This window comes from Pseudomonas sp. BYT-1 (assembly GCF_023611805.1).
Lineage (GTDB): Bacteria > Pseudomonadota > Gammaproteobacteria > Pseudomonadales > Pseudomonadaceae > Aquipseudomonas > Aquipseudomonas guariconensis.
This window is the reverse complement of the sequence record NZ_CP072559.1, coordinates 3,204,119-3,255,151: the sequence shown is the minus strand read 5'-3', so window position 1 is coordinate 3,255,151 and position 51,033 is coordinate 3,204,119. Positions and strand designations below refer to the sequence as shown.

The window sequence follows — 51,033 nt, the reverse complement described above, 5'->3', positions numbered from 1 at the left end:
TGAAACCTGGGATGCGCATTCGCGGGTAAATCCGCTCCCACAGGTTTTGCGGTGCTCTCACGAACCCCGCCATACCTGTGGGAGCGGATTTACCCGCGAAGCAGGCGCCGCGCAGCAAGGTCGCGAATCAGTCGTTGGCCAGGCGCGGACGGCTCTGGCGCTCGGCCTTGTACTGCATCGCCACCGCCGGTGCCGGCTTGGCGCTGCCGGTCTCCAACCACTGGCGCATGCGACTGGCATCGGCGAAGTGGGTGTACTTGCCGAAGGCATCGAGGATCACCATGGCCACTGGGCGATTGTCCATCTTGGTCAGCAGTACCAGGCAGTGGCCGGCCTCGTTGGTGAAGCCGGTCTTGGTCAGCTTGATGTCCCAATTGCTCTTGTTCACCAAATGGTCGGTGTTACGGAAGCCCAGTGTGTAGTTGGGCTTGCGGAACGCCACGGTCTTTTCGCGGGTGGTGGAAAGCTCGCTGAGCATCGGGTACTTGCGCGAAGCCATCAGCAGCTTGGCCAGGTCACGGGCGGTGGAGACGTTCTGGGTCGAAAGGCCGGTGGGCTCGACATAGCGCGTGTGCGCCATGCCCAGGCTGCGCGCCTTGGCATTCATTGCCTTGATGAACGCGCTGTAGCCACCCGGATACGCGTTGGCCAGGCTGTTGGCGGCGCGGTTTTCCGAAGACATCAGGGTGATCAGCAGGGTCTCGCGACGGTTGAGCTGGCTACCGAGCCGCACACGGGAATAGACACCCTTCATCTCCGGGTTGTTGGCAATGGTCATGGTGAGCATCTCATCCATGGGCAGCTTGGCGTCCAGCACCACCATGGCGGTCATCAGCTTGGTGACCGAAGCGATGGGCACTACGCGGTCGGCATGGCTGGAATACAACTCCTGGTTGGTGTTCAGGTCGATCAGCAGGGCGCTGCCGGAGGCCAGGTGCAGCTTGGCGGGGTCGCGTTGTACCTGGGCCGGGGGTTGTGCAGCAGCGGTCGACGGAAGGGTCGCGGTTCCTGTGAGCAACAGCAGCAGGCTGAGGATGGACAGGGAAGTTTTCACGTTGAGGCTCACTAAAAGTTGGTATGTCGTTGGCTGTGCAAGGGTTTCCCCCAAAAAACCGATGCATTCTGGAGTATGGCCGAACGGCTGTCGAATGCCTTATATCCAAAGGGCGCAAGGTGAACGAAATTTAATCCTGTACCAATTCTGTACCAATTACCTTCGTTTCAAGTTTCTCCAGCTCAGCCCAATCGTTGGCCGAGTTCAGCCACTTGGCATAGGTGGAAAGCAGCACCTGCACGGAGTGGCCCAGCTGTCCGGCGATGAAAGCCGGGTTCATCCCTGACATGAGGCACATCGTTGCATAAGTGTGCCGGCAGTTGTACTGGGGACGGTGCCTGAGGCCCTTTGCCTCGACAGCCTTGTTGAAGTGTTTGCCCGCAGTTTCCGGCACGGTGATGTGAGGTGAAGGTCCCGACGGCTGGAAGATGAAAGGCGACTCAGTCGACACACGGCGTTTCTGCTTCGACCGGGAATCAGCGATTTCCCTGGCTTTGGCCAGTGCGCCGAGAGCCCGACTGTTCAACATCACGGTGCGGGTGTATTTGGTTTTGGTCCGCTCGACCACCGTCTTTTCGACCACGATCCGGCAAACGTGGGCTGTCTTCTTCTCGAAGTCGATCTCGTCCCAGCGCAGCGCCATGATCTCACCTGTGCGCATGCCGGTGTAGAAGGCAAACTCATAGAACGCAGCGAACACTTGGTTGCAGCGGGAGAAGTTTGCATACATCCATGCGATCAACCCTTCGGCCTCATCAACCGTGAAGGGGTCAACCTGCTTTTTGGCTTTCTGCGGCAGCTGGATTGATGCCGCTGGGTTCCTGTCCACCACCTCGTCAAACACCGCCGCGCGGAACATCGCTTTGACCCTGGCGATTGCGGCGCGTTTGACCGTCGAGCTTTTCCACTCGGTCTTCGCGACCACCTCTCTCAGTACCATCGGCGTTACGGCCTTGATCGGCATCGTCGCTAAGTGTGGCATCCAGTAGTTGTTCATCAATCCTTTGTAGTTGACCCGAGTGTCGTGCACTACTTCCAGGCTGTTCAGCCAGCTCTGCGCGTACTCGCCAAACATCAGCTCGTTGGCCGGCGCCGTGTAGCTGGAGGATGGGAACAGCTCGGCGTACCGTTTTTCGTCCAGTACGCCGTGCTTGGCCAGGCTGACTACTTGAGCGCGTAGATCGGCTGCCGCTTTGATCCCCTTGGCGGTTTGGGGATACGAGAGAGTTTCGGACCGACGCTCACCGTTCCAAGTAAAACGGATCCGGATTGATTTGCCGATGAGTTCGACTCCAGTGGGTAGCCCCAGCTTCCTTCCAGCCACGCTTCGTATCTCCTGATGCTGTAAAAAATCCGGCCGTCGATCTTCTTCCAGACCCCCTCGGGGATCACTCCGCGGCTTCGCTTGCCTTCCAAGGCCCGCTTGGTCGTCCCGACCAGCTCGGCCATTTTCTCCTCCGGCACCTTGTCAGATACATAGGCCACCGGCTGGCGCTCTTCGTCTTGCATGATGGTCTCCACGCCGCCGGTGGCGGCAGGTTGGTGGTCAGTCGCAGCTGCTCGAGCTGGAGCCGCTGTCGCTGGAGCTGCTGCTGTCGCTCGATGAGTAGCTGCTGCCGCTGTCGTAGCTGCTGTAGTCACGGCTGGCGCAGGAACTGCTCGAGCGGGTCTGCTCGTAGTTATCCGTCATGTTTATTGGGTGCATAGGGCTGACCGGGCTCATGGGATTGAGCGGGTCGAGCAGCGGATCCTGCCGACCGGATGCTGGGCTGTGGCCTCGGGCATACCCGGTTGGGCCGAGCGCGGCGCGTTGTGCCGGCTTCTTCTTGCGCTTGAACAGGCGGGCCAAGAAATTGAGCATGAGTCTCTCCATGCCCGCGCATGTCGGCGGGCTTGAGTAGTTGGGGGAGGGGTTATTTGCTGTACTGGTTGCGGATACGACGGGCGACGGCTCGCAGTTCGCCGTCCATCTCGAACATCTCGTTGTTGTCCCGGCGCGAGACGACCCCGGACCTGGTGACGTTGCGGCCTCCCAGAATCCAGGCAGCCAGTAGGATCAGCGCCGATTCCAACTGACGCCGTAGCCAGCCCGTATGCGGGATCATGGCATCAGCTCCTTCGGCACCTGGACGGTATCGCCGAGCTTTGCGGAAACGATGGCGCGGCAGGCGGCGACCAGGGCGGTGTCACCCGGCTGGCAAAACTCGCCTTTGTCAGTGATTACCCAAGCTGCCCAAACATCGTCGGTGCTCTGCGGGCAATGGAGGCTGACCATGTTTTTCTCGATCAGCAGCCCTCCCAGCGCCCAGTCTTCGTGCGGGTTGTAGAGAACATCCCACTGCAGTGCCTGGCCGCGCTTCTTCCAGAAAACACGCCACGGCACGTTGTACTGAGGTCCTACCAGGAAGACCTCAAGCCCTTCAGCCTGGGCAACGGCCCAGTCGAGCGCGTGGCCGGTGAGGTCTGCCGTCTTCACTTCGATCAGGTCGGTCATGGCGCCTCCCGCGTTGCCATTGAGCGGTCAATGCGCTCGATTTCAGCGAGGATCAGGGCGCCGGCGCGAACAAGGTTTTCTCGTCGGCTGCGAGGCTTCCACCAGCTGAGCGCCCACGGCCAGGCCGGCGGGCAAGTTGGCTGCCACTTTTTCATGGCCTGCTTTTCGTCGTCCCAGATATCCAGCCATGGGGGCGCGAGCGCGTAGCAGGTGGCGGCATCGACCAGCTCAAGGCTGCCACACTGGTCGTCATGCTCCGCCGTCCAGCCCTCCGCTTCGACCTGGCGCTTGCGCTCAGCCAAGACAGCAAGCCCCGCAACGGTCGTGCCGTCCTGGCACTTGTACTCCACGGACCTGGCCAGGCGCTCAAATGCATGTTCGTTTACGCCGAACGCCAAAGCTTCCTGGTACGCTCTACTTGCGAGGTCGAGCAGTTCGCTTTCTTCGACCAGCAGGTGCTGGCGCATCTTTTTGGCTTCTGTCACAGCTGATACCTCTCGTCGATCCAGCGCCCAGGCGCCATAGCGGGTGTAGGTTCGGGTTGGGTTTCGTGCGGGGAGAGCTGGCGCTGGTTGCCGGCCTGCAGCTGGCTGTCGGGGATGCAGCTGATGCCGACCCCATTGAGCAGGTAGCAGGTGACGCCGCGCTGGCTGTCGTGCTGCACGTCGATGACGTTCTCGGTTGCGCTGGCGCCGGTGGCCAGCAGCAGGAGGCAGAGGGCGAGGCGGGTCATTCGCTCACCTCATCAGCATCTGGTGCCCGGGCGACACCGATCTCGATCAGTATTTCGCTGATCACCCCTCGCCCTTGCTCTTCCAGGAAGACGAAGTGTCTGTCGTCGCCCATGTTGTAGTTATCGAAGACGCCCAGCGCAGCAGACCACTGTGCATCGCTGAGCTCTACTTCGTACGGACCAGTCTCGAATACATACCCGCTGCGCAGCTGGTCGATCCGCTCATCCCGCTCCGTCAGATCGGCCTGCAACTGATCGCACATCCTGCGCAAGTTGCGGATCTCTTCGACCATCGCCGTCACCACTGCCGGCCGGGCGGCACGGTAATGCGCCTCGGCGTGGACGTGCGGCTCACCGATCCCGTAGAACTGCACGCCCAAGGCCACTCCGTCGTAGTTCAGGTAGTCGGCCGTCAGCTCGACGGAGCCTTCTCCGCCGCAGTTCGGGCATTCAATCCAGCCGTCTTCACTGCTTGCTACCTGGGCGTTAACGAAGTCCTGTGGGGTAGCAGCCTTGGCCGCCGCCTCGATCGCGTCGAGGTCCAACTCAATTTTTTCGGACACGGGGATTCCTTGGCCGCCATATCGCGGCAGTGAATAGAGGGGAGAGGGGTTAGAAATCGAGAGAGTATTCAGCCAAGTAGGCTTCTTGCGGGGTCTGTCCGCGCGCCCAGTTGTCTTTCTTCCACAGCTCGGGCATGCCGGGCGTGTGGCCGTGCTTTGCGGCCAAAGCTACGAGTTCGGCCCACCACTGTTCAAAGCTCATGGCCTGCGCTCCGAGTCGGCGAGGGCTTGCCAGTCTGCTCCGGCAATGAATCCTTCAAGTGCGGCTTGCTGGCCATCCATGCGGCCTATCGCTTCGCCCTTCTTGTAGAACGCCCAGTCGTGGAATGCCTTCGTCGTCGCCCGCTCATCACGCTCAACCGGCGCGCTCGGCGCTGCGCTGGCGGATAGGGCTTTGATCCTGGCAGCAAGATTTGCGGGTAGATCGAAATCAACGCCGGACCAATGCCGCTTCGCGATCTCAGCCAGCAGCGCATCCCGCTCGGCCAGCTGTGCGCGCAGTCTCCCAACCTCTGCGCCTATCTCGTCACGCTCATCGTTGAGATCGCGAATGACCTGCGAAAGCTGATCAACCTCGCCAGGGTCGGTTGGCGCTGGGCAGATGTAGAGCGGAAGCGACTGGCCGGGATACTTCTCGGCAAGCTGTTCGCACGCCTTCGTGTCGAGCTGCACGTCCACGTCGCCAACCTCGCGCCCATCGAAGTACTCGTCGATCAGGAGCGTGCCTACCGGCTCTCCCTGGGGCTGCTCGGCTGGCTGGCCATAGCTCAGCACACACAAGTGATCTGGCAGCCCGTAGTTCTTTTGCACATGGGTGATAGTCCGGCGTAGAACCGTGCCGGTGTAGTCGCGGGCATCGTCGATCTCGCGGAGCAGAACCGTGTCGCCGACGGCGAACTCACGATCTGAGCAATCCCGGATCTCGCCGGTCTTGAGGCCGCTGAGCAGGTCAGCCAGCGGGGTCTGTCGGATTTTCAGTTCGTGCTCGCGAGGCACGCTGACCCTCTCGGTGTTGCTGGATCGGTTTTCTGTGGGCATGGGGATACCTCAATCGAGACGTTCAAGTTGTTGTTGGATGCGCCGGCCGATCCAGCGGACGACGAACACGGCCTTGCTGTTGCCTATCGCTTTGTAGCGCGGACCGTCCGGGCATTCGTCTGCGGGTTTGCCGCGATAGGGGATGCGGGTGTGGTCGCCGGGAAAGCCCTGGAGCCATTCGCATTCACGCGGGGTGAGGCGTCGGACACTGCCTGGCTGGCTCACCACGTTCGGCCCTTTTGCCGAGTCTGTACTGTCAACCTGCTTCCCGTAGCTACTGGTCAGCGTTTGTGCAACTTCCCTGCAGCTCACGATGGGCTGGCCACGGCCGGTTCCGTCCTCGCTGGCGTCGAATCCTTCGGCCTTCAGCGTGTGGGTGATCTCGCCAGTGATGCACACTGCGACCTGTACGCCGGCGTTGGGGTGGCTGGCACCGTGGCCCATTGCCCGGAGCGTAGGCGCGATGTCGCCGACGTCGGCGCCGTGGTCCTTGCAGCTGAAGGCGATGCAGGGTTGACCTTGACCAGGCTTGCCGCCGCCGGCAGATAGAGCTCCCACTACCTGGCCGTCGCCGCCTTCAAGCCTCACTTCTGCTCTGCTGTTCTCGGCAAATGCCAGAACAGCGTTTTCTTGTCCGCTATTTCTACCCAGCGTATGAGCCATGCCTTGTAGGACACATGGATCCTGCGTCCCGTGCACCACCAGCATGCCGCTCTCGGCGTCCTGCTGGGTGGCGCTGCCTGCTGCCTTGCCGTTTGCCTGTAGGGTGCCGGTCACGTATGCGTCGGAGTCGAGGCGGTGGCTGGCGTTTGGCTGCGCCCGGAGCGATGGGGCTATACAGTAGGTCTCGCTTTCGATGTCGAGGCGAGTGTCTTTTGCAGTCAGCGTGGCGGCCTGGCTGACATCGCCCTGCAGGCTATGGCCACCGTAGGCAGGAACGCCGGCCAGCACCTCAACCGCTGGCCCTTGGTCGCCTTCGCAGCTCGGGCAGCCGTACTGACCAAGATCTAAACCGAAGACGTATCCGCACCCGCACTGGAGCGCAGGGCCGAATGGAGCTCGTCCGGCAAGGTCTTGCCCCTCGCCTCGGCGCGGCGCAGTATCCCGGCGCACGCCTTCCCGCTCAAAAAGTACTTCGAGGGGATCGAACCCTGCTCGAGCACTTGCGACAACGAACACACGGCGGCGTCGTTGGGCCAGGCCGAAATATTGGGCATCCAGAACCCGCCATGCGGCTGTTCGCGTGGGTCCATACACACAACCAGCGTCCTTCCATTTGCCCCCTGGCGGCTGGAGTTCTTCGGATTCGCCCACCAGGGCGCCGAGGAAGCAGCCAAACGCGTTGCCTTTGTCGGAGAGGACGCCGGGGACGTTTTCCCAGAGGCAGACGGCCTCGGGCTGACCGCGCATGGTTCGAACATGGTCAATTGCATCGAACAGCTCCACGTATTTGATGGTGAGGGCGCCGCGGGGATCGGCCAGGCCTTCCCGCATGCCGGCCACGCTGAATGCCTGGCATGGAGTGCCGCCGACCAGGACATCGGGCGCCCGGATCTTGCCGGACAGCACCATGGCTGCCAGGCGGGTCATGTCGCCGTGATTCGGCGTAGTAGGGTAGTGGTGAGCCAGCACCGCGCACGGGAATGGCTCGATCTCGGCGTACCACGCGGCACGCCAGCCCAGCGGGTGCCAGGCCACGGTCGCAGCTTCAATGCCGCTGCAGACGCTTCCGTAGGTGATGGGCATGGGCGCTCCCGGGCTATGCGACTTTCGGCGTCATCTCGGGCTGATAGTCGACCCAGCCGATGCGTGGTGCCTTCGTCTTTTTGTTGATGATCGGGTTGCCTTCCGCGTCGGTAAGGGCGCATTTTGCGCGGACACGAAGGTCGCGGCAGTGGCCTGTCTTGCGAGCCAGGGCAGCGAACTGCTCGGCGTACTGTGGTGCATCGAAAACAGGGCTGAGCTGGCGAACCTTGGTACCGCGCATGATCTTGGTAGCCGCCTTCTCTACAGCCATGTTCCATTCGTCCAGGCTCATCTCCTCAGGCATCGAGCCAGGTTTCTGGGGGGGGCTTCTTCGTCGGCGTGATCTTCCTGGCCTCGGCCAGCGCTACATCGGCGGTCATGCCGAACACTGCGAATGTGCTCATGGTGATCTCCAGGCAGGCGCCGCCCTCGCCGGGGTGGCGTAATTAGAAGAAAGTAGATAGATTTCTTACTAAGTCAGATTGGGTATATATGATGCTTTCGCATAAAAGATGGGCAGGCGTCGACCTAGCCAACATTTCATTGCTGCAGCGGCCCGCACGAGTCGTTCTGTATTATTTTGGAGGCTCAGATTGCTTAGGCTAAAAACCACTGTTTTGCATCCGTGGGACGAGCTGAGTCTGATGCTGTCTCGCAATTGTGCATTTCAGTCTGATATGGGCGGCCCAATTTACAAAGCCGGATCCCTGGCTATTGAGATCAACCACTTGCCAGAGAACTACGGTAAGCCAGATCGGTCCGTTATGTTCGATAAGCTTGAATGCAAGGTGATTCGCGATGTGGCGGATGCATGGAAGCACAAAAGACTTAGAGACAAAAGACGCAGAAACGAGCTAGTTGTAATGGCTCAGTTCGAAGTTTCGGATGATGGAACGCAGTTCAGGTTTATCCGCAATAGGATCGTTATTGAGCACGTGACATATGGGTCGCTTGATTTCCTTGAAACATCTGCAACAGCTATTCAGTGGTGGCTCCTTCATTCTGGTACAAAAGTTGACTGGGTAGCAAACTCGGTGACTCAACCATACGAATTCGAGTCTTCAGCCTTTCTGTACTGGGATCAAAGTTGTCAGCTTGAGCTTGCTAATACGAGGCTGGAATTCGTTAAGGATTGCGCTGGTGTTTTTGTTGCCTACGATCCGCCTGATGGTTTTGAGTTTAGATTATTTGACATGCCGGCTAACTAGCAATCAGCGGCACGCGGGCTGGTTGCGACAAGGACTACTTAAGCCGCCCATTGATGGCGGTATCTTTCTGAGCCATCACGCGATTTGATCTGGGGGAACCTGCTCATCACCAGGATCACGCTTCAGTTCAGCCATGCTGGCCGCTTCGAACTGGCGCGCTAGTTTCGGCGAGATGTAAAAAGCTGGCGCGTCAGGTCGTTCAAGCCGGCGCGCTCGCTCCTCTGGATCCTGGGCTATCCATGACAGAGCCATGTCCTGCCACAACTCCTGCACCTGCTTGAATCCAAGTCGCTTGAGCTCCGCCGACAAGGCTTTCTTGATGCCAGCCGGCATCTTGATGGTGATGTCCTCGATGCCGAGCTTCTCGGCCTTCTTCTTCTCGCGCTCGCGGTAGTCCGCTGAGTGCTTGGCGGCTCCCGTCTTCTGTTCGGCCATTGCCGATACCTCCCAAGCCGCTGGGCGGCAGATTGATGTGTTGCTGGCGCCGGCCGTGCCGGACGCGGGCGGTGATGCGTTTCAAGCGATGAGCTCCATGTCTCGATCGTTCCAGCCTGCCAGCCACCAGCCGCAGTCGACGGTCATCCAGCCATAGGGCTGGGAGTGCTTCGACTGTCCGTTGTCGCGGCAGGCGCGGCCCAGGTAGTAGGCCGCAGGGTGAGGGGCATGCTGGTGCTTCATGGCTACGCCCCGGCGAGGTGAGGCAGCGGTGCGAAGGGGATGTCGTCGTCAGGTGGTACGCCTTGCTGGCTCGGCTGCGGAGCGGGTCGCTGCTGCCGCGGTTGCTGCTGACCTCCGTCCTGGCTTTGTGGCCGGCCGCCCAGCAGCTGGAAGGTTCCGCGGATATCGACATGCACCTCCGTGGTGTAGCGCTTGATGCCGTCTTTCTCCCACTCGCGGGTCTGCAGCTTGCCCTCGATGTAGATCTGCGAGCCCTTGCGGGCATATTCCCCGGCGATCTCGGCGACCTTGCCGAACAGCACGACGCGATGCCACTCAGTGCGCTCTACTTTCTGCCCGGACTGCTTGTCGGTCCACTGCTCGCTGGTGGCCAAGCTGATGTTGGTCACGGCATTGCCGTTGGGCAGATAGCGCACCTCCGGGTCCTGGCCGATCGCTCCAAGCAGGATGACCTTGTTGACACCCCGGCTCATGCTGACGCCGCTCCGGCCAGCACAACCAGCAGCAGGGCAAACAGGCTGATCCAGCGGGTTGCGCGCTCACCGATTTGCCTGGCCTGCATGACTGCCGCGACAGGCATAACCTTGGCGTCGATCGCCCGCTCCAGGCTCTGCGCGTAACGCACTGCCTGCGGGTAGCTGACGTTGCGGCCGTACACGCGGCTGTCGCTCGCCGAGACCACGGCCCAGCCGTTGCCGCTTTGGGTGACGAAGAAGCGCGACTTGCTGCGGAAGGCCTCGGTTGCGGTGATGACCTCTTGGCGCAGGACGTCGAGCTGGCCCTGGCTGTCTTTGATGGCTGCTTGCATGTTGTGATCCTCGGTAGGGTCAGGCGTGGAGCTCGAAGGCCTCGGCCTTGCGAACGATTCGAACTTGGGCGGTGCGCCGTTCGGGCGCCCGGCGATCACGTCGCATCGGGTCAGCGTCATCGATGACCGCATGCATGGCGATGAGGCCGGCGAGGGCGATGCAGAGTGGGCTGATGATCTGCTGCCGCATGGCCTTGGTGACTGCCTCGATGCGGCGGCCGGCTTCCAGCTTGAAAAGTGCGTTCTCGATGCGGTTTGCCACGGTGCCCGGGCTTACCGCCATCTGGCGTGCGATTTCTTTGGTGGTGAGGCCTTGGGCCACCCACAACAGTGCTTCGAGCTCGCGGGGAGCCAGCGCCTTGCCGAGCTGGCCAATCCATGAGCCGCAAGTGATCGTTTCCATGAAGAGTCCTCGGTGGGCTGCATTGGTCGTGACACTCGCTGCCGCTACCTCCCGGACCAGGGGAGGACGAACGCCACGACCGATGCAGCCTGGTGATGGGGAACCAGGTAGATCGGGCCGTCTTTCCGGCTGTCAGGGAATCAAATGACTGCAGTCAGCGAGCGGGTGCCATCGGCACGTTGTGTGGTGATGTTCATGCTGATGCGATGCGGCGCGCTTCGCTGAATCGCTACGGCGGCCTTGCTGAAGCGCTCATCGAAAGCGCCTTCACCATCAGGCAGATGAGAGGTGCAGGTCAGGCGGGAGCAGTCTTCACCGTTCGGGCCTTCGCCGTCGTGGGCGATGTTGAAGCTGGCGATCATTGCAATGCCGTGCTCACGGCAAACGCCGATGATTTTCTGCATCAGCGGGCTGATTTGCTCGTCGTAGATTTCTTCTTTGTTCACGGTGATGCCCTCGGGTTGATTTCCCGTCTGGCCCTGTCGCCAAGGCCAGCTAGTGAAATCGAAGTGATCCAGGCGCCCATCGCTCTCTGGGCTACGCGCTTCCCCGCATTGGCATGCGCGCCACTTGGTTACCTGAACCCAGCTCACTGCATGAGGCAGTTGCTGCCCTCATGTGCCGCTGAGGGTGACGGGTGTCGAGTTGTGTAAAGAGCGGCGGCTGCCTGGGCTGCCTGGCTCGATGCATATGCAAGCGAACTTGCAATAATAAAAGCATGCTTGTTTTTTAAATGCAAGCACGCTTGTGTTAATTTTTCGTACTGTATGGATATCCAGTAAGTAGGAGATTGCGGATGTCGGCGCAGGAAAGAGCAGTTCGGGTCGCGGAATTGACGAGCCTTGAGCGACTGGGCCTGAGGGTTTCGGCAATGATCAATTCCCCGCTCGCGCAGCTGGGAAGGAAGGTATTGATTCACCGTCTCGACACGGACAGCGATCAGGATTGGGATGCGATCATGGAACTGCTATCCGAAACGGACGGCCTGGACATGACCTTCTGTGATGACGGATCGGTGATCCTGCAATGGGAGAAGCCGGAAGATGGCGACCAGGTGATTGAGAGGGAGGAGGGTGGTGAGGAAGCTAAGGTTAGCGACGGGGATCCGCCTTTCTGAGGGATACAAAAAAGCCCGCTCATGGCGGGCCTTGATCAACGAGGTGCGGGAAGAGCCAATAGCCTTTCCAAATGAGGAAGAGCGGCAGGATCTTTGTCTTTGAAATAGGTTACCGCTTTTTGAGGTAGCCAGACGGTGTGAAAGTGGCTTCTAAAATCCGCCAGAACCTCATTAGGATAAAGCTTTGGATACACTATGCGACCGTCCTCGAAGACGTGCCTATATGTCGGCAGCGCATCAGTATCGATACCTTTTTCGTCGCGAAGCCATTTGCAGAACATGCGCCCTTCAGAAATGTCTGGAAGCATGCGATCGGGAAGGGTGTATCCAGAGTCTTCCATTGGTGCGATTAGCACTAAGGCCATCTCATTTAGCATCGAAAAATGTGTATAGGGCACCTGCTCTCGATTTGCCAGGTAACGCCGCAAGTGATACGGAAGTAGGTTATCCGCTGCCTGCCTGTTACCCAGCCATTCGCGCACCCACTGAGACACCGCGACTGCAAATCTTGGCGAGCACCACTGCCCCAAGTTGATTGCAACATCTGGGTGTACCCACGTGCCACGATTCTCGTTTGTACCGTTTTTCACCGTGTACACGAGTAGGTCCATGGGAATTCCCATGGACCTCGAAAGCTCGGTCATGAAATCTTGTGTTGTGCGAAGCCTTGCATAATCAGCGAACGCTTTGCCGGATGCGTTACACATTGACGTAGCGTTGACGTAACCGTCAGACGCACGCTGGTGAATTAGAGCGCCCTCCACCTGCCGCGGGATAAGCTCTAGCTGAGTCATTCCTTTACCTCCCCAAAACGCCCATGCGGGCAAAAAGCACCTCAGACCTGGCGAAACTAACCAGCAGCAGACCTAGGGTATGAAACGCTCTGTTGTCGCGTGCAAACAGCGCCGCCTGCGCGATTCTCCATAATTCTTTAACTACACAAGATGCGCGTTCCAGACCAGCAGCACGCGGGCCTGTATGTAGGTCTCTTCCCGCCGGATCATCCGGTCCTTGTGCTTCGGGTTGTCCGAAATCATCTCGAAGTGGTCTTCATCCGCGATCTGGAGCCGCTTGATGTACAGATGGTCGCCCCAGGAGAACAAATAGATCCCGTCACCGACGAACTCTCGGATGCTCACGTCGACGATCAGGGGGTCTCGGTGCTTGATCGTTGGCTCCATCGACTGACCCCAGCCGGTAACCAGCTTGAGGTGGTAATGCTCGGTGAACTCCACCCCCAGTTCGCGCAGGTGTTTTGGGCTGACTCGGATGTCCTGAAGCATTTCGGGATAGTCGGGGGCCACCTGACCGCCACCCATGGCTCCGCGAAGGTCGTAGCGAGCGATGCACACCTCATCGCCGACCACCCCTGGTCGAGAAAAATCAACGGTCACAACGTTGCTCATCGACACTGCGGCCGCCGTCTCCTCGACTGCGCTTGCGATCTTCTGGCGGGCTTCCTCGGTCAGACTTTTTCCGTGCTTGGCAAGCATCTGCTGAACAAGATCCGCAGCCGATCGCGAGTGTTTTTCGTCCGCCTTGGGCGGGGGCGCATCTTTGCGCCTTGGTGGCTCCCCTTTGCCGGCAAGTAGCCAATCCACTGTCGTGTCATAGCCGTCCGCAAGGGCTATGAGATTCTCGTTTTTGATGTTCTCGGTATCCCCCGCAAACCACTGACGAACAGCCTCATAGCTGATACCACACGTGTTCGCGATGTCCCGCTTGACGTTACGGACACCCAGTTCGGGACGGCGGGCCAGGACGAGCTTGGTTATACGGTCTGTGGTTTTCATGTGCGCAATCTACAAGGTTGCTTGTCAAGCATGCTTGTTTTGCAAATGCAAGCATGCTTGAATATCAAGACGAGCAAAGGAGGTCGCCATGACCAAAAGCCAGGCAATCAAACATTTCGGGTCGATATCGGCGCTCGCTAAGGCGCTGGGGGTGACCTACGAGGCGGTCCGCCAATGGGCGGATGTGCCTGAGCTTCGCCAGTACCAGATTGAGCGAATCACGAAGGGAGCGCTTAAGGCCGGGAAGGCGGACGCAGCTGCGTGACCGTGAGGACATTTTCCGCTGTCCGGCAATACGCCAGTAGATGACCAAAACACCTGCTGATCCATCCAGTACCGGAACGGCAGGCGAAAAAAAACCGCCTGGCAGGGCGGCTTTCTCTACAGCATTTGAACGAGTTGAAGCATGACAAACATAGTCCCAATTGACAAGTCCAGGGGGTTCACCCGGATGGACAACCAGCTCATGGATGGCCTGCTGGCTATCGATCTCCCGGCGCGGGAGATGAAAATTGTGCTGTACGTGGCTAAGGCCACTATCAACTTCGGTGCCGGTGCTCAGCGCATTCCTGCCACCGATATTGCCAAGGCCATCCACGCTCACCCTGACAGTGTGTCGAAGGCGATCTCCAGTCTTCTGCGTCGACGTGTGCTATTCCGCGAGGGAGGTGCTCGCGGCGATATCGGCGTGAACGACCCGAAAGACTGGGCCTACGTCATTGAGCCGAAACAGACCAAAACAGCCGACTCGGCCGAAGTGATCCGATTCGGTGAAGATTCGAAACAGACCAAAACCGCCGACTCCCTTCTTTATTCTAAGAATCTCTCCCCCAATGTAACTCTTCCTTCGGAAGAGATTACATGCCCCCCCCGGCCGAAAGCTGACCGCAAGGCTCCGTTCGGGAAGACGGCCATGCTGGCCAGCAACCCTCACGGACTGGACGAATCGCTGATCGATGATTACTTGACCGTCCGCAAGGCGAACAAGGCCCCTGTGACCGCCAGGGTGTGGTCCGGTCTGAATGCCAAGCTCGAGCAGTGCAAAGCTTTCGGTATAGAGCCTGCCAAGGCCCTGGAGGTCGCCGTTGAAAGCGGATGGCGTGGCTTCGAGGTGGAGTGGATCACTAAGCGTTTCGCCTCCCAGTCGCCCAGCCAGGGCAAAACCACCAGCCGTCATCACGGCTTCAACACTCGCGACTACCACGACGGGCTGATTCCCCGTGAGGATGGCTCCTATGCGTTCTGAAAAAGTGGTCCACCTCTCCAGCATGGCGGGCCCGCAAGTAACCTCGATGGCGATGTGCGAGGAGCACGGCCCCTATCAGGCGACCACCCACCAGGTGCTTAGTCACACGTTTCGATCGCCATGCCCAGGCTGCAAGGCGGCGCAAGCTGAGAAGGCCCTGGCCGAAGACGCCAAGCGTCAACGGCTGGATCTGGCTTACAAGCTCGGGGACTCTCTCATTCCCAAGCGGTTCAAGGATAAGACCTTTGCTACTTACGCGGCCACCAGCGAAGGGCAGCACAAAGCCAAAGCGCGCTGCGAACGCTATGCCGCTGAGTTCGAGATGAACCTCGCCGCTGGTCGTTGCCTGATCCTGGTCGGCAATCCTGGAACTGGTAAGACCCATCTGGGGGTGTCGATCGCACAGGCAGTCATGACTAGCACTCGGCATGCCGCTGCCTATCGAACCTTGGGTGGCATCCTGCAATCGATTCGAGCCACCTTCGACGGCAGCTCTGGGCAAACCGAGAGCAGCATCCTCGACGCCCTGATCAAGCCGGCGTTGCTCGTTCTGGATGAGGTCGGTGCCAGTAAAGAGGCCCCTAGTGATTTCGAGCTGAGCCGCCTGTTTTCGATCATCAACGGTCGCTACGAGAAGATGCTGCCGACCATCGTGATCTCCAACCTCGGCGCTAGGGAACTGCCTGCGGCGATGGGCGAGCGCTCAGCCGATCGGCTGCGAGAGGGTGGCGGCATCGTGCTGCCGTTTGACTGGTCGTCCCATCGCGGGAAGGAGCCGGCATGAGCACGCTGCTCACCCCGAATCCCGCCGAGTACCGCTACGCGCTCTACTGCCGCAGCGACCAGCTTGACATTTCCTATGGCGCCCGGCAGCCCGTGGCGCTGTACCGCGAAGAGGCGTTGGCCCAGGCGCACGGCGCCCGGATGTGGCCCGGCGCCTTCACCGTCATCGACCTGCAAGGAGGCGATTCATGCGCCAATCCAAACTGACCAAGGCCGCCCGTGGCCGCGACTGCCAGGTGCGCATTCCAGGCGTGTGCAATGGCAATCCCGAAACCACCGTCCTGGCCCACTACCGCATGGCTGGGACCTGTGGCGTGGGCATCAAGCCGCACGACATGCAAGGCGCCTGGGCCTGCAGCGCTTGCCACGACGCGTGCGACGGTCGCAGCGGCATCATTGATCGCGACACCGCCCGGCAGTTCCACGCCGAGGGCGTGATGCGCACCCAGGCCATCCTGATCAGCGAGGGGGTATTGGTCGCATGAGTGCACTCCGCGCATACAAACCCAAGAAGCCGACAGCCAAGCGCGTGGACCGCGAAGGACCTGAACAGGCCGCGCTGATGAAGGAAATTGAGCTCCGTTATCCCGACGTATTCGAGCTGATGTACCACGTACCAAACGGCGGCCACCGACTGAAGGAGGTCGCCGCCAAACTCAAGGCGCAGGGCGTCAAAGCTGGCATCCCCGATCTGGTGCTGCCAATGGCCCGTGGTGGGTATTTCGGCCTGTACATCGAGTTCAAGTCGACGGTCGATCCCGCGGCCGTATCGCCCAGCCAGCAGGCATGCATTCGTCGCTTGAACGACCAGGGCTATCTAGCCGTGGTATGTCGTGGTCACTTCGATGCCATGGAGTGCCTTCGGGCTTACCTGGCACAGCCAGCCACGGTGGCCGCATGACATCGGTCATTGCGTTCTCCGATGCCGAGCTGCGCCGCCGGAGCGACGACTTGTCCGCCGTGCTGCTGCGCGACCCGCGTTATCCTGGCTTGCGCTTCCGGTTCACTGAGGCCCGTCCGCGTGGCACCTGGTACTTGGTGGTGCGCAAGCGCTGGCACCGGATTGGCGCTTACCCCGACCAGTCCGCCAAGGTCGTGCTGGCTGCGCTGCCGGAGATCCGCCAGCGCCTGGCCGCCGACAATGTCGCCACGGTGTCGGGTTGGGAGCAGGTGGGCGAGCTGCTTGCCTGGTTCGCCGATCGCCTGGAACGCAACCGCAGCCTGTCGATCAAGCGCAAGGCCACGGCCAAGTCAGCCATTACGCGTCACTTGATCCCGCGCTTGGGCGGCCTGGCCCTGGCCGAGGTGAGCCGCAGCACGCTGGACCGCGACTTGGTATGGCCGCTGCAGGAACAGTTGTCGCTCGAGTACGTGCGTCTGGTGTTTGGCCTGCTGGTCGATGCGTTCAAGAAGGCCCACGCCTTGGGCATGATCGCCACCAACCCTATGGCCGGGATGCGCTTCAGCGATTTCACCAAGGCCCGCATCAAGCCCAAAGCCGCCCGCCTGCGCGCCGTGCAGATCGAAGAGCTGCTGACACAGCTGGCCGAGGTCATTACCCAGGCGCCCGCCGATGCCGTGTTGGCCCTGTTGATGCTGTGCCACGGCAACCGGGTCGGAGAGACCCGCATGGCCCAGTGGCCGCACATCAGCCTGGCCACCCGCCGCTGGTACCTGCCCGCCGAGAACACAAAGACCCGGGTGGAGCACTCGCTGCCGCTGACCGACCAGGTATGCGCGCTGCTGAGCGGCTACCGGGAGATTCAGCAGGCCCAGGGCTACACCGGCCGCTACCTGTTCCCTGGCAAGTCCGGGCGTTGCATGAGCGAGAAACAGGCCGCTGAGGTGTTCACCCGCCTGGGTCAGGGTGAGTGGACCAGTCACGACCTGCGCAAGCTGGCCCGAGGCTGCTGGGCCGACCAGGGCATCGACTTCCTGATCGGTGAGCTGCTGATCAACCACTCCATGGGTCACAACGTGCAGGTGTACATCCAGACCACCGCCGAGGAGCGCAAGCGTGCCGCCCTGGAGCAGTGGCACGCGTTTCTCGACAGCAAGGGTTTCGACCGCATTCATGGGAAGAAGGAGGGTAGAAATGCCGATTCTGGTAATGACCCACAAGCCGCGCAGCACGCGGCCTGCGCCGGGATTCAGGAAACAACCGTAGGCGAGGATTCGAAATGAAAAACGACGACAAGATGCGCGCCGCACGAGGTGGCCGAAAAGTCGTTCCGCGCCCAAGGCTTCAAGGTGGTCGGCTGATGAAGAAGCACGGCCCAGCCTTCAAGAAGGCCGTGATCGAGCTGGACAAGTGCCCTTTGTGCCGTGGGAGGGCGGTCACTCAGGGTGTGTTTCACGAGCTGCCATGCGACCACTGCAACGCCTCGGGCTGGGTAGCGGCTGCAACTGGCGAGGCCTTGGCCCTGGATGAGCTGGTGACCCAGCTCAGCATGAGGCTCCAGGCTGCGACACGGCAGATCGAGCAGTTGAAAAAGCCACGGGCGATTGGCCCGGAGGTGGTGTATCAGGAAGGCAACCGGCTGGGCGCCGGTGGCAGCAACTACACGGGCGATTGAGGGGGAAGGACATGGTCTACAACAGCGTATCGGGTGCAGTAGTGGCCGCTCTGGCGGCTGGGGAGAAAGGCGCCGCGAAAGGGCAGGCCTGGCAGAAACTCTACAAGGCGGCAGAGGAGGAAGGTGGCTGCTTGGCCTCATTGGGAGGCCGATCGGGCGGCATTGACCGCACCCAGGTGGATTACTGGCTGTCGGCCCGCCTGCACCACATGCTCAAGGGCAGGCACTGGGATGCACTGGTCGCCAAGTACAGCACCAACAAGGCGAAGAAGGTTCAGGCGATTACGCTGATCCGGCCACTCATCGCGAGCCCTGCACCGACACTGTTCATCTACAAAGCGGTGACTGCCTGGGCGGTCCCGAAACTCAAAGGAGCCCGTCGCAAGGCGCCGAAATCTGTTTCGGTGGATCTCGCCTTGGATGCATCAGCATGGCGGCGGGATGCAGCGGTGAAAGCAGCCGTCGCTGCTGGTCAGGCCGCGAGGAAGCGTATCGAAGCGGTCGAGGAAGGGTTGATCATCCTGCCGGACAGCTTCTACGACATGAACACCTGGGATCTCGATGCTACACCGGAGTCGACCCGCCGGCGGTGGAGGCTGGATATCAACGAGAAGCTGGACGGGATGATCGACGACGCGCTGGCAGAGGTTCGGGTGATATTGGAGGCCGAGGGGCTGCTGATGAAAGAGGCTGCATGATTGCCTGTTGACATCAGTGAGCGACTGAGCGAAATTATCCCCATCCTGTCATTCCTGCGCGTGCTGAGGAGTGATCGCAAAAGCCCGGCCAATGTGTCGGGTTTTTTGTTGACTAAGATTCACCGCCCCTATATATAGCGGTCGCCCAGTTAGCCAATTTGAGGTGGGATAGTGACCGACTTTATTGATGACGAGCGCGAGCACGAGCACGAGCCTGAGCGCGAGTACGATGGCGACTTCGCGATAGAAGACGATGACGAAGAGCAGGGCGACCCGTTTTATGAGTCTCCGTACGATGATGACGAGGAAGAAGACGAGTACGAGAAAGACAACAGGGAAGGGTGGGAACACAACATTGAAAAATGGAACGATCTCTGACCTGATCCATTGATTTTTTGAAAGCCCGGCTATTGAGCTGGGCTTTTCCGTTTCTGAGCCCTGGCAAATGCCGGGGCTTTTTCATTTCCGCTCCCCGCAACGGGAGGAATCGAGATGCCAAACATGCCCGAGAAGGATCCTGGCCTGTGGGCCGCTGTGCTCACCTGGGTGCTGGCCCATCAGCCTCAGCTGTATGCCGCTGGCTTGTCAGTCGCGATCGCCGTCCTCCGGGTGGTGTATGGCGGCGGCACGCGCCGGCAGATGTTCTTGGAGGGCGCGCTGTGCGGCCTCATCACCCTGGCCCTGGTGCCGCTGCTCGAATGGATGGGCTTGCCGCAGGGCATGGCCACATTCGCCGGCGGCATGGTCGGCTTCATGGGCGTGGAGAAGCTTCGCGGCTACTCCGACCTGTTCCTGTCTCGTAAGGCTCAGGGCTGATGAGCTGCACTGGGTGCGCCGCCCGGCGCGAATGGATCAACAAGTGGATGAAGGTGGCCCGTGAACGAGCAAGCAATCTCTTTGCTCCAGCAGATCCTGGACCAGCAGCAGAAGCAGACCAGTCTGCTCGAACAGATCGCGACCAAGAACCTAGCACTGATCGAGGCGTTGGCTGACGATACGGCTATCGACTCTGACGAACTTCCTCGCACGCACTATCTGGACGGTTCGCCATGCCGCTGAGACCACAACGACCATGTCGGGCACAGGGCTGCCGATCGCTGCACCGCAATGCCAATGGCTACTGCGATGGCCATGCCGACCTGGCTGCCGAGCAGGCCAAGGCTTGGGCAACCCGCAAGGGATCAGGCCGTGGTGGTCGTCCATGGCGGCGCAAGCGTGAACGAATCCTGAAGCGAGACCAGTACCTCTGTCGGTGTGACGACTGTGTCCAGCTTGGCCGCATCCGAGAGGCGCATGAGGTGGACCACATCGTGGCCCTGGCCCACGGCGGTACGGACGATGACGACAACCTTCGGGCGATCAACCGCGACTGCCACAAGGCGAAGACGCAGCGGGAGTCGAAAACGATCAAAAAATGATCGAAATCGGCGCAAATGAGACGAAATATCGTTTCCGGGGAGGGGGAGGGTCAAAAGTTCAGGCCCTTTCGCTCGGACACCGCGCCCTCAGTCGTTTTTTTACACCCGCGAAATATAAAGTTTAGTGGAGGCGCCGATGCCAGGGGTTGCCGGGCGCTCCGGCCGTCGCCCAAAACCCACGGCCCAGAAGGCGCTGGCCGGTAATCCCGGCAAGCGCAAGCTCAACATGGACGAGCCTGACTTTGCTCTGGTGACCAATGTCGACCCGCCCGAATGGCTGTGCGAACACGCCACTCGGGTTTGGGAAATGCTGGTGCCGGAATTGCTGCGAGCCAAGGTTCTGGCTCTGACCGATATGCATAATGTCGAGGCGTTCTGCACTGCGTACGGTAACTGGCGGCTTGCTCAAGACTCTGTCCGGGAACATGGCGTCGTAGTCGCGGGAGCCACAGGCGGGCCGGTGAAAAACCCGGCGCTCACCGCCGCCAACGAGGCCATGCGCCAGATGGTCACTTTCGGCTCGATGCTTGGGCTCGATCCCGCGAGCCGCACGCGCATCATCGGCGGCAACAAGCAGAAGACAACGAACCCATTCGCAGGCTTGCTCGAGTGACCAATGGCCAGGACCAAGTACACCAACGTCGACAAGGCGATGGCGTGGGCAAGGTCCGTCCTGAAAGGCAAGTTCCCGGCCTGCCGCTATATACACCAGGCGATCGAGCGGCACTTTGACGACGTAGCGGCCAGCCGCTCCAAGAGCTACCCATACAAGTTCGACCCGGCCAAGGCCGAGAAGAAGCTGCGCCTGATGCAGCTGCTGCCCCACACTAAGGGCGAATGGGCGTTCAAGCGGCAGTTGATCACGCTTGAGCCATGGCAGCTCTTCGGCCTGGCCTGCACTTTCGGCTGGATCCGGAAGAAGGGCGGGTACCGGCGTTTCCGCGAAAGCTACTGGGAAGTGCCGCGCAAGAACGGCAAATCAGTGATTGCCGCCGGCGTCGGCATCAGCATGTTCACCGCCGACAACGAATTTGGCGCCGAGGTGTACTCCGGTGCGACCACCGAGAAGCAGGCATGGGAGGTATTCCGTCCTGCAAGGCTGATGGTCAGCCGTTCGCCCATGTTGATCGAGGCGGCGGGCATCGAGGTCAACGCCTCGAACTTGAACATCCCGTCCAACGGCAGCCGCTTCGAGCCGCTGATTGGTAACCCGGGTGATGGTGCTTCGCCGTCCTGCGCGATCATCGACGAATACCATGAGCACGACAGCGCGGCGCAGTACGACACGATGCTTACCGGCATGGGCGCACGCCGCCAGCCGCTGATGTTCATCATTACCACCGCCGGAGCGAACATCGAGGGGCCTTGTTACGACAAGAGGCGCCAGGTCGTCGAGATGCTCAATGGCACCGTCCCAGACGACGAACTGTTCGGCTACATCTGGACCCTTGACGAGGGTGATGACTGGACTGATCCGAAGAACCTGGCCAAGGCGAACCCCTGCATGGGCGTGTCCGTGTTTCAGGAGTACCTGGAGAGCCAGCTGGCGAGGGCGATCCGCTCGGCGCGTTTTACCAACACGTTCAAGACCAAGCATCTGAACCTGTGGGTGAGTGCCAAATCCGGCTTCTTCAATATGGAGAGCTGGAAGGCCTGCGAGGACAAGACGCTCACCCTTGAACAGTTCGAGGGCCAAGAATGGGTTGCCGGCTTCGACCTGGCGCGCAAGCTGGACATGAACTCTAGGGCCAGACTGTTCTGGCGTGAAGTCGATGGGAAAATCCACTACTACAGCGTCGGACCTGCGTTCTGGGTGCCGGATGATACGGCCAACGACGTAGACAACAAGCGCATGTCCGAGCGCTTCCAGGCCTGGGTCAACACTGGCCACCTAGTCGCAACGCCCGGCGCCGAGGTCGATTACCGCGAGATCCTCGAGGACACCAAGGAAGCCAACAAGTTAGCACCGATCAGGGAGAGCCCAATCGACCCGCACGGCGCCACTGGTCTAAGTCATGACCTAGACGACCAGGGTTTCAACCCCATCACCATCACCCAGAACTACACCAACATGTCCGACGGCATGAAGGAGCTGGAGGCAGCCATCGAGGCGGGCCGCTTCCACCACGACGGTAATCCGATCATGACTTGGTGTATCGGGAATGTGATCGGAAAGCACCTACCCGGCAACGACGACGTGGTGCGACCAATCAAGCAGGGTGAAGACAACAAGATCGACGGCGCCGTGGCACTGATCATGGCTGTTGGATCGGTGCTGCGCCTGGCTGCCGAAGGCTCTGGCGGCTTCGACAACTTCTTCGCCAACCCTATCGTGGTTGGCTAACGGGACAACCTATGAAAACTGGCCTGATCATCTTTCTGGTGCTTGCCGCCGGCGGCTTGCTGCTGGGCGTTGCTGGCGTATATGTACTTGCCGGCCTGGGTTACGCGCTGTTGGCCGCTGCCGGTGCGCTTCTGGCTTCCGCAGGCTTCATTCGCAAGGGGCTGATCGGTGGCTAAATCTCTCTCTCAGGTTCTTGGCCAGGCGCTGGTCAAGTCCGCCGAGCCGGGCTTTGCCTCCAGTCTGGCGGGATGGGCAGGGCGCAAGATTGGCCTCGGCGACGCGGCGTTCTGGAACACCTACTACGGTACCGATTCGGCCTCTGGCAAGGTGGTCAGCCAGCAAACGGCCCTCCAGCTTTCCACGGTCTGGGCATGCGTTAGGTTGATCGCCGAGACCATCGCCACGCTGCCGATCGCCTTGTACGAGAACCAGAACGGCGCTCCGGTGGTGGCAGCCTCTCACCCGGTCAACTTCGTGATCAGCCAGCAGCCCAACGCCGACCAGACCCCGGTCGAGTTCTGGGAGAACGTCATGGCGAGCCTGTTGCTCCAGGGGAACTCATTCTGCGAGCCGCACATGAGCGGTCGGACGCTGACGAGTCTGGAGTTTCTGCTGCCACAGAACATGTCGCCACCGCGGCGCCTGGCGGACGGCTCCATCGAGTACCGCTACACGGACAACTTCGGCAAGCCTCACACGCTGACCGAGGATCAGATGGTGCACGTGCGAGCCTTCGGCGTTGACCCGCTTTGCGGCCTGTCGCCGCTGGCCTATGGGCGGCAGGTGCTGGGCTCGGCCATGGCGGCTGATGAGTCGGCGGCCAAGATGTTCGCCAACGGCATGAAGCTGGGCGGCGTGCTGTCCACCGACCAGATCCTCAAGCCGGAACAGCGCAAGGACATCCGCGAGGACATGATCAAGCAGTTCTCCGGCGCGACGAATCACGGCAAGACGATGGTTCTAGAAGCGGGCATGAAGTACCAGCAGGTCTCCATGACGCCAGAAGACGCCCAAATGCTGCAGACCAGGGCGTTCAACGTCGAGGAGATTTGCCGCTGGTTCCGGGTGCCGCCGTGGATGGTCGGGCACACGCAGAACTCCACCAGCTGGGGCACAGGCATGGAGCAGCAGATGATCGGCTTCCTGTCGTTCACCCTGCTTCCCTGGATCAAGCGCATCGAGATGTGCGCCAACCGACGCCTGTTGCGTCCTGATGAGCGCCGCCGCTTCTACGTGAAGTTCAATCCGGAAGGGCTGCTGCGCATGGATAGCGCGGCGCGGGCGGCCTTCTACAGCTCGATGACGCAGAACGGGATCTACACGCGGGACGACTGCCGCCGCAAAGAAAACCTGCCTCCGCAGGGCGGGAACGCCGCGAAGCTCACTGTGCAATCCAACATGCTGCCGATCGACAAGCTGGGTGAAGACCCCGGCGGCGCCAATCAGGCCAAGGCGGCGCTGCTCGACTGGCTCAACGACCAGCCAAGAGGTAAATCCGAATGAAATCCGCCCCCACCAGCTGGTGGTCTGGGTCCGGCGTAAAGGCGGGCCACAAGGACCGAGCAGCAGCGGTCAAATACCGCTCTTTCGACTATGACGTGAAGGCTGTCGGTGACGACGGCCTTTTTTCTGGCTACGGCTCGGTGTTCGGCGTGGTCGACAGCTACAACGAGGTTGTCGCACCAGGTGCATTTTTGGAGTCGATTGCCGAGGCCAAGGCAAAGAACCGCACCTTCCCCGTGCTCTGGCAACACCGAACCGGCGAGCCGATTGGCAGTTGGAGCATCGACAGCCTGAAGGAAGACGACCGAGGTCTGTTCGGCGAGGGTGAGCTCTGGCTGGCTGACGCACCCTACGCCCGCATTGCCCACCGAGGTATGCAAACCCGGTCCATCACCGGCTTGTCCATCGGCTACTACGTGCGTGAGTCGAGCTTCGACGAGAAGACGCGAATCCGGACGTTGACGAAGCTGGACTTGATCGAGATCTCCATCGTCACCGTGCCCGCCAATGACGAGGCGCGCACCGACACCATCAAGTCGAAGTTGGCCCACGGCGGACTGCCTTCGATGCCCGAATTTGAGTTGCTCCTGCGTGAGGCAGGCTTCTCGAAAACCCAGTCTGCGGTGATTGCCAATCGTGGGCTGCAGCATTTGCTCCGGAGCGAGTCCGCGGGCGACCTGGCAGAACTTGAAATCGTCGAGGCGTTGAAATCGCGCCCGGCACTGTCTCTCCCATCGTTTTGAGGATTCACCATGCATAACGCCATGAGCAACCAGGCTCGCGCCGAGTACCGCCAGTTCCAGCGCAAGGAGCATGCCGACGACAAGATCCAGCTGAAGGCGGTCAATGACCTGCTCGACCAGCGCGATCAGGAGATCAAGGTATTCGCCACCAAGGCGGCCGAAGAGATCAAGGAGCACGGCACCATTCTGGCCGAGACCAAGACCATCCTCGATGGTCTGGTGAAGGACGGCTTGGGCCTGCAGGATCGCCTGCAGGAAATCGAGCAGAAGATGGCCCGCCGTTTCTCTGCCAACGACCCTGTCGACTTCAAGTCGGCTGGCGAGGAGCTGACCGAATGCGACGACTTCAAGTCGCTGCAAACTCGCGGTCGCGGCATCGTTCGAGTGGGCCGGAAGGCCGTCACCAACATCACCAGCGCTACCACCGGCACCGGTGGCGTCGGCGCGGCTATCCAGCCGACCCGTGTGCCCGGCATCGTGGTTGGGCCGGAGCGTGAGTTCACCATTCGCGACCTGATCATGCCAGGCCGCACCGGCTCGAACGCGGTCGAGTTCGTGCAGGAAACCGGCTTCCAGAACATGGCCGCGCCCCAGGCGGGTGAGGGTGCCGCGAAAGCCCAGTCTGATCTGTCCTTCGGCCTGAAGACCACCAACGTCATCACCATTGCCCACTGGTTCCGCGCTTCCAAGCAGGTGCTGTCGGACATTCCGCTCCTTCAGAGCTACATCAACGGCCGCGCGATCTACGGCCTGAAGTACAAGGAAGAAGAGCAGCTGCTCGCTGGCGACGGTACCGGCCAGAACCTGCTGGGCTTGATTCCTCAGGCTACCGCCTTCAACAACGCTCTGCGCAAGGCGGGCGACACCAAGATCGACACCCTGCGCCGCGCCATTCTGCAGGTTCGCATTGCCGAGTACCGTGCTTCGGCCATCGCTCTGAACCCGGTTGACTGGGCCGACATCGAGCTGACCAAAGACGCCAACGGCTCCTACATCTGGGTGAACGTCCAGGAAGGCGGCGTACAGCGCCTGTGGAAGTTGCCTGTGGTGGACAGCAACGCTGTGCCGGAAGGTGAGTTCCTGGTAGGCGCGATGAACATCGCCGCCCAGGTGTTCGACCGCGAAGAGGCGGCCGTTGAGGTCTCGACCGAAGACGGCGACAACTTCCGCACCAACATGGTCACCATCCGTGCTGAGGAGCGTCTGGCGCTGGCGGTGTACCGCCCCGAGTCGTTCGTCCACGGCGAGTTCGAAGTCACCCCGTAATCAGCCCAGGAGCACGCCCGGGAAACCGGGCGTGACTGCACATGCCAGACGTCAAAGTGAAAACCATCAAGGGCTTCAACAACGGCGGCGCGTACGTCAAGCGCAACCAAGAGATCACCGTCGACGAGCTACGTGCTCGCGATTTGCTGCGTAATGGCCTGATCGAGGATTACGACGTGAAGAAAGCCCAGGAACCCGAGAACAAGAAGGCGCCGGAGCCGGCCAACAAAGGCGGCAAGGGAGCGGCCACCAAGCCCAAGGAGTGATCCATGTCCGTGATCGCCATCGACCTTGCCATGCATCATCTGCTGGCCGAACCTGAAGATCAGGTACTGGTCCAGGCTCAGCTGGACGCGGCGGAAGAGGCGGCGATGCAGTTCCTCAACCGCCGCTTCTACCTAGACCAGGTGACGCTCGACGGCGCCCGCGCCGGTGTGTCGGCCTCCTTGCAGCAAGCCAAGGAGGCGAACTCTGCGGCGGTCGCTGCCGCTGAGGCAGAGCAGGACTACACACTGCGCTGCCGACTGCTCGACCATGCCCGCCAGGCTCTGGCTGATGCGTATGACCAGGCCGACGCCATCGCCTACGGCATGGTGCTCAACCCCTCCATACAGGCGGCTTGCCTGTTGAAGCTTGGGCACCTGTTCGCCAACCGCGAGGAGGTGGTCACCGGTACCATCGCCACTGAGCTGCCGCTGGCCTCCCAGCACCTGCTGATGCCCTATCGCATCAGGATGGGTGTGTGATGCAGGCCGGCAAGCTCCGGCACCGCATCGACCTTCAGGAGCTGGTACAGGTGCGTGACCCGGCAACCCTGGAGTTCGGCGAACCGGAATGGGTGACCCGCTGGGAGAAATGTCCGGCACGTGTTGAGCCGTTGTCAGCGCGGGATCTCGTCGCGGCTCAGGCAGCTCAGTCCGAGGCGACCGCCCGTATGGTGATCCGCTACCGACCAGGCGTGCTGCCCACCATGCGCATCATCTACCGCGGCGAGGTGTACAGCATTGAAGGCCCACCCCTGGAGGACGACAAGTCCGGCCTGGAATACCTGACGCTTCTGGTGTCGAAGGGGGTAAAGGATGGCTGATGGCGTCGAGTTCAGCATCACCGGCCTGGAAAGCCTGCTGGGGAAGTTGGGCGCCGTCAGCTACGACGTTCGCCGCAAGGGTGGCCGGGCCGCACTGCGCAAAGCTTCCCAGGTGGTGGTGCAGAAGGCCAAGGAGGGCGCCGAGCGGATCGACGACAAGGAAACCGGTCGCTCTATCGCCGACAACATCGCCCTGCGCTGGAATGGCCGCCTGTTCAAGCAGACCGGTGACCTGGGCTTCCGCATCGGCGTGCTGCACGGCGCGGTGCTGGCCAAGAAGGGGGAAGCGGTCGACCTCTCGACCAATGCGCCGACCCCTCACTGGCGCCTGATTGAGTTCGGCACCGAGAAGATGGCCGCAGTCCCGTTCATGCGTCCGGCCCTGGCCAACAGCATCGCGGAGGTGACCAACACCTTCGTCTCCGAATATGAAAAGTCGATCGATCGCGCCATCCGGCGCGCTGCGAAGAAGGCTGCATCCTCATGACACCACCGATTGTTCAGGCCTGTTTGGCTTCTCCAGCGGTTACCGCTTTGCTGGGGGCTGGCGCGGATATGCGGCTCTATTCCTTTGGCGAGGCGCCGGATGCCGTGGCCAAGCCCTATGCCGTGTGGCAACTCGTCAACGGAACGCCGGAGAATTTCCTCGCCGGACGCCCTGATGTCGACGGCTTCACGCTGCAGATCGACGTGTACGGCACCACCGGCACCTCTGTGCGCCAAGTGCGCGATGCCGTCCGTGATGCCATCGAGCTGCGCGCCAATGTCACCCGCTGGGGCGGCGAAGGCCGTGACCCAACCACCAAGAACTACCGAACCAGCTTCGACGTGGACTGGATAGTCCGCCGTTGAGCCAACCAGGCCCGCCTCAAGCGGGCTTTTCTTTGCCCGACAGGAGACCACCATGTCGATTTTGACCCAAGGCACCCAGGTCTACGCCCTGGTAAAGCCCGTTACTGGCACCGGTCCGCTTACCGTTCTGGAAGTGGAGTGCGCCACCGCCTTCAACCCTGGCGGCTCTCCCAAAGAGCAGATCGAGGACACCTGCCTCAGTTCGAAGGAGCGTACCTACAAGCCCGGCCTGCGCACCCCGGGACAGGCTTCCCTGACCATCAATGCCGACCCTAACAATGCGAGCCACATCCGCTTGCATCAGCTGTCCGAAGAGGATGGCGATACCACTATCAAGTGGGCCGTGGGCTGGTCCGACGGCACTGAAGCGCCGACCTTAAACACCGCAGGAGATGACTTCGAGCTTCCGGAGACCCGGACCTGGTTCGTCTTCGAAGGCTACGTCGCCGACTTCCCGTTCGACTTCGCCGCCAACTCCGTGGTCAGCACCGCGGTCTCCATCCAGCGTTCGGGCGGCTCCGCCTGGATCAAGAAATCTGCCTGAGGTAGTCAATGAAGCTCAACATCGACAGCCTGCGCCAAGCGGGCGCCTTCACCGGTCGCCCAGTTGAGAAGGAGATCAGCTGGCGCCAAGGCGACGACACCCTGACGGCGACGGTGTTCGTTCGCCCGCTGGGCTACCAGAGTGCTGTCAGTGACGTGCTCGCCGCTGGCGGCAAGCAGGACAGCATTGCCGGCCGCATCGCTGCTGCCATTTGCGATGAGGAAGGCAACCCGGTATTCACCGCTCTGGATATAACCCATGGCCCGCTTGATCCCGCCGAACTGGCGAAGGACCGCGACAGCACCAAGCGCCTGGGCGCCCTGGACGGCAATCTCACCGTTGCCCTGCTCACGGCTATCCATGAGGTGAACAACCTGGGAAAGACGCCGAACTCAGCGAGCTCGACGAACTCTGGCACGAGCTCGTCCTCGCCGGCGTCGGCGGGCGCACGATCGCGCAAGCCCAGGAAGCCCTGAGTCTGCGCGAATTTCACTCTTGGGTGAAGTACAGGAATCGCCGTGGTTCTCTCCACGTAGGTATGCGTGTGGAGCGGGCAGCGGGGCTCCTCGCGTCGATCCTGGCCAACCAAGGGCGCAACGTCAAGCTGAGGCCGGAGCCTTTCACCCCGGCCGATTTCTGCCCTCATGACGATCGCCAGGCGACAAGCCTTGAGCAGGCCATGGAGGACTGGTCCTGACAATGGCTATTTGGTACGAGGCTGCCGGATGTTAGATTGCTCAATTTGCATGGAAGGCGACTAGCCATGGCAGCTGATGTGAACACCTACATGGGAATCGGCACGGCGGTAACCGCGGCACTGTTCTATTTTCCTCCGACGATAGTTGCGTGGATCAGGCAGCATCCGAACCGCGTTTCGATTTTCCTGCTCAACCTGCTGCTTGGATGGACGGTGATTGGGTGGTTCGTTGCCCTTATATGGTCGGCGTCTGCAATTCGGCGATACCCCCTACCTGACAACGTCAAAGCGACGGAGCAGTCAGCGGCGGACAACGATAGCTATCGGCGACTGGAGCAGCTGGCCGACCTGAAAGAGCGCGGCCATCTAACCCAAGAAGAATTCGATGAGGAAAAGCAGAGAGTTCTAAAGGGTAGGTAGTCATACAAGCAACGAGCCCGCTTTCGCGGGCTTTTTTTCGCCTGGAGGAAAGCATGGCGAGCCGTTCTCTTGGCACATTGACTCTCGACTTGATCGCGAGGATTGGCGGCTTTACCGGCCCTATGGACAAGGCCGGTCGCGAAACTCAGAAGCAGATGGCGGAAATCCGAAAGCATGCCGAGCGCCTGGGTGCGGCTGTGGGTGCATCTTTCGCTGCTATCCCCGCTGTCGTGGCCGGCCTGGTCACCAGCTCGGCGGCAGCCGCCAAAGAGATATCAAATCTGTCCGCACTCGCTGGTCTCAGTACAACTGAGTTCCAGAGATACGCCGCCGCTGCAGCTTCGGTTGGCGTTCAGCAGGACAAGCTTTCGGACATTTTCAAGGATACCAACGACAAAGTCGGAGACTTTCTTGCCACTGGCGGGGGTGAGCTGAAGAACTTCTTCGAGACGGTGGCGCCGAAGGTTGGCGTTACTGCGGAGCAGTTCCGTAAGCTGAATAGCGCGGATGCGCTACAGCTGTACGTCAGCAGTCTACAAAAAGCGAACGTCAGTCAGGCGCAGATGACCTTCTTCATGGAGGCGATTGCTGACGAGGCTACGGCTTTGGTTCCGCTCTTGGCCGATGGGGGGAAAAAATTCAAGGAACTTGGTGATGCCGCGCAGTCTGCCGGCATGGTCATGGACGAGCAGACGATCGGCGCCGCTCAACAGTTCAGCACTGAGCTGACTGTTATTAGCCAATACGCCAGCTCGGCTAAGACCGCTCTGGCTGCTGAGTTCATGCCTGTGTTGGCACAGCTGGCAAAAGATCTGGCTGACACGTCCAGAGAGGCTGGCGGACTGAGGAATGTGGTGCATGAGTTCGCCGAAGACTTAATCGAGGTCACGGCAATCACTGCGAGCGTTGCCGATGGCACAAGCCGAGCTTTCACGATCGTCGCCGGGACAATCGCCAGTGGGTTTGCCACGACGATGGCGTATCTGCAAAGCATTGGTGCAACAGCCAATACATTGCTTGGCGCCGTCACGTTTGGCGATATGTCGAAGGATTTCAAGGAAAACGCGGCGAAGCTGACATCTGACGCAATTGACAACTCCCGAACTGCGGGCCTGATCGCCGCAGAACTGGCTGATGAGTTCAAGAAACCGTGGTCTGGCGACGTAATCCGTGAGTATGTGAAGGAGGCGCGGAAGGCGGCATTCGACCTGCCAAAGATCGTGCCGACCGGCAATGGAAATGCTGGAATTCTCGGTCAAACCGATGCACAGAAGGCCGCTGCCAAGGCGGCCGAGGCCGCAGCCAAGAAGCTGCAGCAGCAGTTCGAGTCGGCTGAAGAGGGCTATGAACGACAAATTGCTCTCATCAACACGGAAGTCGACAAACGCCAGGATGCCACCGAGGCGGCCAAGCTGCAGTTCGAAGTCGAATCAGGAAAGCTCAAAGGCCTGAGCACTCAGCAGCAAACCCGCTTGAAGGACCTGGCCGCCGAGCTGGACAAGCTGAAACAGCTGAAGGTAGCCAACGAGGAGAATGCGAAGGCTGCCTCCTACGCAGCCACTTTGGCGGCGGCCAATGCTACAGCCAAATCCGGCCTCGACATGGAATTTGTTGGCGCCGGCATGGGCAGTCAAACCCGCGAGCGACTGCAAGGCATTCTGGAGATCCGCCAGGAGTTCGACCAGAAGTTCGCCGACCTGCAGGCCCAGCGTAACGCCGGCGACATCAGCGAAAGCCTGTTCAAGCGCGAGGCTGAACTACTGCAGTCGTCGCTGAGCGAGCGGCTGTCCATGCAGATGGACTACTACGACCAGCTCGACGAGGCCCAGACCAACTGGTTGGATGGCTCCAAGGACGCCTGGCAGGACTATGCCGACCATGCGCGGGACCTGTCGTCGCAGATGTATGACGTCACCAGCAATGCCCTGGGTAGCCTGGAGGATGAGCTGGTCAGCTTCGTGAAAACCGGGGAGTTCAACTTCAGCAGTTTCGTCGAGGGTATCGCCGATGACCTGCTGCACATGCTCGTCAAGGTCGGCCTGCAGATGCTGGTCAACGCTGCGATTGGAGACAGCGCCGCGGCCTCGTCGGCTGCGCTGGCTGCTGCAACCGGTACCGCAATGGCCGCCGCCTATGCACCTGCGGCTGCCATGGCGTCTTTGGCATCGTTTGGTGCCAACGCCGCGCCGGCCTCCGCTGCGATCACCAGCACCACTGGCCTGGCCAGCAGCCTGGCCCTGGTGGGTATGGCTCACGACGGTATCGACAGCGTGCCGCGCGAAGGCACCTGGTTGCTGCAGAAGGGCGAGCGCGTCACCACTGCCGGAACCAGCGCCAAGTTGGACCGGACACTGAGCGACATCCAGGCCCAAGGCGGGAGCAGGAGCCTTCCCGGCAATCTGCCGCCCATTCAGCAGCATTTTCAGATCCAGGGTAGTGCCGACGATGCAACGCTGGCGCGGATCAGGGAGGCGGCCAGCCAGGGCGCCCAGGCTGGCTATCAGATGGTGCTGAAGGACTTCAAGAACAACGGCCCAGCCCGGCAGATGCTGCGTAAGGGCTGATCGACCACCAGGAGTGACTACATGGCAATCGCATGGCCGGATGGCCTGTGCCCGACAGAAATGACCTGGGGCGTCGTCTACAACAACCGGGCGTTCACCTCGACGCTGTCGAACGCTCAGCAGATCGTCGGCTACCCGGGGGCCTACTGGCAGTGCCAGATGACCTTCGGCGCGTTGTCGCGCGAGGAGGAGCGAATCCTGACGGCGTTCATCGGCCGCCTGCAGGGCATGTTCGGTACGTTCAATCTGCCAGCGTTCACCCGGACGCGATCCGACTCGATCGGCGCACCCAAGGTGGTCACCGCTAACGCCCAGGCCTCCGTGATGCGCCTGAGCGGGGTGACGGCCAACAAGAAAGTTTTCTCCATGGGGGACTACATCACCATCGGCGGGGTGATGTTCGAGGTCGTCGACGATGCGACTTCTGACGCATCCGGGCAGGTGTTGATCAACGTGAACAAGCCGATCCGCAAGACGATTGCCGCCGGCACTGCAGTTGAGTACCAGGCGCCCTATGCCGAGATGCGGCGCGTCAGTGACAACCACGCCCTGACGCTTCGGCCTTTGGTGGCCAACGGTTCGCTCGAGTTCAGGGAGGCCTTCTGATGGCTGGCGCATTCCCATTCAGTCAGCGGGTGGTGGACATCATCGCCAAGGGCCGATTCATGGCCGTGTACGCCTGCCAGCTCGATTTCCCTGACGGCATGGTCTTCGCCCATACCGGCACGGGTGAGCTTGTGCTAGGCGGCATCACTTACCAAGGCGTGGGCACCTTCGGGGAGGTTGGCCAGGCCCAGGAGAGCAGCAATTCCAGTTCTCCCATGAGCGTCGAACTCACCCTCAACGGCCTGGACACCACGATCATCACCGAGACCAGCCTGAAGGGCTGCCGAGGGCGCAATGCGAAACTGATGTTCGTGGTCATCGACCAGGCCGGCGATTACGCCGCTGACATTCTGTTCAGCGGGCGGATGGATGCGGCCCAGTTCGCGTACAGCGGCAATGGCAGCGATGGCAATGCCATCAAGGTGCCGATCATCGACCGCATGGCCGAGTGGAGCCGTACTTCCACCGAGCGCTGGACCGACGAGAACCACCGGGCCCGGCACCAAGACGACCGCTTCTTCTATGCAGTGGCCCAGATGGCCGACTGGCCCATTTACTGGGGCGCCTCCAAGGACGCCCCGAAGTTCACCTACGAGAAGTGACTATGCGAACCCGCGATTGGACAACTCAACTCGCCAACACGATCAAGGCCGCCACTGAGCGGCCTTTTTCATGGGGCGAATTTGACTGCTGCCTGTTTGCCGCGGACTGCGCGGTGGCGGTGTGCGGGACTGATCCGGCGGCGCTGTATCGGGGGCGGTACACCACGGAGACGGGGGCCAAGCGCCTGCTGAAGAAGATCCACGGTTCGCTCGATGCGGCCTGGGATGCCTGCTTCGCTCGGGTCAACCCGGCGTTCATTCAGCGCGGTGATGTGGCGATGTACGACGGCCCCAACGGGCGCGGAGTGGCGGTGTACTGGGCCGGTGAGTTCTGGTCTGTGGCGGAGGATGGGGCAGGGCGGATCGCCTGCGAGCCTCTGGTGGTGTGGAGGGTTGAATGAGCAAGGCAGTCAAAAAGGTTGCCCTGGTCGCTGCTGGCGCCGCCCTGGGCTTTGTCACCGGCGGCGTGGGCTTCGCGATCATCGGCGGCGCCGTTGGCTTGTTCGTTGGCTCGCAGCAGGACGCAGCGCTCAAGGGCGGTCGAGGCGGTACCGGCGAGCCGTCCGCCCAGACCGTGCGGTCGTCGAAGGCGCCGGCACGCTTCATTCTTGGCCGGGTCAGCACTGGCGGTGTCCTGGTATGGGCGCAGGAGCAGACCGGCAACCAAGGCAATGGCGAGTGGGTGCACCTGGTCTATGTGCTGAGCGAAGGCGCGGTCGATGGGCTGGAGAAAATCTACCTCGGCGAGGAGGAGATCGGTACCTATGGGGAGTACGCCTCGTATGAGTTGATCGTGAACCCCACTCAGGTCAACGCCTTTTTGAAGGCAAACTGCCGGGACTGGAAGGATTCGCAGATTGGCCGGGGCCTGTCCTTCGTTCGGATGTCGCTCAAGCACAATGCGGAGAAGTTTCCCTCGGGCATCCCCAATGTGCGCTTTGTCGTCCGTGGCCGGCGGGATTTGTACGACCCTCGCACCGGCATGACCGGATACAGCGAGAACACCGCCCTTCACCTGTTGTGGTTCCTGCGCGCGCGCTGCAAGGTCCCCGATGACGAGATTGTCTTCGAATCGTTCGCCAGCGCTGCGAACGTGTGCGACGAGGCTGTCGGAAACGCCGACGGCACGACCGGCGTACGCTATCGCACGGGCTGCGTGATCGGCGCCGATGAGCAGCGCACCTCTGTTCTCCAGAAGCTGGAAGAGTCATGCGCTGGGCAATTGATCCGCGTGGGCGGCAAGTGGATGCTGCAGGCTGGCGCCTACTATGGCCCGTACGACTTCGAGATCACCGAGGACATGGTGATCGGCACTGTGTCCGGCTCCACCGAGGTGGGCAATGACGCAGCGATCAACATCGTTACCGGGACCTTCATCGACCCGTCCCAGTCCTGGGCGGAGACCGACTTCCCTGAGGTGCGGGTCCAACAGTGGGTTGACCAGGATGGCGGAGAAGCGTCTGAATCGATGTCGCTTGGCTACGTGACCGATGCCTACCAGGCCCAGCGCCTGGCTAACATCAAGCTGCGTCGCGCCCGCGCTGGCGGCTCTCTGCAAATCCCGATGAACTTCGCTGGCTACAACTGCCGGCCTGGCCGCGTCGTGCGGGTGAACCTGCCGTCGCTGAACATCGTGGGCGAGTGCATCGTCACCGACTGGAACATGGCGTCGGATGACGGCTGCACCGTCACTGTCTCGCAGTACGAGGCAGCGATCTTCGACGATGCGGTGGGCAAGCCTTACAACCCGATTGGCTTCATCAACCTTCCAGCCGGCGGCCTTGGCTCGCCCACGGGCCTCACCTGGACGCAGGACGAGACGGCGGAGATCACTCAGGGGGTGTTGAGCTGGGTGCCGCCGTTCGGTGTCGTCACCGGCTATGCCGTGACGGTTCGACGGGGCGGGGTAGCGGTGCAGGCCCGCCAGGTCCCGGAAACCACCATGCAGCTGCCGTTCTCGGGGCTGCCCTCCGGCAACTACACGATGAGCGTGGCCGCTCTGGGGCCGCTGGCGCGGTCGGGCGAGGCCAGCATCACGGTTAACATCGACGGCCCGCCCGTGCCCGAGGCCTGCGTTGTGCAGTCAACCATCGAGAGCATCTCGCTGTTCCCGAGTAACGTGCAGCATGGCTTAAACGGGGGAACCTATGAGTATTTCTACACCATGGACCCGCAGGCCGCTGCAGATCAGGCCGAGTACCTGGGGCAGGGGCTCAGCCTGACGCACACCGGCCTGGCGTTCTTCACCAACTACTACTACTTCATCCGCTCGCGCAACGCATACGGGGTGAGTGGATTCCTGAAGATTGCTGCATCCACGTCCAACGACGTTACGGCAATGTTGGCAGCGCTCGCGGGGAAGATCACGGAAACACAACTCGGTCAGGACCTGCTCGAGGAGATCCAGAAGATCCCAGGCCTTCAGGACCAGATCGATGCGTTGGGCGGCCTGACGGCCTACGACAAGGATTCGGCCTACACCAAGGACCAGATGGTTGTCGCCGACGGAAAGATCTACCAGGCCAAGCAGGCTGTGCCGGCGAACTCGTCCGGGGCGAATGCGCCGCCGAACACCACCTACTGGATCGATGTGGGCCAATCCTTGGTCACGGCCAATGGCTTGGCCCAACAAGTGGCCACCAACACCGTGGACATCAGCAATGTCGACGGAAAGGTCACGGCCCAGGCGGCGTCCTTTGAAGCGCTGCGCGCTTCGACCCGGGATGACGACGGTTCGGGTGCCATGGCGGATGCGCTCAAGGGCTGGGAGAGCACCTCGGCGCTCGCCACAGAGAAGCGGGTCCGGTCCACCGAAAACATGGCCATGGCCGAGCGGCTGACCACCTTCGATGCCAGGGTGGCCACGAATGAGGCAAACATTACGTCGCTCGAGCGCGTGGTGGCGACCAACGAATCTGCAACTGCGCAGAAGATCGACCAGCTCAATGTGTCGGTGGGCGAGAACTCGGCCGCCATCCAGCAGACATCGACGGCCTTCGCGGATACCTCCGGGAAGCTGTCGACTATGTGGTCGGTGAAGATGCAGCTGAATGCCCAGGGGCAGTATGTGGCCGCTGGTATTGGCCTTGGTATCGAGAATGGGCCGGCCGGTTTGCAGAGCCAGTTCCTGGTTTCTGCCGACCGATTTGCAGTGGTCAACGGCATCAACGGCACGCTGTCTGCGCCGTTCGTTGTCCAGGGTGGGCAGGTCTTCATCAACCAGGCGTTCATCAACACCGCTTTCATCCAGCAGATCATCCTCGGCATGACCTTGAGGTCTCAGGCTGTGGATTCGCAGGGCAGGCCGCTGATCGAGCTGAACATGGTCACCGGCGCCGTCACGATCCGAGGCCAATCGGTCGATGGATCGATTCTGCTGAACAACAACGGCCTGTACGTCTACGACAACAATGGGGTCGAGCGTACGGCAGTGGGGAGGCTGTCCTAATGGCGGTATATGGTGGCCGGACGCGGGATGCGTCCGGTGCGATCACGCTGGATACATCGGTCACGCCACTGCGGTCGATCTACACGACCCAGGTGCAGGGGAATGGGGCCTGGGACCAGTACTTCTCGATCCCGCAAATAAAGGCTGGTTCGTTTGTTGTTGTGCAGTCGCCAATAGTGAACATGTCCAGCGGTGTTGAGGCGTGGTGGAGCCCGGGGACCCTTCATTTGAGGCGGGCGCAAAGTTTGAAGTGGACCGTCAAAGTCCTTTCATACGGCGATGCGCCAGACGCAACGACCAAGTATGGGATCAGGGCGCGAAACGACAACAACCTGGTGCAGATCGACAACGTCAACAAGGTCATGAGCGTTGCCGGATCTGGATCGTTCCAGATTGGTCGGCGCGGCCCGGGTGACTACATCACAACCGGACGCGGGAATTTCCCGGCGCCGATAACCACCATTGAAGAGCCATACGTCTTCCTGCGTTCCGATACCGGAATGATGGTCTGCAAGTATCGCGTGCTCGGTTCTCCAGGTGCTTGGACAGGCTTCACCGTAGATGGCTGGTTTGGAGGGTCATTCGCCAACCTTCTCTACACCGTCCACTGGATGGTTGGCTCGGCCACACCCAGCGGGGCCGAAGGCGATTACGGCATCAGGATTCGAAACGGCTCAGGGGAACGGACCTTCAACAGCAATGACAACCTCATCCTGTTGAGCGGTGGAGCTCCATCCTCAGATCGCTTCAGCGTCGCCGGATCGGATGTGGTGATTGGGTCGGTGTTGTGGTCGAGCTTCCAGATGCCCTGGACCGGCAGTGCCAATGACTACTTCCTGGCCTCAACGCTGCTTTCAACCTTCGATGACGGCGCCAATGTTTATGACAACCCTGCCGGGTTTCTCGTCGGCAACCGAAACGTCCTTCAAGCCTACTCAGGCTCATACACCTCAAGCACGAATGCCTCTGGCGTGAACGGACGGACCTTATTCGCCGGGCGCCCAATGCGTCCTCTTTGATTTTCAGGAGCAATCCATGCCTTGGTACAGAACAGGCCAAGTGGCGATCACGGCTGGCCAAACGACGGTGACCGGTACCGGTACCAGCTTTTCAGCGAATGGCAGGGTAGGTGATGGTTTTCTCGGCCCGGACGGTCGTTGGTATGAGATCACCAACATCGCCAGCAATACCGTGCTGAGCATTCTTCCGGCCTATCAGGGCGCCACGGTAAGCGGCGGTAGCTACGCCATTGCTCCGCTGCAGGGCTACCCCAAGACCTTGGCCGACAAATTCAACGATATCGCCAACCAGTGGGGCGCTACGCTAGCCGGCCTGGGAACGGTTTCCACGGAGAACGTGGTGCCGGTGGCGAAAGGCGGTACAGGCGCGACTACCGCGCCCGATGCGAGAACGGCACTTGGCCTGGGCTCGGCATCTACTCTTGATGCTTCCTCATCGAGCATCGATACAGCCGTGGGTCGGGCTCTTCGGATCGGCGACCATGGGGTTGGTCGCGGCAACGCTTCTACGGGGAATATGCCATCTGGAGCGGACCTCGCGTCGATTGCAGCCAACAGCTTCTTTGCTGCTGCAGACTCGGCCCCCCCCGATTGGCCGAGTGCTTCCGGGGCATTTCCATCCGGTATCCATCTGCAACGCTCGGCGTCAGTCCGCTCGCAGCTCGCGCTGTCTGGAGGAAGCGGTGCAGGAGCGTACCGAAGGGCAAGCATCTCCTCCGCTTCCTGGAGCCCTTGGGCGAAGCTACTCGAGGCTACAGATTTCGTGACGGTAACGAACGCCAATGGCACAGCCATTCGGCTTCCAGACGGAACTCAAATTTGCCTGCTGAATATCAGTGTCACTGACCAAGCCATCGATTCTTCGTACTCATCCGGCTCCGTACAGCTGTACCAGGGCGTCCGGTCTTGGACTTTTCCGGCGGTATTCACAGCTCCGCCGACAGTAATCCCAGGCGCATTCCGGCACGGTAGCGGGGCATCTTGGTCTGCTCTGGGTGGCACAGTCACAACCAACGCCGCACCTCTGCGCGGTATTGACATCATTTCCCGCGCCGCTGGCCCCACGGTGGTGATCAGCGCCGCCGCTATCGGAAGGTATATGTAGATGATCATCAAACTATCCCCTGGCCTCTCTGACCACACGCTCTCCGTATCCCGGCTGGGCGACATGCTCACCCTGAACAACGTTGCGCTGGATTTTGCGCAGCTGCCGGAGGGGGCGACATTGCCAGCTGAGGCCGTCTCGAGCGAATGGGTGCTCGACCCGATAAAGCGGGAGGGCGGGAAACTCATCGTGTCCTTGCGATTGCCGCATGCGCTCGACGCTCCTCAATCGGCGCTGTTCCCGGACGACATCATCGATCCTCCGGATGGGCCAGTGACTTTGCCGGGGCTTGAAGTAACAGCGCCGCAGCCTTCGGCCACGGGTGTCATCGATTGGTCGCAGCTGATCACCGCGGAGGACAAGGCGCAGGCTGCCGCTGAACAGCTGCTGTCCCATGTGGCGGTAGAGGTGGCGCGGCTTCGTGCTGTGGCGGATTCGGCGATTGCTCCGCTGCAGGACGCTGTTGATCTGGATGAAGCCACTGAGGCTGAGGCCGCGCTGTTGAAGGAGTGGAAGCGCTATCGCGTGGCACTGAACCGCCTGCCAGACCAGCCAGGCTACCCCAACGAGATCACTTGGCCCGCGCCGCCGGCCTAATCAACTGAACGACAGCCTGCCAACGAAGACAACCGCCTGATGGCGGTATTTTTTTTACCCGGAGAAAACCTATGACTGCACGCGGCGTCCGCAACAACAATCCTGGGAACATCGATTTCAACCCACGCAACGATTGGGTGGGCCAGCTGGGCTTGGAGCTCGGGGCCATCAAGCCGCGGTTTGCCCGCTTCGACTCGCCCGAGAACGGCATCCGTGCCTTGGGCAAGCTGCTCATTGCCTACCGCGGCAAGGACGGCATGCCCGGTGTGGGCGGGAAGGGCATCGACACGGTGCTGGAGACCATCAACCGCTGGGCGCCGTCGAACGAGAACGACACCAAGGCCTACGCCCTGGCTGTGGCCAAGCGTTTGGGCGTGCGCACCACGGACCCGATCAACATCAAGGACCCGACCACGCTGCGGGTGTTCGTGGAGAGCATCATCATCCATGAGAACGGCGGCAACCCGTACAAGGCTGAGGTGATCGACGAGGGCGTGCGGAGGGCTTTGGCGTGAACGGCTGGGGTCTGCGTGCGCTGGCGCTCCTGCTGGTGGTGGCGTCCTACTGGGGCACCTACCAGCACGGCCGATCTGTAGAGCGCGCTGAGGCTGCCGCCGCATCGGCTCAGCGCGACAGCGGAGACCGCCTGGCCGAGGTATTGGGCGAGCGCAGCGCCCGTGCGGAAGAACAACGACGCGCCAAGGCGCAGGAGGAGGCGAGAGCCCATGCAAGAGAAGAACACCAGGTGGCTGATGCTGGTGCTGCTGGCGCCGATGCTGCTGGCCAGCGGTTGCTGCACGACGCAGCCAGTTTCGCCGCCGCCGTCCGTTGCCCCGGCCCGGACACCGCCGCTATCGCCCGAGGCCAGGCAGCCACCCGCGCCGCCATGGTGCTCTCCGACCTGCTCACACGGGCTGATGCTCGAGCGGGAGAGCTGGCGAAAGCGTATGACCGAGCCCGAATAGCTGGCCAGCAGTGCGAGGCGGAGTATGATGCCCTGATCAGAAAACCGGAGCAGGGCGGTGAAAAGGACCATTCAAGGCCTGGCTGAGGCTGGCGATCAGCTGATCCAGCAGGCCATCGATGCAATCAGGAAGTACCACGAAGCCAAGGACATGGGCGCGCCAGAGGCAGAAGTGGCGCGCTTGAAGCTGCTGGCGGATTCGCTGTATCAGGCTGTCACCGAGTTTCAGCTGAAGTCCCGGGGCGAAGCCGGCGGCACCCATCACTGAATCGGCGTGATCAGGTCCGGACCTTGATTCCGAACATTGCCAACGGCTGTGCTCACCCGGAACCACTCGAATTCCTCAGCGCGCTCGCCCATGTTTAGGGCCATTTGTTCGGCATACTCAAGTGGGTAGGCTGGGTCTATCCAGGCTCTCGCTGGCCCTGGTGCCAGAACCACTGGCCGCCGGTCGTGCACATCGACCATGCCACCCTGGGCGTCGGCGGTGATGATGACGAAACCGTCGTGCTCGCCCCCAGTGAACTGGCCGATCGAGGCGCACAGGGCCGGCTGCCCGTCCCGCCGCCGGATGTAGTAGGGCTGCTTCTTCGGGCCGCCTTCATCGACCCACTCATACCAGCCGTCCACCGGCGTGATCGCCCGATGCGGCCAGATCGCCCGGAAGAATGGTCCGTGGGCAACCTTCTCGACCCTGGCATTGATCGGCGGCGCTCGATCAGTCGCCCAGTGCGGCCGCCATCCCCACCTCACCAGGTCCGCTCGCGGGCCTGCGTCATCCATTCGCAGCACGGCCACCTGTGTGCTGGGCGCCACGTTGTAGCGCTCCAAGGCCTGGTCGCCGATGTTATTGCGCCACACCCCATCCATGTTCAAGGCGTCGGCAAAGTCGTGCAGTCCTCGATATTGCGACAGTCTCCCGCACATACCGGCTCTCCCAAGTTATCGGGGATGAATCCAAGTCCGCCGCACCCTTCGCAATCCTCACGCTGAGCGAACGAATCACGGCATGTCGGGCAGCAGGTGAAGGGTGAGTAGCGAGCCCGATCTCGCAGCATCCGATACCGCCCCCAGTCCTTTTTCTCGAACGCTTCCTGTGCCAGATCCACCAAAGCCCGATAGGCATCTGGATCTTGCACCCCGGTCAGCCATTTACCATTGGACATTCGCCCCGTTTCGACCAGGTGGCACGGAATGCCGTCTCCTGTCACAAAGCGTAGGCCGGATATCGGAATGCAGTAATTCGGCTGGCTCATCACCAGATGCACGCGCCCCTCGGTGACCATCACTCGACCATGATAAGCGGGGAGCATGCTTCGCTCTCCGTCTGCATCCGTGAACGAAAAAACACCATGGCTGATGGTTGCAATCCGCGTGTTCTCCCCATCCGGGACTACGTTGTAAACGGAGGCCTGGCAGTACTGCTCATAGGCAAATTGCTCCTCAAGGCCGGCGGAGTAAGCCGCGTGCGCCTGCTCCCCCATCTCATAAAGCTCCAGCGGATCGAAGAGGTTGAGCTTTTCCATTTCGCTCAGGCGCCAGTCAGCGATGGAGAGAAAGGCTTCTGGATCGCTCAGGCGTAGATGCTCGTTCTGCAGCTCTTTGGTCCATTTCTCCAGAGCTTGTGATTTGGTGATGGGCAGGGTTTTCATGATCGGCCAGCGAATACTGTTTGGATATACAGTATTTCATGTGGCAGGTGTGGTCCAATCCGTGCGACGAAGGGGCGCTGTTGCGCCCGCCCCATCATTTTCCAAGCTGCTTTTGTACCGCCTCAGCGCTTTGACCAACAGCCCTGACTGCATCCTTCAGCTGTTGCTCGGTGACGCCAAATTTTTGAGACCAGTATCTGACCTCCCAGCTTTCCTCGATGTTGATTCTGGATCGATCGTGCGGGCCCCGGTTCGACAGGTCATCAGCCATTTTAAGAATCTCAGATTGGCGGCCTGGCCAATCCAGGTCGCTGAGCATTTGGACCTGTGGGAGCGGGGCGGGTTTGATTTTTTAGTGGGGATGGGGTCGGCAGAACGCCGGAGATGGATAGCCAAGCTTGTACCAATTTTTGTACCAATGGCTGTGTTTTGGTGGGTGTGTGAGCGTGACCCTGCGTGACGAAACCCCCGAATTTATTGGGTTTCGTCACTTACAGGAACTCACGAAAACGCGAAAAACATCTCTGGAGTATGGCCGAACGGCTGTCGAATGCCTTATATCCAAAGGGCGCAAGGTGAAGGAAATTTAATCCTGTACCCGTTCAGCGACATAGCCAGTACCGCTGGGCTCAGCGATGCCCAACGTGGTCAATACGAAGTCGGCACGCTCAGTCACGCTGATCTTGGGCAGCAGCGATACCGCATAGCCTAGCGCTGGATAAGTCTTCTGGAGCTGCTCGAACTCACATCGAGCGGCAGCCATGTCATGGCGGCGCTCTGCGTCCTGCACATAAATCTCTGCCCATGGCGGTGCCAGGAAAACATGAGGGTTATAGGGATGCTGCTGGCTGAGCTTTTCCAGTATGAGATCGCCGGTCAGGGTCTGAAGCGCAGCCGCCGCGTCGATCAGGCCACGGTCGAAGAACACCCATTGCGAACTACCACATGGCGCATTGGCATAGTCCTCCAGCGCTACGTCGATGGCCCGACGCAAGAAGGCTTCCATATCAAGCCAAGGCAATGCCTTCCCGCCTGCGCGTTCCTCTGCCTGCACGACACGCCGCCCGGGCTCTTCTACCACTGCATAGCCGCGCCGCTTAAGCTCGGACAAGAGAGTTGATTTACCTGCGCCTGAGCAGCCGGAAATAACGACGAAGTGATTCATATGTACTCGGTCCGAAAGCCTTCCTTTCAACTGAGCTACGCAGTTTTGCATAAGCGATACTAGATTGCGCTCATCAACAAGCAGGGCACGCCTGAAACGTATGGCGCTGGGGATATTCGGCGAAGTCGTTCCGGGCGGCCGAGGGAAGCGCGACAGCCATCACTGAATCGGCTTGATCAGCTCCGGGCCCTGGTTTCTGACGTTGCCCACGGCCGCGCTCACCCGGAACCACTCGAATTCTTCAGCGGGTTCGCCCAGGTTCAAGGCCATTTGCTCGGCATGCTCTGGTTGGAATGCAGGGTCTACCCAGGCTCTGGCTGGCCCTGGGGCCAGAACCACCGGTCGCCGATCATGCACATCGACCATGCCGCCTTGGGCGTCGGCGGTGATGATCACAAAGCCGTCGTGCTCACTGCCGGTGAACTGGCCGATGCTGGCACATAGGGCGGGTCGCCCGTCCCGACGCCGGATGTAGTAGGGCTGCTTCTTCGGCCCGCCTTCATCGACCCACTCATACCACCCGTCCACCGGCGTGATCGCCCGATGCGGCCAGATTGCCCGGAAGAATGGCCCGTGGGCGACCTTCTCGATTCTGGCGTTGATCGGCGGCGCTCGATCGGTCGCCCAGTGCGGCCGCCATCCCCACCTCACCAGATCCGCCCGCAGGCCTGCGTCATCCATTCGCAGCACGGCTACCTGCGTGGTGGGCGCCACGTTGTAGCACTCCATGGCTTGGTCGCCAATGGTGTCGCGCCAAACCCCAGGCATGCTCAGCGTATCGACGAAGTCGTGTATGCCACGGTACTGGCTGAGCCTTCCGCACATCTGACTTCCCTCCCGGTTAGCCAATAAGCATAGCCTTCTGCTCAACCTGCCGGATCTCTCGCCTCACTGCCTTTGAGGCCCTTACGCGGGTCAAGGTTTTAGCCGTCCTGGTCAGGCCTATGCTTTACGGGCACCGCAGTGGGTGAATTAGCGTTTCGTCGTCGCAGCTCCTATTATCGCCAACGCTTTACGCAGGGATGATCCTCACTGGCTTGAAGGGATTGCTTAAATGGAAAGAAGCTATTTTGTCACGATGCTTGCGCTCATCCTTCATCAGATAGATGCCGCGTACTGGCAGGAATGGGAGATGTTTTTCCTGCCTGGCGGGGTGCAGGGCTTTTTGCTGTTCAATAGCTTGGCAATCCCCGTATTGCTGGTTGGCTATCGAAATGTTTTGCTGGGTACGGCCAACGCCATGGTCTTCGCTAAAGTGTGTGCCGGCCTGGGCCTGCTTACGGTCTTTATCCATACCGGTTTCGGCTTGGCTGGCTTTCATCAGTTTCACCTGCCTGCTTCGATCTGCATTCTCATTCTGTGTTTGGCCAGCGCTCTATGGCTGATGGCCAGAATACGATCCGCATTGCAATGAAGGCCGGGGCTTGCCTCTCAGACGTTCTCGCGGGAAACCCCACACAGGATGTGGCTCCAACAGGCAAAAAAAAGCCCGCCAAGGAGGCGGGCAATAGGGGCTTGGGAGCAACGCACAACAAATTCGGTCAGGCCAGCAGGCTTGCGGCCTGCAAACGCTCGGCAAGGGCCTGGGCGGTGGCTCGGGAGGTCAGTGGACCGCTGACGGTCTCGCCATTGCGGATCAGGTACCAGCAGGCCAGCAATCCTTGTTCACGCAAGGTGGCCGGGACGGCGCTGCCGATGACGGACATGATCTGGATAGTGGCCATTTGAGAACCTCCTGTGTGACATGGGGCTACCTTATCGGGCATCCGGCGCGGCTTGAAATCAACTTCCTCAATAGTGCTAATCAGTTATATCAACGTTAACTCGGGTGCGAAGCAGTCCCTCTGTTACGCTACGTAAACGATTCAGCCTAGGAGAGCGGGGCAATGACGATTCCACCGAGCAGAGACACCGTGTTGTGCATTTCCCTGGCCGGGCGCCCCGGCACGTTTGGGGTACGCTTTCACAACCACCTCTACCGGCAGTTGGGGCTGGACTACTACTACAAGGCCATGACCACCCAGGATCTGCCCGCCGCGGTTGCAGGGATCCGCGCCCTGGGCATTCGTGGTTGCGGTGTATCGATGCCTTACAAGGAAGCGTGCATGGCCCTGGTCGATGAAATCGATCCTTCGGCGGCGGCCATCGAGTCGGTCAATACCCTGGTCAACGAAGGCGGGTATTTGAAGGCTTTCAACACCGATTACCTGGCGGTGCGTCAATTGCGCCAACGCCATCAGGTCGACCCCAGCACTGCGTTCGCCCTGCGCGGCAGCGGTGGCATGGCCAAGGCGGTGGCCAGTGCCTTGCGCGATGCCGGATTCGCCGAAGGCATCATCGTGGCGCGCAACGAGCAGGCCGGGCGGCAACTGGCGGATGTGTGCGGTTATCGCTGGCTGCCGCAGCTGGGCGACCTGTGCCCGCCAATGCTGGTGAACGTGACGCCAATCGGCATGGCCGGTGGGCCCGAGGCAGAGGAATTGGCATTTAGGCCGGATGCCATCGCAGCAGCGCAGCAAGTGTTCGATGTGGTCGCGATGCCGGCGCGCACGCCGTTGATCCGCCATGCCGAGGCGCTGGGCAAGCCCGTGATTACTGGGTTGGAGGTGATCGCGTTGCAGGCGCTGGAGCAGTTCGTGCTGTATACCGGCGTACGTCCGACGGACGCGCAGGTGGCGGCGGCGGTGGAGTATGCGCGGCAGGCTTAGGGCCGTGCAGACGTTGTGGGAGCGGATTTTGCCCGCGAAAGCGGTAGTGGATCAGTCGACGTTTGGCGAGTAAACCCGCTCCCATGGGTGCAGCAGTCTTCGAACCGTCAGAACACCTGGCGGTCACCGTCGAGCTGTTGATCGACCAGCCAGCGGCCATGGGCCAGCGCGGCGTGCTGGGCGTTCTCCAGGTCGGACAGGAAGGCCATCTTCATCGGCAGCGACAGGCGGCGGCTGGTGTGTCCTTGGGGATCGGTGATCAGGCAGCCGGCAGCGAACGGCAGCGGCGACCCAGGATGGGTCATGACGCTCGCGGTGATGGTGTGGTCGCGGTATTCACAGTGAAGGGTTTGCATCGTCCTTTACCTCGCTGTGGCTTGGAAACGGTTTATTCCATATACCACAGCGAGGGGCCGGGAGTTCCCGGCCCGACGAGCGTGCCCTGGCGGGCGAGGCTTAGAACGTGGTCGGCTGGATCACTTCGACCCAGTAACCGTCCGGGTCCTTGATGAAGGCCAGGTGCTTCATGCGGCCGTCCGACAGGCGCTTCTGGAAGGGCACTTCCAGGGCTTCGAAACGCTCGCAGGCGGCGCGTACATCCGGCACCGAGATGCAGATGTGGCCAAAACCGCGCGGGTCGGTGTTGCCATCGTGATAGGCGAACTCGGGGTCGTTCTCGGTGCCGTGGTTGTGGGTCAGCTCCAGAATGCCGGGGATCGACTTCATCCACTGGTGACGCTCGGCGTCATCGGCCGGGATCTGTGCCGGATCGACCAGTGCCAGGAAGTACAGGCTGAAGGCCGCTTCAGGGAAGTCGCGCTTGTCCACCAGGCTGAAGCCCAGCACGCGGGTGTAGAAGTCCAGCGACTTTTCGATGTCCTTGACCCGCAGCATGGTGTGGTTGAAAACGAAGTTGGCGGTGGCGACATCCGGTGTGGCGGTGACGCCTGGCAGGGCGTGCAGATCGTGCAGGCTCATGGGTACTCCAGAAGAGAGGCCGGGACACAAGGCCCCAGCGGGAAAGACAGGTGAGCCATGATACGGCAGTGAGGCGTGAGCGCAAACGAAAGCGCCCTGCACGAGTGCAGGGCGCTGGAATTAGAGGCCCGCATGTGCGGGCGCGTGATGGGGTCGCTAGTCCTTTAGCTGGTTCGATACTGCGCGTGTCGATGTGAAAAAAGTGTGAAGTGGGTGTTGATGTTTCATGGGCGTACCCAACTTTCCACTGTCTTGGCGCCGTACTGTTCTTTCCAGGCCTTCAACCCGCGGTGGTTGCCACCTTTGGTCTCGATCAGCTCGCCGGTGTGCGGGTTCTCGTACACCTTCACCACACGGGGGCGGCGCTGCTGCTTGGGCGCCGTGGTCGGTGCCTTGGTCACTGCCTTCGGGTCGAGGATGGCGACGATGTCGCGCAGGCTCTTGTCATAGCTTTTCATCAGGCCGACTAGTTTCTGCTCGAATTCGATTTCGCGTTTTAGGCCGGCGTCCTTTTTCATCGCCTCCAGTTGCGCCATTTGTTCCTGGAGAGCTTTTTCGGCAGCACGAAACTCTGCAAGTCTGGACACTGTCATCACTCCTGTAAGTGTCGTGGCAGGGCGTGACGAACATACAAGAAGCAATAAACGCCGGCCACGGGGATGGGTACAGCTGTTCGCTGATATCGATTGTAGTCGTCGTCCACTACTGGGTAAACCGCAAACTTTTTATAAGTAATCGCGGAACTTTGTTAGTTTTTCGCGCCTTATTCGCAGCGCGTTGCAAATTGCTCTTCAGCGGTGCTTAGACTATCGTCCAATGGCGCATGCTAGAGGGGTTGCACGATCATTCAAGATGATGGCCATCGTGTTTGTCGGCTGTTCCGTAGTGCCGGGGGCAATGCTGCCCCGGATCGTTTTTCGCCTTCTTCCTGGATGTTCCTTTCGCATGTTTCCCCCGTTTTCCTCAGCCCCCGGGCGCCGTTTTACCGGCCTGTTGTTCCTGTGTGTCGGTGCCCATGCCCAGGCCGCCGGTTTTCTTGAAGACAGCAGCGCCAAGGTCGAAGCGCGCACTGTCTACTTCAACCGGGATTTCCGTGATGGCCACAGCAGTTCAAGTCAAGGCGCATCCAAACGCGAAGAAACGGCCCAGGGTTTCATTCTGAATGTGCAGTCCGGTTATACCCAGGGGCCGGTGGGGTTTGGTGTGGATGCACTGGGAATGGTCGGCTTCAAGCTCGATTCCAGCCCGGCCGATAGCAACAGTGGCCTGCTGCCCTCGTCGGGCCATGACCCGCGCGGTTCGGCCGATCAGTACGCCAAGCTTGGCCTGGCTGGCAAGGTCAAGGTGTCCGACACCGTGCTGCGCTACGGATCGATGATGCCGGATATGCCGCTGCTCAAGTACAACGATGGCCGTCTGCTGCCAACGATGTTCCATGGCGCGATGCTTACCTCCGAAGAAGTGCGTAACCTGAAGTTCACTTTGGCTCGCCTGAACCAGTACACCGCTCGGGACTCCACCGATCGCCAGGACATCCGCGTTCACTGCAAGAACAAGCGCTATGCCTGCAACATCGAGGCCGACCACTTCGATCTGGCCGGCCTTGACTACCGTTTCAATGACCGCCTCAGTGGCCAGTACCAGGTGTCGCGCCTGGAGAACATCTATCGCCAACAATTCCTGGGCCTGGTGGCCAGCCAGCCTCTGGCGGTGGGCAGCCTGTCGGCCGACCTACGCCTGATCAAGAGCGACGATATCGGCAACGCCCGCGCGGGTGAAATCGACCACCGTGCCTTCAGCGGGATGCTCGGTTACAGCCTGGGTGGGCACAAGATCAGCGCCGGCTGGCAGCGCATGTATGGCCAGAGCGCCATGCCGTATCTGGATGGCAGCAACCCTTACTTGGTCAACTACGCCCAGGTCAATGACTTTGCCGCCGCTCAAGAGCGCTCCTGGCAACTGCGTTATGACTACGACTTCAAGGCCCTTGGCGTACCGGGCCTGACATTCTTCACCCGCTACATCAACGGCGACCATATCAAGGTTCCCGGCAGCAGCGCCGAAGGCAAAGAGTGGGAGCGCGATACCGAGCTCAAGTACCAAGTGCAGAGCGGCACCTTCAAGGACGTGAGCGTGCGCCTGCGTAACTCCACCTACCGCAGCAACTATGAAAAATGGGCGCGGGACATGGACGAGACGCGGGTGATCGTGAGCTACAACTTCTCGATTCTCTAGCGTTTTGCCAAATGCCGCCGGCCGCTCGACAATGGCGGCTGGTTGGCAGGAGGACAGGGCGATGAAACGCGTGCTGCTGATTGGCATCGGTCCGGGCGACCCACGCCAGATCACCTATGAAGCGGTGGATGCGCTGCGGCGCGCCACGGTGTTCTTCGTCCTCGACAAAGGCGACGACAAGGATGAACTGGTGCAGTTGCGCAGAAACATCCTGGCGCGCTACGTGCCACAAGGCGGTTATCGCTTGGTGCAATTGAGCGACCCGCGGCGCGATGGCCAGGCGCAGGATTACCTCGGCGCGGTGCAGGACTGGCATCGCCAGCGCGCGGCCTTGTATGGCCAGTGGCTGCAGGACGAGCTGGGCCCTGACGATGTCGGCGCCTTCCTGCTCTGGGGCGAGCCGGGGTTGTACGACAGCACGTTGCGTGTGCTCGACCTTGTTCGCCAACAGGGCATGGCCTTGATGCTGGAGGTCATCCCCGGCATCAGCAGCGTGCAGGCCCTGGCCGCGCGCCATCAGATTCCCCTCAATCGTATCGGCGAGCCTCTGACTGTGCTGCCTGGGCGGCGCCTGGCCGAGCAGACACGGATCGACAACGTGGTGGTGATGCTCGATGGGCAGTGCGCCTTCGCCGGGTTGGACGATCCGCAATTGACCATCTATTGGGGCGCCTACCTGGGGACCGATGATGAGGTGCTGGTCGCTGGGCCGCTGCAAGAGGTCAAGGCACAGATTCTCGAGTTGAGGGTGCGATTGCGGCGACGCAAGGGATGGATCATGGACACCTACTTGCTGCGGCGCGAATGCTGACGTGGGACAGATCGGGAATCGGGGCCGCTTTGCGTCTTCGGTTTCAACGCCGACGCAACATGGCCCCAGTGAAGTTGTACAGACGCTGTTCATCCAGATGCGCCAGGCTGTGCTCGATCCGCTCGGTCAGGGCCAAGGCGTGGCGGTTGCGGTCGTAGCGGGTCTTGAGCAAGGGGGCGCAGGCCGCCTGGGCTTGTTGCCACGCCGCTTGGTCGCTGTAGAGCCGCACGCAGGCTTTCGCCAGTGCCTCGGCGGTCCCGGCGACGGCGCCGGGCCAGGGCAGGGCGCCGTGCATGGCCTCGGCGCCGATGGGCGTGGTGACGCTGGGGGTACCACAGAGCATGGCGTCGGCAAGCTTGCCCTTGATCCCGGCGCCAAAGCGCAGCGGCGCAAAACACAGGCGTGCGTTGCTCATCACCTGCAAGGCATCCTCGGCCCAGCCGAGCAGGTGGAAACCTTCGTCTGGGTTGTGCAACGCCTGGGCCTTGGGCGAGGCGTAGGCGCCGTAGATGTGCAACTGGGCTCCGGGCAAGTGGCGGCGGATCATCGGCCAGAGGTTGTGCTTCATCCACAGCACCGCGTCCCAGTTGGGTGCATGGCGGAAGTTGCCGATGGTCACGATGTGCTCGCGCTCGGCGAAGGGGCGCAACGTCTGGGCCGCAGGGTCGAGCATCAGCGGACACCAGTGCAACAGGTAGTCCGGCACACCAAAGCCATTGACCAGCAGGTCCGTTTCCACGTCCGAGATGATCAGCGACAGGTCGCAG

Annotated in this window: 77 protein-coding genes (2 of these 77 only partly in view); 46 read left to right on the top strand and 31 right to left on the bottom strand. The window is 60.9% G+C overall.

Features of this window, described 5'->3' with window-relative positions:
- On the top strand, nt 1-3 hold the 3' portion of the coding sequence (locus J5X93_RS15285) for a hypothetical protein (RefSeq protein ID WP_182943011.1). It extends 432 nt beyond the left edge of the window; 3 of the gene's 435 nt are visible here — the last part of the coding sequence; its start codon lies beyond the left edge, outside the window; its stop codon occupies nt 1-3.
- Between the two features lie 124 nt (nt 4-127).
- Here the strand turns inward: J5X93_RS15285 and pbpG are convergent, their stop codons facing one another.
- From pbpG to J5X93_RS15220, 13 genes are all read right to left on the bottom strand, one after another.
- A complete protein-coding gene (pbpG, locus tag J5X93_RS15280; RefSeq protein ID WP_043211593.1) occupies nt 128-1,054 on the bottom strand; it encodes a D-alanyl-D-alanine endopeptidase in 927 nt (308 codons plus the stop codon).
- Nucleotides 1,055-1,184: 130 nt separating this feature from the next.
- Complete coding sequence (locus tag J5X93_RS15275; protein ID WP_349666377.1) at nt 1,185-2,318, bottom strand: tyrosine-type recombinase/integrase; 1,134 nt, start codon at nt 2,316-2,318, stop codon at nt 1,185-1,187.
- Complete coding sequence (locus tag J5X93_RS15270; RefSeq protein ID WP_250033724.1) at nt 2,219-2,563, bottom strand: hypothetical protein; 345 nt, start codon at nt 2,561-2,563, stop codon at nt 2,219-2,221. The genes J5X93_RS15275 and J5X93_RS15270 overlap by 100 nt, the downstream gene beginning before the upstream one ends.
- 37 nt (nt 2,564-2,600) lie before the next feature.
- Entirely contained in the window at nt 2,601-2,915 is a 315-nt protein-coding gene (locus tag J5X93_RS15265) for a hypothetical protein (protein ID WP_250033721.1), read from the bottom strand.
- A gap of 52 nt (nt 2,916-2,967) precedes the next feature.
- Nucleotides 2,968-3,159 carry a hypothetical protein gene (locus J5X93_RS15260; RefSeq protein WP_070572525.1) on the bottom strand — a complete coding sequence of 64 codons (192 nt, stop codon included), beginning with the start codon at nt 3,157-3,159 and terminating at the stop codon, nt 2,968-2,970.
- Nucleotides 3,156-3,548 carry a DUF2591 domain-containing protein gene (locus tag J5X93_RS15255; RefSeq protein WP_250033718.1) on the bottom strand — a complete coding sequence of 131 codons (393 nt, stop codon included), beginning with the start codon at nt 3,546-3,548 and terminating at the stop codon, nt 3,156-3,158. Before J5X93_RS15255 ends, J5X93_RS15260 begins: the two co-directional genes overlap by 4 nt.
- Nucleotides 3,545-4,015: a hypothetical protein gene (locus J5X93_RS15250; protein ID WP_250033715.1), complete on the bottom strand. Its 471-nt coding sequence runs from the start codon at nt 4,013-4,015 to the stop codon at nt 3,545-3,547. Before J5X93_RS15250 ends, J5X93_RS15255 begins: the two co-directional genes overlap by 4 nt.
- A 14-nt stretch (nt 4,016-4,029) precedes the next feature.
- The gene (locus J5X93_RS15245; RefSeq protein WP_250033714.1) at nt 4,030-4,281 is read right to left on the bottom strand and encodes a hypothetical protein; all 252 of its coding nucleotides are present in this window, start codon (nt 4,279-4,281) and stop codon (nt 4,030-4,032) included.
- Nucleotides 4,278-4,844: a hypothetical protein gene (locus J5X93_RS15240; protein WP_250033712.1), complete on the bottom strand. Its 567-nt coding sequence runs from the start codon at nt 4,842-4,844 to the stop codon at nt 4,278-4,280. The genes J5X93_RS15245 and J5X93_RS15240 overlap by 4 nt, the downstream gene beginning before the upstream one ends.
- A 49-nt stretch (nt 4,845-4,893) precedes the next feature.
- Nucleotides 4,894-5,046, bottom strand: coding sequence for a hypothetical protein (locus tag J5X93_RS15235; protein ID WP_250033708.1), 153 nt, complete (start codon nt 5,044-5,046; stop codon nt 4,894-4,896).
- Nucleotides 5,043-5,882 carry a DUF3850 domain-containing protein gene (locus tag J5X93_RS15230; protein ID WP_250033705.1) on the bottom strand — a complete coding sequence of 280 codons (840 nt, stop codon included), beginning with the start codon at nt 5,880-5,882 and terminating at the stop codon, nt 5,043-5,045. The genes J5X93_RS15235 and J5X93_RS15230 overlap by 4 nt, the downstream gene beginning before the upstream one ends.
- 9 nt (nt 5,883-5,891) lie before the next feature.
- Nucleotides 5,892-7,628: a DNA cytosine methyltransferase gene (locus tag J5X93_RS15225; protein WP_250033703.1), complete on the bottom strand. Its 1,737-nt coding sequence runs from the start codon at nt 7,626-7,628 to the stop codon at nt 5,892-5,894.
- 13 nt (nt 7,629-7,641) lie between these two features.
- On the bottom strand, nt 7,642-7,920 hold the full coding sequence (locus J5X93_RS15220; protein ID WP_250033701.1) for a hypothetical protein: 279 nt from the start codon (nt 7,918-7,920) through the stop codon (nt 7,642-7,644).
- Between the two features lie 352 nt (nt 7,921-8,272).
- On the opposite strand from J5X93_RS15220, the gene J5X93_RS15215 reads away from it, so the two are divergent.
- Nucleotides 8,273-8,836 carry a hypothetical protein gene (locus J5X93_RS15215; protein ID WP_250033699.1) on the top strand — a complete coding sequence of 188 codons (564 nt, stop codon included), beginning with the start codon at nt 8,273-8,275 and terminating at the stop codon, nt 8,834-8,836.
- 75 nt (nt 8,837-8,911) lie between these two features.
- Here J5X93_RS15215 and J5X93_RS15210 read toward each other — a convergent pair whose 3' ends face one another.
- From J5X93_RS15210 to J5X93_RS15185, 6 genes are all read right to left on the bottom strand, one after another.
- The gene (locus tag J5X93_RS15210) at nt 8,912-9,271 is read right to left on the bottom strand and encodes a hypothetical protein (RefSeq protein ID WP_250033698.1); all 360 of its coding nucleotides are present in this window, start codon (nt 9,269-9,271) and stop codon (nt 8,912-8,914) included.
- A gap of 81 nt (nt 9,272-9,352) precedes the next feature.
- Nucleotides 9,353-9,514 (bottom strand): hypothetical protein, encoded by a 162-nt coding sequence (locus J5X93_RS15205; protein ID WP_168166373.1) that lies wholly within the window; start codon nt 9,512-9,514, stop codon nt 9,353-9,355.
- A gap of 2 nt (nt 9,515-9,516) precedes the next feature.
- Nucleotides 9,517-9,987 carry a single-stranded DNA-binding protein gene (ssb, locus tag J5X93_RS15200; protein ID WP_250033695.1) on the bottom strand — a complete coding sequence of 157 codons (471 nt, stop codon included), beginning with the start codon at nt 9,985-9,987 and terminating at the stop codon, nt 9,517-9,519.
- Nucleotides 9,984-10,322 (bottom strand): hypothetical protein, encoded by a 339-nt coding sequence (locus tag J5X93_RS15195; protein WP_250033694.1) that lies wholly within the window; start codon nt 10,320-10,322, stop codon nt 9,984-9,986. Before J5X93_RS15195 ends, ssb begins: the two co-directional genes overlap by 4 nt.
- A 19-nt stretch (nt 10,323-10,341) precedes the next feature.
- Nucleotides 10,342-10,725 carry a response regulator transcription factor gene (locus J5X93_RS15190; RefSeq protein WP_250033691.1) on the bottom strand — a complete coding sequence of 128 codons (384 nt, stop codon included), beginning with the start codon at nt 10,723-10,725 and terminating at the stop codon, nt 10,342-10,344.
- A gap of 140 nt (nt 10,726-10,865) precedes the next feature.
- The gene (locus J5X93_RS15185; protein WP_250033687.1) at nt 10,866-11,171 is read right to left on the bottom strand and encodes a hypothetical protein; all 306 of its coding nucleotides are present in this window, start codon (nt 11,169-11,171) and stop codon (nt 10,866-10,868) included.
- A gap of 350 nt (nt 11,172-11,521) precedes the next feature.
- Between J5X93_RS15185 and J5X93_RS15180 the strand changes: the two genes are divergently transcribed.
- Entirely contained in the window at nt 11,522-11,842 is a 321-nt protein-coding gene (locus J5X93_RS15180) for a DUF1654 domain-containing protein (RefSeq protein WP_250033685.1), read from the top strand.
- A 35-nt stretch (nt 11,843-11,877) separates the two neighbouring features.
- On the opposite strand, the gene J5X93_RS15175 is transcribed toward J5X93_RS15180, so the two are convergent.
- Nucleotides 11,878-12,636 carry a KilA-N domain-containing protein gene (locus J5X93_RS15175; RefSeq protein ID WP_250033683.1) on the bottom strand — a complete coding sequence of 253 codons (759 nt, stop codon included), beginning with the start codon at nt 12,634-12,636 and terminating at the stop codon, nt 11,878-11,880.
- Nucleotides 12,637-12,777: 141 nt separating this feature from the next.
- The gene (locus tag J5X93_RS15170) at nt 12,778-13,635 is read right to left on the bottom strand and encodes a S24 family peptidase (protein ID WP_250033681.1); all 858 of its coding nucleotides are present in this window, start codon (nt 13,633-13,635) and stop codon (nt 12,778-12,780) included.
- Between the two features lie 88 nt (nt 13,636-13,723).
- On the opposite strand from J5X93_RS15170, the gene J5X93_RS15165 reads away from it, so the two are divergent.
- The 39 genes from J5X93_RS15165 (at nt 13,724) to J5X93_RS14980 (ending at nt 40,985) form a co-directional block, all read left to right on the top strand.
- Nucleotides 13,724-13,900, top strand: a complete 177-nt coding sequence (locus J5X93_RS15165) for a Cro/CI family transcriptional regulator (RefSeq protein ID WP_186618272.1) — start codon at nt 13,724-13,726, stop codon at nt 13,898-13,900.
- Between the two features lie 141 nt (nt 13,901-14,041).
- On the top strand, nt 14,042-14,881 hold the full coding sequence (locus tag J5X93_RS15160; RefSeq protein WP_284454593.1) for a phage replication initiator YdaU family protein: 840 nt from the start codon (nt 14,042-14,044) through the stop codon (nt 14,879-14,881).
- Nucleotides 14,871-15,665 carry an ATP-binding protein gene (locus J5X93_RS15155; RefSeq protein ID WP_250033677.1) on the top strand — a complete coding sequence of 265 codons (795 nt, stop codon included), beginning with the start codon at nt 14,871-14,873 and terminating at the stop codon, nt 15,663-15,665. The genes J5X93_RS15160 and J5X93_RS15155 overlap by 11 nt, the downstream gene beginning before the upstream one ends.
- On the top strand, nt 15,662-15,871 hold the full coding sequence (locus tag J5X93_RS15150; protein ID WP_250033675.1) for a hypothetical protein: 210 nt from the start codon (nt 15,662-15,664) through the stop codon (nt 15,869-15,871). The genes J5X93_RS15155 and J5X93_RS15150 overlap by 4 nt, the downstream gene beginning before the upstream one ends.
- Complete coding sequence (locus J5X93_RS15145) at nt 15,853-16,149, top strand: DUF1364 domain-containing protein (protein WP_182816098.1); 297 nt, start codon at nt 15,853-15,855, stop codon at nt 16,147-16,149. The genes J5X93_RS15150 and J5X93_RS15145 overlap by 19 nt, the downstream gene beginning before the upstream one ends.
- On the top strand, nt 16,146-16,565 hold the full coding sequence (locus tag J5X93_RS15140; protein ID WP_250033673.1) for a VRR-NUC domain-containing protein: 420 nt from the start codon (nt 16,146-16,148) through the stop codon (nt 16,563-16,565). The genes J5X93_RS15145 and J5X93_RS15140 overlap by 4 nt, the downstream gene beginning before the upstream one ends.
- Nucleotides 16,562-17,848 (top strand): tyrosine-type recombinase/integrase, encoded by a 1,287-nt coding sequence (locus J5X93_RS15135; protein WP_250033672.1) that lies wholly within the window; start codon nt 16,562-16,564, stop codon nt 17,846-17,848. Before J5X93_RS15140 ends, J5X93_RS15135 begins: the two co-directional genes overlap by 4 nt.
- Before the next feature lie 74 nt (nt 17,849-17,922).
- Nucleotides 17,923-18,240, top strand: coding sequence for a hypothetical protein (locus J5X93_RS15130; protein WP_250034897.1), 318 nt, complete (start codon nt 17,923-17,925; stop codon nt 18,238-18,240).
- Between the two features lie 11 nt (nt 18,241-18,251).
- Entirely contained in the window at nt 18,252-18,938 is a 687-nt protein-coding gene (locus J5X93_RS15125) for a hypothetical protein (protein ID WP_250033671.1), read from the top strand.
- Between the two features lie 171 nt (nt 18,939-19,109).
- Nucleotides 19,110-19,316 (top strand): hypothetical protein, encoded by a 207-nt coding sequence (locus J5X93_RS15120; protein WP_250033670.1) that lies wholly within the window; start codon nt 19,110-19,112, stop codon nt 19,314-19,316.
- A 114-nt stretch (nt 19,317-19,430) separates the two neighbouring features.
- Entirely contained in the window at nt 19,431-19,754 is a 324-nt protein-coding gene (locus J5X93_RS15115; RefSeq protein ID WP_010952643.1) for a phage holin, lambda family, read from the top strand.
- A 60-nt stretch (nt 19,755-19,814) separates the two neighbouring features.
- Nucleotides 19,815-19,997 (top strand): hypothetical protein, encoded by a 183-nt coding sequence (locus tag J5X93_RS15110; protein ID WP_250033669.1) that lies wholly within the window; start codon nt 19,815-19,817, stop codon nt 19,995-19,997.
- Nucleotides 19,988-20,356, top strand: coding sequence for an HNH endonuclease (locus tag J5X93_RS15105; RefSeq protein ID WP_250033667.1), 369 nt, complete (start codon nt 19,988-19,990; stop codon nt 20,354-20,356). The genes J5X93_RS15110 and J5X93_RS15105 overlap by 10 nt, the downstream gene beginning before the upstream one ends.
- A gap of 136 nt (nt 20,357-20,492) precedes the next feature.
- The gene (locus J5X93_RS15100) at nt 20,493-20,969 is read left to right on the top strand and encodes a phage terminase small subunit P27 family (RefSeq protein ID WP_043206542.1); all 477 of its coding nucleotides are present in this window, start codon (nt 20,493-20,495) and stop codon (nt 20,967-20,969) included.
- A gap of 3 nt (nt 20,970-20,972) precedes the next feature.
- On the top strand, nt 20,973-22,700 hold the full coding sequence (locus J5X93_RS15095; protein WP_250342643.1) for a terminase large subunit: 1,728 nt from the start codon (nt 20,973-20,975) through the stop codon (nt 22,698-22,700).
- 11 nt (nt 22,701-22,711) lie between these two features.
- Complete coding sequence (locus J5X93_RS15090) at nt 22,712-22,876, top strand: hypothetical protein (RefSeq protein ID WP_178113773.1); 165 nt, start codon at nt 22,712-22,714, stop codon at nt 22,874-22,876.
- Nucleotides 22,869-24,203: a phage portal protein gene (locus J5X93_RS15085; protein WP_250033663.1), complete on the top strand. Its 1,335-nt coding sequence runs from the start codon at nt 22,869-22,871 to the stop codon at nt 24,201-24,203. The genes J5X93_RS15090 and J5X93_RS15085 overlap by 8 nt, the downstream gene beginning before the upstream one ends.
- Nucleotides 24,200-24,946: an HK97 family phage prohead protease gene (locus J5X93_RS15080; protein ID WP_250342642.1), complete on the top strand. Its 747-nt coding sequence runs from the start codon at nt 24,200-24,202 to the stop codon at nt 24,944-24,946. The genes J5X93_RS15085 and J5X93_RS15080 overlap by 4 nt, the downstream gene beginning before the upstream one ends.
- Before the next feature lie 9 nt (nt 24,947-24,955).
- Nucleotides 24,956-26,212: a phage major capsid protein gene (locus J5X93_RS15075; protein WP_250033659.1), complete on the top strand. Its 1,257-nt coding sequence runs from the start codon at nt 24,956-24,958 to the stop codon at nt 26,210-26,212.
- Between the two features lie 41 nt (nt 26,213-26,253).
- The gene (locus J5X93_RS15070) at nt 26,254-26,478 is read left to right on the top strand and encodes a hypothetical protein (protein WP_129932377.1); all 225 of its coding nucleotides are present in this window, start codon (nt 26,254-26,256) and stop codon (nt 26,476-26,478) included.
- A 3-nt stretch (nt 26,479-26,481) separates the two neighbouring features.
- Entirely contained in the window at nt 26,482-26,958 is a 477-nt protein-coding gene (locus J5X93_RS15065) for a head-tail connector protein (RefSeq protein ID WP_043206537.1), read from the top strand.
- The gene (locus J5X93_RS15060) at nt 26,958-27,299 is read left to right on the top strand and encodes a phage head closure protein (protein WP_043206536.1); all 342 of its coding nucleotides are present in this window, start codon (nt 26,958-26,960) and stop codon (nt 27,297-27,299) included. Before J5X93_RS15065 ends, J5X93_RS15060 begins: the two co-directional genes overlap by 1 nt.
- Complete coding sequence (locus tag J5X93_RS15055) at nt 27,292-27,786, top strand: HK97-gp10 family putative phage morphogenesis protein (protein WP_250033657.1); 495 nt, start codon at nt 27,292-27,294, stop codon at nt 27,784-27,786. The genes J5X93_RS15060 and J5X93_RS15055 overlap by 8 nt, the downstream gene beginning before the upstream one ends.
- On the top strand, nt 27,783-28,151 hold the full coding sequence (locus J5X93_RS15050; protein ID WP_250033654.1) for a DUF3168 domain-containing protein: 369 nt from the start codon (nt 27,783-27,785) through the stop codon (nt 28,149-28,151). Before J5X93_RS15055 ends, J5X93_RS15050 begins: the two co-directional genes overlap by 4 nt.
- A 52-nt stretch (nt 28,152-28,203) precedes the next feature.
- On the top strand, nt 28,204-28,695 hold the full coding sequence (locus J5X93_RS15045) for a phage tail tube protein (RefSeq protein ID WP_250033651.1): 492 nt from the start codon (nt 28,204-28,206) through the stop codon (nt 28,693-28,695).
- Between the two features lie 8 nt (nt 28,696-28,703).
- Nucleotides 28,704-29,171: a phage tail assembly chaperone family protein, TAC gene (locus J5X93_RS15040; protein ID WP_250033647.1), complete on the top strand. Its 468-nt coding sequence runs from the start codon at nt 28,704-28,706 to the stop codon at nt 29,169-29,171.
- Entirely contained in the window at nt 29,147-29,392 is a 246-nt protein-coding gene (locus tag J5X93_RS28590; RefSeq protein WP_502942740.1) for a phage tail assembly protein T, read from the top strand. Before J5X93_RS15040 ends, J5X93_RS28590 begins: the two co-directional genes overlap by 25 nt.
- 66 nt (nt 29,393-29,458) lie before the next feature.
- Nucleotides 29,459-29,812, top strand: coding sequence for a superinfection immunity protein (locus tag J5X93_RS15035; protein ID WP_250033642.1), 354 nt, complete (start codon nt 29,459-29,461; stop codon nt 29,810-29,812).
- Between the two features lie 53 nt (nt 29,813-29,865).
- Nucleotides 29,866-32,376: a phage tail tape measure protein gene (locus J5X93_RS15030; protein ID WP_250033638.1), complete on the top strand. Its 2,511-nt coding sequence runs from the start codon at nt 29,866-29,868 to the stop codon at nt 32,374-32,376.
- Between the two features lie 21 nt (nt 32,377-32,397).
- Nucleotides 32,398-32,982 (top strand): hypothetical protein, encoded by a 585-nt coding sequence (locus J5X93_RS15025; protein WP_250033636.1) that lies wholly within the window; start codon nt 32,398-32,400, stop codon nt 32,980-32,982.
- Nucleotides 32,982-33,584: a hypothetical protein gene (locus tag J5X93_RS15020; RefSeq protein WP_250033634.1), complete on the top strand. Its 603-nt coding sequence runs from the start codon at nt 32,982-32,984 to the stop codon at nt 33,582-33,584. The genes J5X93_RS15025 and J5X93_RS15020 overlap by 1 nt, the downstream gene beginning before the upstream one ends.
- A 2-nt stretch (nt 33,585-33,586) precedes the next feature.
- Nucleotides 33,587-33,985: a DUF6950 family protein gene (locus tag J5X93_RS15015; protein ID WP_250033631.1), complete on the top strand. Its 399-nt coding sequence runs from the start codon at nt 33,587-33,589 to the stop codon at nt 33,983-33,985.
- A complete protein-coding gene (locus J5X93_RS15010; RefSeq protein WP_250342641.1) occupies nt 33,982-37,032 on the top strand; it encodes a phage tail protein in 3,051 nt (1,016 codons plus the stop codon). The genes J5X93_RS15015 and J5X93_RS15010 overlap by 4 nt, the downstream gene beginning before the upstream one ends.
- Nucleotides 37,032-38,051: a hypothetical protein gene (locus J5X93_RS15005; RefSeq protein WP_250033625.1), complete on the top strand. Its 1,020-nt coding sequence runs from the start codon at nt 37,032-37,034 to the stop codon at nt 38,049-38,051. The genes J5X93_RS15010 and J5X93_RS15005 overlap by 1 nt, the downstream gene beginning before the upstream one ends.
- Before the next feature lie 16 nt (nt 38,052-38,067).
- Nucleotides 38,068-39,156 carry a hypothetical protein gene (locus tag J5X93_RS15000; protein ID WP_250033622.1) on the top strand — a complete coding sequence of 363 codons (1,089 nt, stop codon included), beginning with the start codon at nt 38,068-38,070 and terminating at the stop codon, nt 39,154-39,156.
- Entirely contained in the window at nt 39,157-39,753 is a 597-nt protein-coding gene (locus J5X93_RS14995) for a tail fiber assembly protein (RefSeq protein ID WP_250342640.1), read from the top strand.
- Nucleotides 39,754-39,824: 71 nt separating this feature from the next.
- Complete coding sequence (locus tag J5X93_RS14990; RefSeq protein ID WP_250033616.1) at nt 39,825-40,268, top strand: structural protein P5; 444 nt, start codon at nt 39,825-39,827, stop codon at nt 40,266-40,268.
- Nucleotides 40,265-40,804, top strand: coding sequence for a DUF2514 domain-containing protein (locus tag J5X93_RS14985; protein ID WP_250033613.1), 540 nt, complete (start codon nt 40,265-40,267; stop codon nt 40,802-40,804). Before J5X93_RS14990 ends, J5X93_RS14985 begins: the two co-directional genes overlap by 4 nt.
- Nucleotides 40,776-40,985 (top strand): hypothetical protein, encoded by a 210-nt coding sequence (locus tag J5X93_RS14980; RefSeq protein WP_250033609.1) that lies wholly within the window; start codon nt 40,776-40,778, stop codon nt 40,983-40,985. The genes J5X93_RS14985 and J5X93_RS14980 overlap by 29 nt, the downstream gene beginning before the upstream one ends.
- Here J5X93_RS14980 and J5X93_RS14975 read toward each other — a convergent pair.
- The 5 genes from J5X93_RS14975 to J5X93_RS14955 form a co-directional block, all read right to left on the bottom strand.
- Nucleotides 40,979-41,644, bottom strand: a complete 666-nt coding sequence (locus tag J5X93_RS14975; protein WP_250033607.1) for an SOS response-associated peptidase — start codon at nt 41,642-41,644, stop codon at nt 40,979-40,981. The genes J5X93_RS14980 and J5X93_RS14975 overlap by 7 nt on opposite strands.
- Nucleotides 41,590-42,369, bottom strand: coding sequence for a hypothetical protein (locus J5X93_RS14970; RefSeq protein WP_250033604.1), 780 nt, complete (start codon nt 42,367-42,369; stop codon nt 41,590-41,592). Before J5X93_RS14970 ends, J5X93_RS14975 begins: the two co-directional genes overlap by 55 nt.
- A 94-nt stretch (nt 42,370-42,463) precedes the next feature.
- Complete coding sequence (locus tag J5X93_RS14965; RefSeq protein ID WP_250342639.1) at nt 42,464-42,640, bottom strand: DUF3606 domain-containing protein; 177 nt, start codon at nt 42,638-42,640, stop codon at nt 42,464-42,466.
- A 315-nt stretch (nt 42,641-42,955) separates the two neighbouring features.
- Complete coding sequence (locus J5X93_RS14960; protein ID WP_102081872.1) at nt 42,956-43,534, bottom strand: AAA family ATPase; 579 nt, start codon at nt 43,532-43,534, stop codon at nt 42,956-42,958.
- A gap of 159 nt (nt 43,535-43,693) precedes the next feature.
- Nucleotides 43,694-44,359, bottom strand: coding sequence for an SOS response-associated peptidase (locus tag J5X93_RS14955; RefSeq protein WP_043211597.1), 666 nt, complete (start codon nt 44,357-44,359; stop codon nt 43,694-43,696).
- Between the two features lie 229 nt (nt 44,360-44,588).
- On the opposite strand from J5X93_RS14955, the gene J5X93_RS28385 reads away from it, so the two are divergent.
- A complete protein-coding gene (locus tag J5X93_RS28385; protein WP_043211599.1) occupies nt 44,589-44,948 on the top strand; it encodes a DUF6713 family protein in 360 nt (119 codons plus the stop codon).
- A gap of 127 nt (nt 44,949-45,075) precedes the next feature.
- Here J5X93_RS28385 and J5X93_RS14945 read toward each other — a convergent pair whose 3' ends face one another.
- The gene (locus tag J5X93_RS14945; RefSeq protein WP_043211600.1) at nt 45,076-45,258 is read right to left on the bottom strand and encodes a hypothetical protein; all 183 of its coding nucleotides are present in this window, start codon (nt 45,256-45,258) and stop codon (nt 45,076-45,078) included.
- Nucleotides 45,259-45,420: 162 nt separating this feature from the next.
- On the opposite strand from J5X93_RS14945, the gene J5X93_RS14940 reads away from it, so the two are divergent.
- Entirely contained in the window at nt 45,421-46,242 is an 822-nt protein-coding gene (locus tag J5X93_RS14940; RefSeq protein ID WP_182943076.1) for a shikimate 5-dehydrogenase, read from the top strand.
- 107 nt (nt 46,243-46,349) lie between these two features.
- On the opposite strand, the gene J5X93_RS14935 is transcribed toward J5X93_RS14940, so the two are convergent.
- The 3 genes from J5X93_RS14935 to J5X93_RS14925 form a co-directional block, all read right to left on the bottom strand.
- Nucleotides 46,350-46,598 carry a hypothetical protein gene (locus J5X93_RS14935; protein ID WP_070571333.1) on the bottom strand — a complete coding sequence of 83 codons (249 nt, stop codon included), beginning with the start codon at nt 46,596-46,598 and terminating at the stop codon, nt 46,350-46,352.
- Nucleotides 46,599-46,698: 100 nt separating this feature from the next.
- Entirely contained in the window at nt 46,699-47,220 is a 522-nt protein-coding gene (gene gloA, locus J5X93_RS14930) for a lactoylglutathione lyase (protein WP_182943078.1), read from the bottom strand.
- A gap of 224 nt (nt 47,221-47,444) precedes the next feature.
- Entirely contained in the window at nt 47,445-47,807 is a 363-nt protein-coding gene (locus tag J5X93_RS14925; RefSeq protein WP_043211606.1) for a histone-like nucleoid-structuring protein, MvaT/MvaU family, read from the bottom strand.
- Nucleotides 47,808-48,165: 358 nt separating this feature from the next.
- Between J5X93_RS14925 and J5X93_RS14920 the strand changes: the two genes are divergently transcribed.
- Nucleotides 48,166-49,455 carry an OprD family porin gene (locus J5X93_RS14920; RefSeq protein ID WP_182943080.1) on the top strand — a complete coding sequence of 430 codons (1,290 nt, stop codon included), beginning with the start codon at nt 48,166-48,168 and terminating at the stop codon, nt 49,453-49,455.
- A gap of 61 nt (nt 49,456-49,516) precedes the next feature.
- Entirely contained in the window at nt 49,517-50,266 is a 750-nt protein-coding gene (cobF, locus tag J5X93_RS14915; protein ID WP_090346458.1) for a precorrin-6A synthase (deacetylating), read from the top strand.
- 43 nt (nt 50,267-50,309) lie between these two features.
- Here cobF and J5X93_RS14910 read toward each other — a convergent pair whose 3' ends face one another.
- Nucleotides 50,310-51,033: the 3' portion of a glycosyltransferase gene (locus J5X93_RS14910; RefSeq protein ID WP_043211663.1), read on the bottom strand. Its footprint extends 497 nt past the window's final position; 724 of the gene's 1,221 nt are visible here — the last part of the coding sequence; the start codon falls outside the window, past its right edge; the stop codon is at nt 50,310-50,312.

What these genes read in the sequence shown, in the direction of transcription:
- J5X93_RS15205 (WP_168166373.1), bottom strand. Translation starts at nt 9,514, where the DNA reads ATGAAGCACCAGCATGCCCCTCACCCTGCGGCCTACTACCTGGGCCGC.
- J5X93_RS15160 (WP_284454593.1), top strand. Translation starts at nt 14,042, where the DNA reads ATGACAAACATAGTCCCAATTGACAAGTCCAGGGGGTTCACCCGGATG.
- J5X93_RS14935 (WP_070571333.1), bottom strand. Translation starts at nt 46,598, where the DNA reads ATGCAAACCCTTCACTGTGAATACCGCGACCACACCATCACCGCGAGC.
- J5X93_RS15030 (WP_250033638.1), top strand. Translation starts at nt 29,866, where the DNA reads ATGGCGAGCCGTTCTCTTGGCACATTGACTCTCGACTTGATCGCGAGG.
- J5X93_RS15135 (WP_250033672.1), top strand. Translation starts at nt 16,562, where the DNA reads ATGACATCGGTCATTGCGTTCTCCGATGCCGAGCTGCGCCGCCGGAGC.
- J5X93_RS15005 (WP_250033625.1), top strand. Translation starts at nt 37,032, where the DNA reads ATGGCGGTATATGGTGGCCGGACGCGGGATGCGTCCGGTGCGATCACG.
- J5X93_RS15270 (WP_250033724.1), bottom strand. Translation starts at nt 2,563, where the DNA reads ATGCAAGACGAAGAGCGCCAGCCGGTGGCCTATGTATCTGACAAGGTG.
- J5X93_RS15195 (WP_250033694.1), bottom strand. Translation starts at nt 10,322, where the DNA reads ATGCAAGCAGCCATCAAAGACAGCCAGGGCCAGCTCGACGTCCTGCGC.
- J5X93_RS15115 (WP_010952643.1), top strand. Translation starts at nt 19,431, where the DNA reads ATGCCAAACATGCCCGAGAAGGATCCTGGCCTGTGGGCCGCTGTGCTC.
- J5X93_RS15125 (WP_250033671.1), top strand. Translation starts at nt 18,252, where the DNA reads ATGGTCTACAACAGCGTATCGGGTGCAGTAGTGGCCGCTCTGGCGGCT.
- J5X93_RS15190 (WP_250033691.1), bottom strand. Translation starts at nt 10,725, where the DNA reads ATGGAAACGATCACTTGCGGCTCATGGATTGGCCAGCTCGGCAAGGCG.
- J5X93_RS15255 (WP_250033718.1), bottom strand. Translation starts at nt 3,548, where the DNA reads ATGACCGACCTGATCGAAGTGAAGACGGCAGACCTCACCGGCCACGCG.
- J5X93_RS15210 (WP_250033698.1), bottom strand. Translation starts at nt 9,271, where the DNA reads ATGGCCGAACAGAAGACGGGAGCCGCCAAGCACTCAGCGGACTACCGC.
- J5X93_RS15245 (WP_250033714.1), bottom strand. Translation starts at nt 4,281, where the DNA reads ATGACCCGCCTCGCCCTCTGCCTCCTGCTGCTGGCCACCGGCGCCAGC.
- J5X93_RS15220 (WP_250033701.1), bottom strand. Translation starts at nt 7,920, where the DNA reads ATGAGCCTGGACGAATGGAACATGGCTGTAGAGAAGGCGGCTACCAAG.
- J5X93_RS14995 (WP_250342640.1), top strand. Translation starts at nt 39,157, where the DNA reads ATGATCATCAAACTATCCCCTGGCCTCTCTGACCACACGCTCTCCGTA.
- J5X93_RS14940 (WP_182943076.1), top strand. Translation starts at nt 45,421, where the DNA reads ATGACGATTCCACCGAGCAGAGACACCGTGTTGTGCATTTCCCTGGCC.
- J5X93_RS15170 (WP_250033681.1), bottom strand. Translation starts at nt 13,635, where the DNA reads ATGAAAACCACAGACCGTATAACCAAGCTCGTCCTGGCCCGCCGTCCC.
- J5X93_RS15155 (WP_250033677.1), top strand. Translation starts at nt 14,871, where the DNA reads ATGCGTTCTGAAAAAGTGGTCCACCTCTCCAGCATGGCGGGCCCGCAA.
- J5X93_RS15045 (WP_250033651.1), top strand. Translation starts at nt 28,204, where the DNA reads ATGTCGATTTTGACCCAAGGCACCCAGGTCTACGCCCTGGTAAAGCCC.
- J5X93_RS15165 (WP_186618272.1), top strand. Translation starts at nt 13,724, where the DNA reads ATGACCAAAAGCCAGGCAATCAAACATTTCGGGTCGATATCGGCGCTC.
- J5X93_RS15180 (WP_250033685.1), top strand. Translation starts at nt 11,522, where the DNA reads ATGTCGGCGCAGGAAAGAGCAGTTCGGGTCGCGGAATTGACGAGCCTT.
- J5X93_RS15015 (WP_250033631.1), top strand. Translation starts at nt 33,587, where the DNA reads ATGCGAACCCGCGATTGGACAACTCAACTCGCCAACACGATCAAGGCC.
- J5X93_RS15265 (WP_250033721.1), bottom strand. Translation starts at nt 2,915, where the DNA reads ATGCTCAATTTCTTGGCCCGCCTGTTCAAGCGCAAGAAGAAGCCGGCA.
- J5X93_RS15035 (WP_250033642.1), top strand. Translation starts at nt 29,459, where the DNA reads ATGGCAGCTGATGTGAACACCTACATGGGAATCGGCACGGCGGTAACC.
- J5X93_RS15215 (WP_250033699.1), top strand. Translation starts at nt 8,273, where the DNA reads ATGCTGTCTCGCAATTGTGCATTTCAGTCTGATATGGGCGGCCCAATT.
- J5X93_RS15100 (WP_043206542.1), top strand. Translation starts at nt 20,493, where the DNA reads ATGCCAGGGGTTGCCGGGCGCTCCGGCCGTCGCCCAAAACCCACGGCC.
- J5X93_RS15010 (WP_250342641.1), top strand. Translation starts at nt 33,982, where the DNA reads ATGAGCAAGGCAGTCAAAAAGGTTGCCCTGGTCGCTGCTGGCGCCGCC.
- J5X93_RS15075 (WP_250033659.1), top strand. Translation starts at nt 24,956, where the DNA reads ATGCATAACGCCATGAGCAACCAGGCTCGCGCCGAGTACCGCCAGTTC.
- J5X93_RS14945 (WP_043211600.1), bottom strand. Translation starts at nt 45,258, where the DNA reads ATGGCCACTATCCAGATCATGTCCGTCATCGGCAGCGCCGTCCCGGCC.
- J5X93_RS15050 (WP_250033654.1), top strand. Translation starts at nt 27,783, where the DNA reads ATGACACCACCGATTGTTCAGGCCTGTTTGGCTTCTCCAGCGGTTACC.
- J5X93_RS15080 (WP_250342642.1), top strand. Translation starts at nt 24,200, where the DNA reads ATGAAATCCGCCCCCACCAGCTGGTGGTCTGGGTCCGGCGTAAAGGCG.
- J5X93_RS15105 (WP_250033667.1), top strand. Translation starts at nt 19,988, where the DNA reads ATGCCGCTGAGACCACAACGACCATGTCGGGCACAGGGCTGCCGATCG.
- J5X93_RS15040 (WP_250033647.1), top strand. Translation starts at nt 28,704, where the DNA reads ATGAAGCTCAACATCGACAGCCTGCGCCAAGCGGGCGCCTTCACCGGT.
- J5X93_RS15055 (WP_250033657.1), top strand. Translation starts at nt 27,292, where the DNA reads ATGGCTGATGGCGTCGAGTTCAGCATCACCGGCCTGGAAAGCCTGCTG.
- J5X93_RS14920 (WP_182943080.1), top strand. Translation starts at nt 48,166, where the DNA reads ATGTTTCCCCCGTTTTCCTCAGCCCCCGGGCGCCGTTTTACCGGCCTG.
- gloA (WP_182943078.1), bottom strand. Translation starts at nt 47,220, where the DNA reads ATGAGCCTGCACGATCTGCACGCCCTGCCAGGCGTCACCGCCACACCG.
- J5X93_RS14965 (WP_250342639.1), bottom strand. Translation starts at nt 42,640, where the DNA reads ATGGCTGATGACCTGTCGAACCGGGGCCCGCACGATCGATCCAGAATC.
- J5X93_RS15025 (WP_250033636.1), top strand. Translation starts at nt 32,398, where the DNA reads ATGGCAATCGCATGGCCGGATGGCCTGTGCCCGACAGAAATGACCTGG.
- J5X93_RS15145 (WP_182816098.1), top strand. Translation starts at nt 15,853, where the DNA reads ATGCGCCAATCCAAACTGACCAAGGCCGCCCGTGGCCGCGACTGCCAG.
- J5X93_RS15090 (WP_178113773.1), top strand. Translation starts at nt 22,712, where the DNA reads ATGAAAACTGGCCTGATCATCTTTCTGGTGCTTGCCGCCGGCGGCTTG.
- J5X93_RS15020 (WP_250033634.1), top strand. Translation starts at nt 32,982, where the DNA reads ATGGCTGGCGCATTCCCATTCAGTCAGCGGGTGGTGGACATCATCGCC.
- J5X93_RS15140 (WP_250033673.1), top strand. Translation starts at nt 16,146, where the DNA reads ATGAGTGCACTCCGCGCATACAAACCCAAGAAGCCGACAGCCAAGCGC.
- J5X93_RS15000 (WP_250033622.1), top strand. Translation starts at nt 38,068, where the DNA reads ATGCCTTGGTACAGAACAGGCCAAGTGGCGATCACGGCTGGCCAAACG.
- J5X93_RS15060 (WP_043206536.1), top strand. Translation starts at nt 26,958, where the DNA reads ATGCAGGCCGGCAAGCTCCGGCACCGCATCGACCTTCAGGAGCTGGTA.
- J5X93_RS15235 (WP_250033708.1), bottom strand. Translation starts at nt 5,046, where the DNA reads ATGAGCTTTGAACAGTGGTGGGCCGAACTCGTAGCTTTGGCCGCAAAG.
- J5X93_RS14990 (WP_250033616.1), top strand. Translation starts at nt 39,825, where the DNA reads ATGACTGCACGCGGCGTCCGCAACAACAATCCTGGGAACATCGATTTC.
- J5X93_RS15250 (WP_250033715.1), bottom strand. Translation starts at nt 4,015, where the DNA reads ATGCGCCAGCACCTGCTGGTCGAAGAAAGCGAACTGCTCGACCTCGCA.
- J5X93_RS14970 (WP_250033604.1), bottom strand. Translation starts at nt 42,369, where the DNA reads ATGAAAACCCTGCCCATCACCAAATCACAAGCTCTGGAGAAATGGACC.
- cobF (WP_090346458.1), top strand. Translation starts at nt 49,517, where the DNA reads ATGAAACGCGTGCTGCTGATTGGCATCGGTCCGGGCGACCCACGCCAG.
- J5X93_RS15175 (WP_250033683.1), bottom strand. Translation starts at nt 12,636, where the DNA reads ATGACTCAGCTAGAGCTTATCCCGCGGCAGGTGGAGGGCGCTCTAATT.
- J5X93_RS15230 (WP_250033705.1), bottom strand. Translation starts at nt 5,882, where the DNA reads ATGCCCACAGAAAACCGATCCAGCAACACCGAGAGGGTCAGCGTGCCT.
- J5X93_RS14975 (WP_250033607.1), bottom strand. Translation starts at nt 41,644, where the DNA reads ATGTGCGGGAGACTGTCGCAATATCGAGGACTGCACGACTTTGCCGAC.
- J5X93_RS15065 (WP_043206537.1), top strand. Translation starts at nt 26,482, where the DNA reads ATGTCCGTGATCGCCATCGACCTTGCCATGCATCATCTGCTGGCCGAA.
- J5X93_RS28385 (WP_043211599.1), top strand. Translation starts at nt 44,589, where the DNA reads ATGGAAAGAAGCTATTTTGTCACGATGCTTGCGCTCATCCTTCATCAG.
- J5X93_RS15070 (WP_129932377.1), top strand. Translation starts at nt 26,254, where the DNA reads ATGCCAGACGTCAAAGTGAAAACCATCAAGGGCTTCAACAACGGCGGC.
- J5X93_RS15225 (WP_250033703.1), bottom strand. Translation starts at nt 7,628, where the DNA reads ATGCCCATCACCTACGGAAGCGTCTGCAGCGGCATTGAAGCTGCGACC.
- J5X93_RS14960 (WP_102081872.1), bottom strand. Translation starts at nt 43,534, where the DNA reads ATGAATCACTTCGTCGTTATTTCCGGCTGCTCAGGCGCAGGTAAATCA.
- ssb (WP_250033695.1), bottom strand. Translation starts at nt 9,987, where the DNA reads ATGAGCCGGGGTGTCAACAAGGTCATCCTGCTTGGAGCGATCGGCCAG.
- J5X93_RS14955 (WP_043211597.1), bottom strand. Translation starts at nt 44,359, where the DNA reads ATGTGCGGAAGGCTCAGCCAGTACCGTGGCATACACGACTTCGTCGAT.
- J5X93_RS15260 (WP_070572525.1), bottom strand. Translation starts at nt 3,159, where the DNA reads ATGATCCCGCATACGGGCTGGCTACGGCGTCAGTTGGAATCGGCGCTG.
- J5X93_RS15095 (WP_250342643.1), top strand. Translation starts at nt 20,973, where the DNA reads ATGGCCAGGACCAAGTACACCAACGTCGACAAGGCGATGGCGTGGGCA.
- J5X93_RS15150 (WP_250033675.1), top strand. Translation starts at nt 15,662, where the DNA reads ATGAGCACGCTGCTCACCCCGAATCCCGCCGAGTACCGCTACGCGCTC.